The sequence below is a fragment of the Cobetia sp. BMC6 genome, assembly GCF_029991385.1.
In the GTDB taxonomy this organism is placed as follows: domain Bacteria; phylum Pseudomonadota; class Gammaproteobacteria; order Pseudomonadales; family Halomonadaceae; genus Cobetia.
On sequence record NZ_JAKUMF010000012.1, the window covers coordinates 1 to 57671 of the forward strand.

General features: G+C 61.8%; 49 protein-coding genes and 1 pseudogene (1 of these 50 running past the window's edge). 24 read left to right on the plus strand and 26 right to left on the minus strand.

The window, feature by feature from the left end; all coding sequences use genetic code 11:
• Positions 1 to 241 (minus strand): hypothetical protein (locus tag MKZ40_RS15535; protein ID WP_217485948.1); only part of this gene is annotated, 241 nt, incomplete at its 3' end.
• An 807-nt stretch (positions 242 to 1048) separates the two neighbouring features.
• Between MKZ40_RS15535 and MKZ40_RS15540 the strand changes: the two genes are divergently transcribed.
• On the plus strand, positions 1049 to 1633 hold the full coding sequence (locus MKZ40_RS15540) for an NAD(P)H-dependent oxidoreductase (protein WP_043332160.1): 585 nt from the start codon (positions 1049 to 1051) through the stop codon (positions 1631 to 1633).
• Positions 1634 to 1781: 148 nt separating this feature from the next.
• Here the strand turns inward: MKZ40_RS15540 and MKZ40_RS15545 are convergent, their stop codons facing one another.
• The 4 genes from MKZ40_RS15545 to MKZ40_RS15560 all read right to left on the minus strand — a co-directional run bounded on the left by MKZ40_RS15545 (position 1782) and on the right by MKZ40_RS15560 (position 6798).
• Positions 1782 to 3965 (minus strand): TonB-dependent receptor, encoded by a 2184-nt coding sequence (locus MKZ40_RS15545; protein ID WP_175090513.1) that lies wholly within the window; start codon positions 3963 to 3965, stop codon positions 1782 to 1784.
• Positions 3962 to 5491, minus strand: a complete 1530-nt coding sequence (locus MKZ40_RS15550; protein ID WP_175090514.1) for a PepSY domain-containing protein — start codon at positions 5489 to 5491, stop codon at positions 3962 to 3964. The genes MKZ40_RS15545 and MKZ40_RS15550 overlap by 4 nt, the downstream gene beginning before the upstream one ends.
• 108 nt (positions 5492 to 5599) lie before the next feature.
• Positions 5600 to 6076: a hypothetical protein gene (locus tag MKZ40_RS15555; protein ID WP_175090515.1), complete on the minus strand. Its 477-nt coding sequence runs from the start codon at positions 6074 to 6076 to the stop codon at positions 5600 to 5602.
• The gene (locus tag MKZ40_RS15560) at positions 6073 to 6798 is read right to left on the minus strand and encodes an SCO family protein (RefSeq protein ID WP_175090516.1); all 726 of its coding nucleotides are present in this window, start codon (positions 6796 to 6798) and stop codon (positions 6073 to 6075) included. The genes MKZ40_RS15555 and MKZ40_RS15560 overlap by 4 nt, the downstream gene beginning before the upstream one ends.
• 278 nt (positions 6799 to 7076) lie before the next feature.
• On the opposite strand from MKZ40_RS15560, the gene MKZ40_RS15565 reads away from it, so the two are divergent.
• Positions 7077 to 7499, plus strand: coding sequence for a glyoxalase/bleomycin resistance/dioxygenase family protein (locus MKZ40_RS15565; RefSeq protein ID WP_043332174.1), 423 nt, complete (start codon positions 7077 to 7079; stop codon positions 7497 to 7499).
• Positions 7500 to 7650: 151 nt separating this feature from the next.
• Here MKZ40_RS15565 and MKZ40_RS15570 read toward each other — a convergent pair whose 3' ends face one another.
• Both MKZ40_RS15570 and MKZ40_RS15575 read right to left on the minus strand, forming a co-directional pair.
• On the minus strand, positions 7651 to 8136 hold the full coding sequence (locus tag MKZ40_RS15570) for an Sbal_3080 family lipoprotein (protein WP_175090517.1): 486 nt from the start codon (positions 8134 to 8136) through the stop codon (positions 7651 to 7653).
• A gap of 237 nt (positions 8137 to 8373) precedes the next feature.
• Positions 8374 to 9141: an extensin family protein gene (locus MKZ40_RS15575; RefSeq protein ID WP_254627193.1), complete on the minus strand. Its 768-nt coding sequence runs from the start codon at positions 9139 to 9141 to the stop codon at positions 8374 to 8376.
• 289 nt (positions 9142 to 9430) lie between these two features.
• Here MKZ40_RS15575 and MKZ40_RS15580 point away from each other — a divergent pair, with 289 nt between their 5' ends.
• Positions 9431 to 10453, plus strand: coding sequence for an LLM class flavin-dependent oxidoreductase (locus tag MKZ40_RS15580; protein ID WP_175090518.1), 1023 nt, complete (start codon positions 9431 to 9433; stop codon positions 10451 to 10453).
• A gap of 182 nt (positions 10454 to 10635) precedes the next feature.
• On the opposite strand, the gene MKZ40_RS15585 is transcribed toward MKZ40_RS15580, so the two are convergent.
• Entirely contained in the window at positions 10636 to 12267 is a 1632-nt protein-coding gene (locus MKZ40_RS15585; protein WP_175090519.1) for a BCCT family transporter, read from the minus strand.
• Positions 12268 to 12750: 483 nt separating this feature from the next.
• Here MKZ40_RS15585 and MKZ40_RS15590 point away from each other — a divergent pair, with 483 nt between their 5' ends.
• The gene (locus MKZ40_RS15590; protein WP_175090520.1) at positions 12751 to 13062 is read left to right on the plus strand and encodes a hypothetical protein; all 312 of its coding nucleotides are present in this window, start codon (positions 12751 to 12753) and stop codon (positions 13060 to 13062) included.
• Positions 13063 to 13315: 253 nt separating this feature from the next.
• Here the strand turns inward: MKZ40_RS15590 and MKZ40_RS15595 are convergent, their stop codons facing one another.
• Together MKZ40_RS15595 and MKZ40_RS15600 are read right to left on the minus strand one after the other, a co-directional pair.
• Positions 13316 to 14368, minus strand: a complete 1053-nt coding sequence (locus MKZ40_RS15595) for a capsular polysaccharide synthesis protein (protein WP_175090521.1) — start codon at positions 14366 to 14368, stop codon at positions 13316 to 13318.
• A 230-nt stretch (positions 14369 to 14598) separates the two neighbouring features.
• Positions 14599 to 15327 (minus strand): HAD family phosphatase, encoded by a 729-nt coding sequence (locus MKZ40_RS15600; protein ID WP_175090522.1) that lies wholly within the window; start codon positions 15325 to 15327, stop codon positions 14599 to 14601.
• Positions 15328 to 15589: 262 nt separating this feature from the next.
• On the opposite strand from MKZ40_RS15600, the gene MKZ40_RS15605 reads away from it, so the two are divergent.
• Positions 15590 to 16381, plus strand: a complete 792-nt coding sequence (locus tag MKZ40_RS15605) for an OBAP family protein (protein ID WP_175090523.1) — start codon at positions 15590 to 15592, stop codon at positions 16379 to 16381.
• Between the two features lie 149 nt (positions 16382 to 16530).
• Here MKZ40_RS15605 and MKZ40_RS15610 read toward each other — a convergent pair whose 3' ends face one another.
• Positions 16531 to 16725: a DUF3008 family protein gene (locus MKZ40_RS15610; RefSeq protein WP_175090524.1), complete on the minus strand. Its 195-nt coding sequence runs from the start codon at positions 16723 to 16725 to the stop codon at positions 16531 to 16533.
• Between the two features lie 275 nt (positions 16726 to 17000).
• Between MKZ40_RS15610 and MKZ40_RS15615 the strand changes: the two genes are divergently transcribed.
• A complete protein-coding gene (locus MKZ40_RS15615) occupies positions 17001 to 18449 on the plus strand; it encodes an amidase (protein WP_175090525.1) in 1449 nt (482 codons plus the stop codon).
• Positions 18450 to 18640: 191 nt separating this feature from the next.
• On the opposite strand, the gene MKZ40_RS15620 is transcribed toward MKZ40_RS15615, so the two are convergent.
• From MKZ40_RS15620 to MKZ40_RS15630, 3 genes and pseudogenes are all read right to left on the minus strand, one after another.
• A complete protein-coding gene (locus tag MKZ40_RS15620; protein ID WP_254627194.1) occupies positions 18641 to 20473 on the minus strand; it encodes a dipeptidase in 1833 nt (610 codons plus the stop codon).
• A 313-nt stretch (positions 20474 to 20786) separates the two neighbouring features.
• Positions 20787 to 21784: pseudogene (locus tag MKZ40_RS15625) on the minus strand (IS5 family transposase).
• A 225-nt stretch (positions 21785 to 22009) separates the two neighbouring features.
• Positions 22010 to 22900 carry a LysR family transcriptional regulator gene (locus MKZ40_RS15630; RefSeq protein ID WP_043332186.1) on the minus strand — a complete coding sequence of 297 codons (891 nt, stop codon included), beginning with the start codon at positions 22898 to 22900 and terminating at the stop codon, positions 22010 to 22012.
• Between the two features lie 134 nt (positions 22901 to 23034).
• Between MKZ40_RS15630 and MKZ40_RS15635 the strand changes: the two genes are divergently transcribed.
• From MKZ40_RS15635 to MKZ40_RS15645, 3 genes are all read left to right on the plus strand, one after another.
• Complete coding sequence (locus MKZ40_RS15635; protein ID WP_175090526.1) at positions 23035 to 24150, plus strand: 4-oxalomesaconate tautomerase; 1116 nt, start codon at positions 23035 to 23037, stop codon at positions 24148 to 24150.
• A gap of 183 nt (positions 24151 to 24333) precedes the next feature.
• Positions 24334 to 25467 (plus strand): tricarboxylate transporter, encoded by a 1134-nt coding sequence (locus MKZ40_RS15640; protein ID WP_254627195.1) that lies wholly within the window; start codon positions 24334 to 24336, stop codon positions 25465 to 25467.
• Positions 25468 to 25641: 174 nt separating this feature from the next.
• Positions 25642 to 27621, plus strand: a complete 1980-nt coding sequence (locus MKZ40_RS15645; RefSeq protein ID WP_175090527.1) for a tripartite tricarboxylate transporter permease — start codon at positions 25642 to 25644, stop codon at positions 27619 to 27621.
• Positions 27622 to 27756: 135 nt separating this feature from the next.
• Here MKZ40_RS15645 and MKZ40_RS15650 read toward each other — a convergent pair whose 3' ends face one another.
• A complete protein-coding gene (locus MKZ40_RS15650; protein ID WP_282627964.1) occupies positions 27757 to 28695 on the minus strand; it encodes an AraC family transcriptional regulator in 939 nt (312 codons plus the stop codon).
• Positions 28696 to 29203: 508 nt separating this feature from the next.
• On the opposite strand from MKZ40_RS15650, the gene MKZ40_RS15655 reads away from it, so the two are divergent.
• The 6 genes from MKZ40_RS15655 to MKZ40_RS15680 all read left to right on the plus strand — a co-directional run bounded on the left by MKZ40_RS15655 (position 29204) and on the right by MKZ40_RS15680 (position 37323).
• The gene (locus MKZ40_RS15655) at positions 29204 to 30379 is read left to right on the plus strand and encodes a CNNM domain-containing protein (RefSeq protein ID WP_175090529.1); all 1176 of its coding nucleotides are present in this window, start codon (positions 29204 to 29206) and stop codon (positions 30377 to 30379) included.
• Positions 30380 to 30956: 577 nt separating this feature from the next.
• Positions 30957 to 33152 carry a TonB-dependent siderophore receptor gene (locus tag MKZ40_RS15660; RefSeq protein ID WP_175090530.1) on the plus strand — a complete coding sequence of 732 codons (2196 nt, stop codon included), beginning with the start codon at positions 30957 to 30959 and terminating at the stop codon, positions 33150 to 33152.
• Between the two features lie 125 nt (positions 33153 to 33277).
• The gene (locus MKZ40_RS15665) at positions 33278 to 34336 is read left to right on the plus strand and encodes an iron-siderophore ABC transporter substrate-binding protein (RefSeq protein WP_254627196.1); all 1059 of its coding nucleotides are present in this window, start codon (positions 33278 to 33280) and stop codon (positions 34334 to 34336) included.
• A 43-nt stretch (positions 34337 to 34379) separates the two neighbouring features.
• On the plus strand, positions 34380 to 35348 hold the full coding sequence (locus MKZ40_RS15670) for an iron ABC transporter permease (protein WP_254627197.1): 969 nt from the start codon (positions 34380 to 34382) through the stop codon (positions 35346 to 35348).
• Positions 35349 to 35488: 140 nt separating this feature from the next.
• Positions 35489 to 36493 carry an iron ABC transporter permease gene (locus MKZ40_RS15675; RefSeq protein ID WP_282627965.1) on the plus strand — a complete coding sequence of 335 codons (1005 nt, stop codon included), beginning with the start codon at positions 35489 to 35491 and terminating at the stop codon, positions 36491 to 36493.
• Positions 36490 to 37323, plus strand: coding sequence for an ABC transporter ATP-binding protein (locus MKZ40_RS15680; protein ID WP_175090533.1), 834 nt, complete (start codon positions 36490 to 36492; stop codon positions 37321 to 37323). The genes MKZ40_RS15675 and MKZ40_RS15680 overlap by 4 nt, the downstream gene beginning before the upstream one ends.
• An 88-nt stretch (positions 37324 to 37411) precedes the next feature.
• Here MKZ40_RS15680 and MKZ40_RS15685 read toward each other — a convergent pair whose 3' ends face one another.
• Complete coding sequence (locus tag MKZ40_RS15685; RefSeq protein WP_175090534.1) at positions 37412 to 38095, minus strand: type 1 glutamine amidotransferase domain-containing protein; 684 nt, start codon at positions 38093 to 38095, stop codon at positions 37412 to 37414.
• A gap of 259 nt (positions 38096 to 38354) precedes the next feature.
• Positions 38355 to 39059 carry an SDR family oxidoreductase gene (locus MKZ40_RS15690; RefSeq protein WP_175090535.1) on the minus strand — a complete coding sequence of 235 codons (705 nt, stop codon included), beginning with the start codon at positions 39057 to 39059 and terminating at the stop codon, positions 38355 to 38357.
• Between the two features lie 185 nt (positions 39060 to 39244).
• Between MKZ40_RS15690 and MKZ40_RS15695 the strand changes: the two genes are divergently transcribed.
• The gene (locus tag MKZ40_RS15695) at positions 39245 to 40186 is read left to right on the plus strand and encodes a LysR substrate-binding domain-containing protein (RefSeq protein ID WP_175090536.1); all 942 of its coding nucleotides are present in this window, start codon (positions 39245 to 39247) and stop codon (positions 40184 to 40186) included.
• A gap of 140 nt (positions 40187 to 40326) precedes the next feature.
• Here MKZ40_RS15695 and MKZ40_RS15700 read toward each other — a convergent pair whose 3' ends face one another.
• Positions 40327 to 42519 (minus strand): OsmC domain/YcaO domain-containing protein, encoded by a 2193-nt coding sequence (locus MKZ40_RS15700; RefSeq protein ID WP_175090537.1) that lies wholly within the window; start codon positions 42517 to 42519, stop codon positions 40327 to 40329.
• 129 nt (positions 42520 to 42648) lie between these two features.
• Positions 42649 to 43617: a LysR family transcriptional regulator gene (locus MKZ40_RS15705; protein ID WP_175090538.1), complete on the minus strand. Its 969-nt coding sequence runs from the start codon at positions 43615 to 43617 to the stop codon at positions 42649 to 42651.
• Between the two features lie 90 nt (positions 43618 to 43707).
• Here MKZ40_RS15705 and MKZ40_RS15710 point away from each other — a divergent pair, with 90 nt between their 5' ends.
• Positions 43708 to 44865 (plus strand): L-dopachrome tautomerase-related protein, encoded by a 1158-nt coding sequence (locus tag MKZ40_RS15710; RefSeq protein WP_217485950.1) that lies wholly within the window; start codon positions 43708 to 43710, stop codon positions 44863 to 44865.
• 228 nt (positions 44866 to 45093) lie between these two features.
• Here MKZ40_RS15710 and MKZ40_RS15715 read toward each other — a convergent pair whose 3' ends face one another.
• The 3 genes from MKZ40_RS15715 to MKZ40_RS15725 form a co-directional block, all read right to left on the minus strand.
• Positions 45094 to 45483, minus strand: coding sequence for a hypothetical protein (locus MKZ40_RS15715; RefSeq protein ID WP_254627198.1), 390 nt, complete (start codon positions 45481 to 45483; stop codon positions 45094 to 45096).
• On the minus strand, positions 45458 to 45904 hold the full coding sequence (locus MKZ40_RS15720) for an SDR family NAD(P)-dependent oxidoreductase (RefSeq protein WP_254627199.1): 447 nt from the start codon (positions 45902 to 45904) through the stop codon (positions 45458 to 45460). Before MKZ40_RS15720 ends, MKZ40_RS15715 begins: the two co-directional genes overlap by 26 nt.
• 134 nt (positions 45905 to 46038) lie before the next feature.
• A complete protein-coding gene (locus MKZ40_RS15725) occupies positions 46039 to 46554 on the minus strand; it encodes a zinc-binding dehydrogenase (RefSeq protein WP_282627966.1) in 516 nt (171 codons plus the stop codon).
• On the opposite strand from MKZ40_RS15725, the gene MKZ40_RS15730 reads away from it, so the two are divergent.
• Positions 46546 to 46755, plus strand: coding sequence for a hypothetical protein (locus tag MKZ40_RS15730; RefSeq protein WP_175090512.1), 210 nt, complete (start codon positions 46546 to 46548; stop codon positions 46753 to 46755). The genes MKZ40_RS15725 and MKZ40_RS15730 overlap by 9 nt on opposite strands.
• A 16-nt stretch (positions 46756 to 46771) precedes the next feature.
• Here MKZ40_RS15730 and MKZ40_RS15735 read toward each other — a convergent pair whose 3' ends face one another.
• A complete protein-coding gene (locus MKZ40_RS15735; RefSeq protein WP_175090540.1) occupies positions 46772 to 47347 on the minus strand; it encodes an HD domain-containing protein in 576 nt (191 codons plus the stop codon).
• Positions 47344 to 48441, minus strand: a complete 1098-nt coding sequence (locus tag MKZ40_RS15740; protein ID WP_175090541.1) for a TauD/TfdA family dioxygenase — start codon at positions 48439 to 48441, stop codon at positions 47344 to 47346. The genes MKZ40_RS15735 and MKZ40_RS15740 overlap by 4 nt, the downstream gene beginning before the upstream one ends.
• A 253-nt stretch (positions 48442 to 48694) precedes the next feature.
• On the opposite strand from MKZ40_RS15740, the gene MKZ40_RS15745 reads away from it, so the two are divergent.
• The 6 genes from MKZ40_RS15745 to MKZ40_RS15770 all read left to right on the plus strand — a co-directional run bounded on the left by MKZ40_RS15745 (position 48695) and on the right by MKZ40_RS15770 (position 56636).
• Entirely contained in the window at positions 48695 to 49732 is a 1038-nt protein-coding gene (locus tag MKZ40_RS15745) for a LysR substrate-binding domain-containing protein (protein ID WP_052384372.1), read from the plus strand.
• Positions 49733 to 50024: 292 nt separating this feature from the next.
• Positions 50025 to 51524, plus strand: coding sequence for an ABC transporter substrate-binding protein (locus tag MKZ40_RS15750; RefSeq protein WP_175090543.1), 1500 nt, complete (start codon positions 50025 to 50027; stop codon positions 51522 to 51524).
• Positions 51524 to 52801 carry an alkaline phosphatase family protein gene (locus MKZ40_RS15755; protein ID WP_175090544.1) on the plus strand — a complete coding sequence of 426 codons (1278 nt, stop codon included), beginning with the start codon at positions 51524 to 51526 and terminating at the stop codon, positions 52799 to 52801. The genes MKZ40_RS15750 and MKZ40_RS15755 overlap by 1 nt, the downstream gene beginning before the upstream one ends.
• Position 52802: 1 nt before the next feature.
• The gene (locus MKZ40_RS15760) at positions 52803 to 53747 is read left to right on the plus strand and encodes an ABC transporter permease (protein WP_054555884.1); all 945 of its coding nucleotides are present in this window, start codon (positions 52803 to 52805) and stop codon (positions 53745 to 53747) included.
• Positions 53748 to 53754: 7 nt separating this feature from the next.
• Positions 53755 to 54654: an ABC transporter permease gene (locus MKZ40_RS15765; protein WP_043332303.1), complete on the plus strand. Its 900-nt coding sequence runs from the start codon at positions 53755 to 53757 to the stop codon at positions 54652 to 54654.
• A gap of 23 nt (positions 54655 to 54677) precedes the next feature.
• The gene (locus tag MKZ40_RS15770) at positions 54678 to 56636 is read left to right on the plus strand and encodes an ABC transporter ATP-binding protein (protein WP_175090545.1); all 1959 of its coding nucleotides are present in this window, start codon (positions 54678 to 54680) and stop codon (positions 56634 to 56636) included.
• 392 nt (positions 56637 to 57028) lie between these two features.
• Here MKZ40_RS15770 and MKZ40_RS15775 read toward each other — a convergent pair whose 3' ends face one another.
• Together MKZ40_RS15775 and MKZ40_RS15780 are read right to left on the minus strand one after the other, a co-directional pair.
• Positions 57029 to 57376: a hypothetical protein gene (locus MKZ40_RS15775; protein ID WP_175090546.1), complete on the minus strand. Its 348-nt coding sequence runs from the start codon at positions 57374 to 57376 to the stop codon at positions 57029 to 57031.
• A 77-nt stretch (positions 57377 to 57453) separates the two neighbouring features.
• Positions 57454 to 57671 carry the 3' portion of a hypothetical protein gene (locus MKZ40_RS15780; protein WP_175090547.1) on the minus strand. Its footprint extends 121 nt past the window's final position, so 218 of the gene's 339 nt are visible here — the last part of the coding sequence; its start codon lies beyond the right edge, outside the window; the stop codon is at positions 57454 to 57456.

A 57671-nucleotide genomic window follows, 5' to 3' on the forward strand; every position in this document is an offset into this window, starting at 1 on the left:
TTCGACCTGCCGGAGATAGTGCATCTGAATCCGGAGCGGGATCCGGTACCGCAGGCAGTAGGGCTTTAAAAAGCCAGAACCACTTCATGTGCCAACTATGTTGACAGATTCCGCTCTTTACCCGCAATAGCTTCATCTTTCCAGAATTGCTTTTGGCTCCGTGACTCTTCGCGCGCTGCTTTTTCGATAGACCTCTGATTTTCTTTCTCTTGGCGTAATTTATCTCGCGTAATACGTGCAAGATCACGCTCGTGCTGCTGGCGTGCACGCTCTTCTTCGCGAGCTATCCGTGCTCGCTCCAGTTCAGCCCTACGCTCCTCTTGCTCTATCTGTCGGTGATAGCGTTCCCTCGCCCGATTGGCAGCCTGCTCTTGACGACTCTGCTCTCGCTGCTGCCGTTGGCGATCTTTTTCTATTTGCTTTGAAATTCGATTGAGAGTTTTAGCTGTCTTGACAACAGCCCTCAGTCCACTTGATCTTCTCGCCACACGATCCCCCCAATATTTCCCTCAACCATTATTCAACTATTACGCCCCCACTTCCCATAAACTTTAACACTAACAGGAATATAATCTCAGCAGATAAGCGATGTATGTCATCGATAGTTTATGCGATAGGCACCTATGTAATTCAAGTTCATGATGAGCACAGCGATTGCACTTCATACTAAGCTCTGAAACACACTACCCCCAGAGATAGGCAAGACAGAGAAGCTATTGGCATATAGGCATATCCTGTTCAGTAGAACCCAATGCTTCTGCACTTGATTTTGCCTAACCGCAATCGACACCTTATCGAGACAATCGGCCAAGCCGAAATCTCCCATGAGAAGCTAGGTAGAGTCGATAACAAGACCCGCCCCTCAGTCGTGAAACGGGAGAACTGAGCGAGCCACGGCCCGTAGACTCTCATGGCTTAAGGAAGTGCCCCGTCTGGATTGTTGCACCTACAGCAAAGGTGTTTTACGCCAGTGCCGCTTTATCAATGACTTGCGAACGCTCATGCTGTGCGCCATTGCTGAAAAGCCAACAGTTTTGGAGTACCCGGCATGAAGATTCTACTGATCAACGGCGGCAAGGCCTTTGCCCATTCCAATGGCGAGCTGAACGCGACGCTGCATGAACTGGCGCGCGGTGAGCTGGCCGAGCTGGGTCATGAGGTGCGTGAAACCGTCATCGAGGAAGGTTTCGAGGCCAAGGCGGAAATCGAGAAGCAGCTGTGGGCGGACCTGATCATCTATCAGACCCCAGGTTGGTGGATGGGTCTGCCGTGGACCGTGAAGAAGTATCTCGATGACATCCTGACTGAGGGCCACGGCTCGCTGTATGCCAGCGATGGGCGTCATCGCACCAGCCCGACCCAGGGCTACGGCACTGGCGGCTTGATGCAGGGCCGCCAGTACATGCTGTCACTGACCTGGAATGCGCCACTTGAAGCCTTTGATGAAGAAGGCAACTTCTTCGAGGGCAAGGGCATCGATGGCGTCTACTTCCCAGTGCACAAGGCGATGGAATTCCTCGGCATGACGGCCCTGCCGACCTACCTGGCCACTGATGTGATCAAGAACCCTGACCTGGCAGCCTACACCCAGGCCTACCGCACGCACCTGCGCGAGCACGTCGGCCGCGCCTGAAGGCTCGAGAGATGAGTTGCGAGCGCTGAAAGCATTCGAGCCCGCTCGTAATACAAGAAGCCCGCCACCGGTGACATGACCGATGGCGGGCTTCTTGCGTTCTAACGGTTAGCGGCGACCAGCGCTCACTATTGAGAGGGTGCGAGTCTTAGAAGCTCCAGCTGGCGTGCGTCCAGAAGATACGCCCCGGCTCATTGACCTGTACATCGCCCTGCAACGGATCGTCGTAGAAGCGATTGACGTGGTAGGCGTAGACCTTGTCGAACAGGTTGGAGATGCCGGCGCTCAACTCGATGTCGTCGGTAACACGATAGCCGCCCTCCAGGCCGACGATGCCGAAGCCTGCCGTCGCGTCTTCACTGTCGGAAATACGCGACTGACGTGCGGCCGCATCGAATCGGGCACCTGCCCACCAACGATCCGCGTCATAGCGTGTCGCCAGATAGCCATTGAAGGGGGCGACCTGTGACAGGGGCGTCCCATCGCTCAGGTTGGTGCCGTGCGTGGCGGCAACGCCTGCGGAATGCCGCCAGCCGTGTTGCCGCCAACTGGCTTCCAGCTCGATACCGTAGATCTCGGCCTCGACATTGTCGTAGGTGGTCAGCGAGTCGCCTTCAGTCAGTTCTATCCAGTCATGCACCCGGTTGTAGTAGGTGTCCGCCGAATAACGCCAGGCGCCCTGCCTGACCGCCACCCCAAGCTCGAGCTGCTGATGGATCTCGGGATCAAGCTCTGGATTACCCAACCAACCATCGGAGTCGGACTGGCGGTTGTAATAGCGCTCACTGGCCGTCGGGAAGCGTACGCTGCGACTGAGCGCCGCATAGCCTTTCACCGCCTCATTGACGCGATGCTCCAGACGCGCCAGTGCACTGAGTTCGCCATCACGCTGTTTGGCGTCAACATCATCGCCATACTGGGCACGCCAGGCGGAGATGGCCGAGGCATTGCTACCCACCACCTCATCGGCATCTCGCGCATCACTGATGGAGACGTCATAGCGCGCACCGGTCACGAGTCGGTTGTTGGCATCAAGGGTGGTATCCAGTTCCGCGAATACCCCACCGCGCGTCCGCACGACATCCGGCCAGGTCTGGCTATCCGACAGGCTATCCAGTGACATGCCCATCCGGGAGTTGGTATTGCTCTCGAGCCGTTCGGCGTCGGCACCCAGCGTCAATATCGCGTCATGTCCGCCGACAGTCAGCGGAATATCGCCCTGGGTGCTGGCATACCAGGTCTCGGTGGTCGCGCTGGAGAACATGGCCATGTCGCTCATGTCCATATCTGAGCTCATATCCATACCCGAGCTCATATCCATGCCCGAGCTCATGTCCATGCCCGAGCTCATGTCCATGCTCATCGAGTTGGCGCTGGAATCATCAAAGTCACGCAGGGTGACGTTATCCATGTCGTGCACGACGCGAGCATGGTTGACCTGTGTCTCGGTGTGCGAGAACGGCCCGACGTTGTCGATGGTCAGCTTGAGATACTGGCGGTCCATATCGCTGCGTGGCGCATCCATGGTGGGATACAGGGCATCATCGATGCGCACCACGGCGACACCCGCCTCGATGGCGACATCCTCGGTGGCGAAGGCGCCAATGCGGATACTGCCATTGTCGCTGCGATACGCGCCTGACTGGGTATCGCCATTGCCATCCTCGTAGTTGTTGCGCTCGGAATGCTCGAAGTCCAGCGCGGTCCAGAAATCGCCCTGCTTGGCGGTCAGTGACAGAGTCTCGCTGGTGGCGTCATCATTGCTGCGCCAGCCAGCCCCCAAGGTACCCTGGACGCCATCATCATCGGTGCGCGAAGGCGTCTGACGCGTCACCTCGATGCTGCCCGCGGCAAAGTTGGGGCCGCGACTGACGGTCTGCGCGCCCTTGTAGAGCGTGAGGTCCGACTGACTGCCGGCAGTGGCGTAACCCAGTGTGGTGTCCATGCCCCCTGGACAGGCGGGATAAAGCGATGCGCCATCCACCTCCTGGATCATACGCTCACCGCCCTGCGCACGGAAGATGGCCGAAACACCGTGACTACCCAAGCGCGAGCCACTGACACCATTGACCTCGCGCAGCTGTTCGCCAAGGTCCATGTCGCCCTTGGCATGCCCCGCATGCACGTCATGGACGGGGCTGGCCATGGGCGCCTGAGCCTCGATACGGATCAACGGCAATACGCTGGTGGTGTCAGCATCGGCGTAAACCGGCAGCGTGCCACTACCCGCGATCGCGGCAGCAATGGCCAAGGGCAGACGACCACGCGATGCGCTCACTGGCGATGACAAGCGACGCGCACGGATCGGGAAATTGACGAGAGACAGTGTCATGCGCTGGCCTCCTGCAGGTCATCCCCTCGCTTGTGCGTGGCGCGAATCCACAGCCAATCCAGCAGCCCCATCACGACCAGCGAGAGGCCGACCAGCGGGAAGATGACACCGATGATCATCATCAAGCCCCAGACACCGGCGATACGCTTGCGCTCCTTGGGCAGCGGCGGGATACCGATACCGCCCACCGGACGACGCTTCCACCACATCACGCCCGCACCGACGCTCATCATCACCATCGCGATACAGGCCAGTACCAGCACCAGCTGGTTGATCAGCCCGTACTGCTGCCCTAGGTGGACATTGATACCCCACTCCAACGCTCGGCCCAGCGGGCCATAATCGGCGTAATGCATGTCCAGCAGCACATCGCCGGAATAGCGATCCACATGCACCACCTGCTGGCGCTCCAGCGCATCCGGATAGATGGAGCCGGTGTAGACGCCCTGCGGCGAGCCCGGCAGATTGATGGCATAGCCCGGCGCCAGGCCTTCGCGAGCGAAGATGCGCTCAGCCTGATCGAGGCCGATATCGGCATGGGCAATCGCGGCGGCACTCAGCGGCACGGCCGCGGCGGCGGAGGCCTGCTCGGCACCAGACTTGGTGCCCCCACCGCCATGCCCGGCATGCTCCCCCTCGTCCACGACGTGGCTTGTCGCTGTAGCCGGCAAGGAAGATAACGGGATAATGGCTTGTTCGAGCGACCAGGTCGTCCGCTCCTGGTCCACCAGCCGCGTATCGGACATCGGCGTATTCACGCGCACGCCATCGGGATACCCGAAGTTATGCCCGTTGGCCAACTCGTTGACCTTGGCACCCCACACCATTGACCACGGCATGCCGGTCACGGCGAGAAACAGGATGAAACCAGCGGCAAAGATGCCACACACGGCATGCAAATCACGCCACCACAGTCGACGCGCAGGCGTGGTACGCAGCGTGACGACACCACCCTTCTGACCCCGTGGCCACCACAGATAAAGGCCGCTGAGTACCAGCAGAATGCTCCAGCCGGCAGCGATCTCGATCGCGGCATTGCCGATGGGGCCGGTGATGGCGAGGCTGTGCAGATTGCGCACCGTCCACATGATGCTGTCACGGTAGGCCATCTGCCCCTGTACTTCACCGCTGTAAGGGTTGACGTAGACCGCCTGCTTGCCACTGCCATCGGCTGCCACGATATCGACTTCCGTGGTCAAGTCACTGGCCGCAGGCGGCACGACACGCACGGCCTTGCCGGGCAGACTTTCCACGGCGACACGCACCTGATCGCTCAGCGGGACACTCGCCTGTGCCTGGCCATTGACCTGTTGCACCACTGGCGTGTTGACCTTCATCAGGTCGGCATGCACGAAGTGGTCGATCTCTTCACGGAACAGATAAAGACCGCCGGTGACGGCCAGCAAGGTCAGGAAAGGCAGCACCAGCAGGCCAGCATAGAAATGCCAGCGCCACACGGCGCGGTAGATATCGCTGAAACCGCGAGCGGCGCGACCCGCGGAGTCGGTATTGGTTGTTGAACTCATCTCGATTACCCATCGACAGGTGCCACGACGCGCGACGGATGCTTTGTCCGCCGGTCAACGTGAGGTCACCGAACACTATGGAGAGCCACCGCGAGGTGGCCCAGCAATTCATGGCGCGAGGGAATCGTGGGGTGGCGCCCGCCCGGGCGGACGCAGATAGACATTGATGTCGCGAAACGCGACAAGGCAGGGACGCGGGACCGTGTCTCGAGACAACCGCCCCAACGCCAGCAACAGGGCAACGGCGACCAATGCCAGCGTGAAGGCCGCCATGCTGGCCAATGGACAATCCGAGGCAGCGGAACTATGGGTGATCTGCGCCTGCGAACCGCTTTCGCGAGCGGCACGCATTATCCAGTCGCTATCGGCACTCACCCAACGCCCGGTACCAACGCTCTCGAAGACGGCATGGTCGTTGACCATCACCACACGCGGGGCCGCCAGCGGCATGACCAGCATGGCAGCCAACGCGATCAGCATCACGAAGACGACATGCCCATTGGCCGCAGTCAGGCGCGACAGGGCGCGATGATAGGAGACGGATTCACGCCTGGCGTGGCGAGTCGAGGGACAAGTCACTGTCATGCGTCCCCCGTGGCCGGCACGTTCGCGTTTTCGCTCGTGTTGACGGTCGCAACACTGTCAGAAGACGTCGCTGCGGCCACGGTCTGGAGCAGGAACGTCAGTCGATCGGCAAGTTGCGCAGGCGTCTGACTGAGCGGCAGGGTGTCACGCAGCCTTCCCTGCTCGTCGATCACGAAGATCGCCACGCTGTGGTCGATCATGTAATCGGTCTCACCGGCCGACGCCTGCGCTTGCGCGTGTTCAGGGGGATGACTCTGCTCAGGTTCTCGCCGCTGAAACTGGATACCGAGGCGCTGGGTGAATTCCTCCAGACGCGTGTCGTCCTGTGACGGGAGGCGAAGGCCGGTCACCGGCAGGCTGAAGGCAGACAGATAACGTGACAGCACGGGCAGGGTGTCGCGCGCCGGATCCAGCGTCAGAAACATCGGATGCAGATGCGCGCGTGAAGTCTCGTCAAGGCGTTGCCAGGCCATCTGCAGCCGGGCAAGCGACAACGGACAGATATCCGGACAATGCGTAAAGCCGGGAATCAGCACGCTCAGGTGACCCGCTTCCCCCCGAGACAGGGTGTCCGCGTGCAGCAGTCCACGCGTGGAAGGCAGCTCGAGCGTCGTCGGCCACGCATCACGCGGTTGATGCGAGGCAGAAAGCCCCGTGATCAACGCGATAATGACGAGGGCAAAAGCACTGAGTCCCATCAGGATCAGCTTGCGCGGCGACATGAACACTCCAGCGTGGCGTGCAGAGAAGGTAAAGGCAGCAGGGTCGATGACAGGGATGCTAACCATTCACACCCGCGAAACCACTAATGCGACAAGTTGCCACAGCGATTGCCCCGGGCCTTCGCGAGCGCGACAAGGCCCCAGATAGCGTAAAGCCATCACCACCATCATCAGATTCAAAGTGCGTCTCACCCGGACGGACACGACACTGTCTCCATGCTCCTGCAATTGAGCCAGTCCCCCATCCCCTTCTTCCCCTCACGCCATGAGGCTTCGCCATGATTCAGCGCCTTTCCCTGCACCCAGCCATCCTTGAAGTGCGCGACCTCGATGCCGCTTGCCGTTTCTTCACCGAAACACTCGCCCTGCCCATCCTGCTGCGCAACGCCACCAGCGCGACCCTGGAGCTGAACCATCGCCGAGACAAGCAGACCAGCGTATTGCTGTTGCAGCGCAGTGCCGAGCAACCCGACAGCCGCCAGCTGACGCTTGAGATCGAGCGAACGGACTTTGCCCGCTTCCGCGAACAATGGCAGGCCCAGGGAGCGCATCTGATCGAGAGTCACGGCAGCAGCGCCCCCGGCTGTGCCTGGCAGGTGCTCGATTGCGTGCTCCCCGATGGGCATCGCCTACGCGTGGTCAGCATCAACCCCGAGCGCTGCGCCCCGACGATCAGCCGTGGCATGGGCATGGCACCCTGAGATTCCAGCACACCAGATGGATCGAAAGTCTCCGCTGGGCCGGCACATGACACAAGCGCCGGCCCGCTATCAAGTGCGCCATCATGGTGAGAGATGACGTACCGGTGAGGCGTGCAAGGAAAAGGCTTGGATGCCCATCACGGCTGAGGCGTCAGTAATTGACGAGCAAGTCATCGATGACCGGGTTCATCTTGGTTTCGACCCCGGCAAACTTGGAGAACGTCAGGCCGCCCCCTGCGACAAGATGATATTGCGCATAGGCGATTTCATCGCCATACGGATCATTGAGCCAGAGTTCTGCGTGTGACAGATAGGTCGTGACGTCCCAGGAGCGCAAAGCGGTATACGTCAATATCACTTCACAATGGCCGGGGACCGGAGCGTCATAGACTCGCGTATTCAAGCCATTGCGACTGAAGCCCCGTTTGATCACACTCAGGAAGCCCGGCACGATCACGGCTTCATTGCGCTCGATGCACACGGTATCCAGATAGGACATGCGTTCCAGAGGCTGAACCTGCACCGAGGTACAGCCGGCCATCACGAAGGTGATGGAAGCTGCCAATAACACCTTCGTCATCCCTGTCATTCTTGACTCCCTGTCATTGAACAAGAGGCTTTTCGCGATATATGCCATGGAAGGCATGCTTGCCCGCAGGGTATTAGTGAAAGCAAATAAATGCGAGGAATCTGCCCGTGATCAGGCGTAATTCCCCCCATGCAAGCGCGAGTCTCCTACAGCGACACCGACAAATGATGACAGGCGTGGCAAACATGAGTCCCCTTTATCACGCCGAGCCAATAATGACCCACTGACAGAGTGCGCGGATGTCCGCATTGCCGCACTCTTGCCCGACGCAGCATTAAGTATTGCTCAGCGACAGAATCGCCAGCCCCGCGTGCCGAGGTGGAAGTGATCACGATGGGCGGCGTTGTAATCCGGCCCCAGCACGGTACCGAAACTCTCACAGGCGGCGTCCTGCACGGCACGCAGGAAGCGGCCCGGGGCATCTTCATCCTCGGGCGCCGTCCAGTCGCGCGGCAGGCGAACCTGACGGCCGTCCGCCAGCGTGAAGCCTGTGACATCCAGCGCATCCGCAGTGGCATGTTCACTGCGACGTGCGTTCTCTCGTCCGTAGATGTTGCGGCAGGCGTAGCTGCCCACATGGGACACTTGCGTCACCTCGCTCCCCATGACTTCCTGCGCCGCAGACTTGAGCCCATGGCGCTCGAAGCGCAACCAGCTCACCGCCAGCGGGCAGCTGGCAATGAAGGACTGGTTGAAGCGAACGCCCTGCTCACCACTCACGCCTGACGCCGAATGCATGCGTACGCTGTTTATGAGGTCACAGCCGTTGTCGCTGGGGCGGTCCGGCAGGAAGGAAACCCGTTGCGGGGCTTCCCGCTCGAGAAATGCGCGACAGGCGGCCGGGTTCTCGTTCAAGCGTGAGAGCTTCCAGCCGGTCACCATGCCGGGCGGGTCCTCCAATTGCAGTGGCTCCCACGGGAGATAGTGAGCGGGTATCCAGCGCTCCAGCACGATGATGTCGCGCTGGATCGCAACGCCCAGGCCGATGAGCACCAGGCATATCAACGTGAGCCCCATGCCTTTGCGGCGTTGCTTGTACTGCAAACCGTTCATGTTCGCCTCCTGTGCGCGATGCAGGCCCTTACCTGCCCCGGGCTTCGCCTGCATTGGACTTCACCTGCCCTGGGCTTCACCTGCCCCAGGGTGACTGACCACCGTGAATGGCATGACGTATCGACCGCCTCATATATGCCATATCAGAAACAGTGAAATGAAGGGGCGAGGCGCTGTCAGAGACGCGGCTGTCCACTATGCTGGACGCCATTCAGCAGACCAGCCACACACCCTTGAGGGGCCACGCCCCGGCTGCTCTCTGCACGCCAATCCGCTATCAGGAGCGCACATGACGACAGCCCCTACCTCACGCCTGGGCACGATCCCACTCTCGGTGCTGGACCTTGCCCCCATCCGCGATACCGGCAGTGTTGCTGAAACCTTCCACAATAGCGTCAGTCTCGCCCAGCATGTCGAAGCGCTGGGCTTTCATCGCCTGTGGCTGGCCGAGCATCACAACATCGATGGCATCGCCAGTGCCGCCACCTCGGTGCTGATCGGCCATGTGGCGGGCAAGACCTCCCGCCTGCGGGTCGGCTCGGGCGGCATCATGCTACCCAATCATCCCCCGCTGGTGGTGGCGGAGCAGTTCGGCACCCTGGCCACACTCTACCCCGACAGGATCGATCTCGGGCTTGGCCGCGCGCCGGGCTCCGATGGCATCACCATGCAGGCGATGCGCCGCGACCCTTCCGCCGGCGTGAATGACTTCCCCCAGCGGCTGGCCGAACTCGAGCAGTATCTGGGCGAGGCCTCACCCGGTCAGCGCGTCAAGGCCATGCCGGGGCAAGGCACTCATGTCCCCCTGTGGCTATTGGGTTCCAGCGACTACAGCGCACGCCTGGCAGCGAAAAAAGGCCTGCCCTTCGCCTTCGCCGGTCAGTTCGCCCCCGGCTACATGCTGGAGGCCATCAAGCTCTATCGCGAGAACTTCACGCCCTCCGAGGTGCTGGACGCGCCCTACGTGATGCTCGGCCTACCGCTGATCGCCGCCGACAGCGATGAACGCGCCCACTTCCTGGCCAGCACCCAGCAACAGAAATTCCTCAACCTGATCCGCGGCAAGAGCACGCGCACCCTGCCCCCACGCGAGACACTGGACTGGTCAGCACGCGAGGAAGCCATGGTCGGCCAGAATCTGGCCGCTGCCATTATCGGCGGCCCAGAGCGCATTCGCAGCGAGCTCGAGCATCTGCTGGAAGTTACGCAGGCCGACGAATTGATGTTCAACTCGGACTTCTATGAGCATGCCGACCGCCTGAAGAGCTACGAGATACTCGCCGAGGTCGCCGGCCGCCAGTCAATGACGTGAGCCCCTTCACGCTGACTGGCTTGCCAAGACAAGACGCCGCTCACATCTCCTGTGAGCGGCGTCTTGTCGTTCTGAGCCTGCCGTGAAGGCACGCATTGACGTCATGAGCTGAAGGCGATGAGCTTAAAACGATAAGCTCAAGGCGATGAGTTCATGACGATAAGTTCATGTCACGACTCGGCTCAATGATGGTCGCGCGGGTTCACGCGACGATTCTTGACGTCCGGTGCACGGCGGATGCGGTCTTCCTCGGCCAGGCTGTCAGCTTCGAAGATATCCGCACCGACCGGTGTCTCACCATGACGACGATACAGCTGACTGAGCATCTGGCGACGATCAGCCCGCAGCTCCTTCACCAGCACCACGATCATCCCGTAGATGATAAAGGTGAACGGCAAGGCCGAGAGTACCGAGGCTGACTGCAAGCCCTTGAGACCGCCCGTCGAGATCAGCGTCAGGCAGATGGCCGCGATCAGCACACCCCAGGCGATACGCTTGTAGAGCGGCGGATTGATCGAGCCACCATCAGTCATCTGCGCCACGATGTAGGACGCCGAATCGGCAGAAGTCACCAGGAAGATGAAGATCAGCATGATCGCGACCACTGACAGCACGCTGCTGAAGGGCATCAGATCGAACATCTCGAACAAGGCAGACGTGATGTTGGCATCCGTCGCGGCAGCCAGACCGACATCACTGGCCAACTCCATGTTGATCGCCGCGCCACCGAAGACACCGATCCACAGGCACGCCAGCAGCGGCGGCACGATCAGCACGCCCACCACATACTCTTTGATGGTGCGGCCACGCGAGACACGCGCGACGAAGGTGCCGACGAACGGCGACCAGGCGATGACCCATGCCCAGTAGAAGACAGTCCAGGAGCTGTTCCAGTCATTGCCGTCATAGGGCGACATGCGCAGGCTCATGCCGATGAAATTCTGCAGATAATCACCGATACCCAGGGTGATCGTCTTGAGGATCTCCAGCGTCGGGCCAGTGAACAGCACATACAGCATCAGCGCGATGCAGATGCTCATGTTGAGGTTGGACAGGCGCTTGATGCCCTTGTCGAGCCCGGACCAAGTCGAGGCCATGTAGGCACAGAACATCACGCCCATGATGATGAACTGCCATTGCCAGCCCTCTTCCACGCCGAAGACGAAGTGCAGCCCCCCATTCATCTGCAACACGCCCAGACCCAGCGATGTCGCAACCCCCATCACGGTCGCCACCACTGCAAAGACATCCAGCACCGAGCCGAAGCGGCGTGCCTTGGGGTGCTTGGCCGTCACGGAAGACAGCACCGAGGACACCAGCCCCGCCTGTCCCTTTCGGAACTGGAAATAGGCAATGATCAGACCGACCACCGAGAAGGCAGCCCACTGATGGACGCCCCAGTTGAAGAAGGCATATTGAATGGCATAGCGCGCAGATTCGGGTGTCTCGCCTGGCATATCGGCGAACGGCGGCTTCAGATAGTGCTGCATGGGTTCCGCCATGCCATAGAACACCAGGCCGACGCCGAACCCTGCTGCCAACAACATGCTGACCCAGGAAAAGAAGGTATAGGAAGGCCGGCTATCCTGCGGGCCGAGCCGGATCTTGCCGTACTTGCTCAACGCGAGGCTGATGAGAAAGATCACGAAACCAAAGACGGATATCAGATAGAACCAGCCGAACATGCTGGTCACGGCGCCGAGCGCCTGATCTGCCAATTCACCGAAACGGGTGGGGAATCCTGCCCCCAATGCGACCAGCCCCAGAATGATGATGACCGACGCGCTGAATACGCGTTTTCCTCCAGATGTCATAAATCGCTACTCCCTGTGAGCTGTGACAGCGGTGAGGTGGATCGCGCACCAGCGAGAAACGAGTAGCGCTATCGCCAACGAATATTCGCAGTGCCTTGTAGATATGACTCTGATTTCCCAGAACTTCAAGGGCCAGCGATGGAAAACTTGCGTCTGGCCGGCGCTGGGTGCGCCAAGGGGCAGGCAGATGACGGGTATCATCCTGATATCGGAAAGCGGTGTGAGAATTCATGGCAGGCGAAGCTTGCCAGATGACTCCTGGCAGGCAGCTCCTAACAGGCATTGGCGAGCACGCCGAAAGACTTCTACATTACTTGTACACAAGTGATAGAAAGATGACCTGCCACGGAGAGAATCCCCGATGCCTGTTCAAGCCTCCACCTCGCGCCACACGGCGAATACCGAGACTGCCACCCTCCCTACAACGCCCCCCCTGACACGCTGCATGTCAGCTCACCCGCCGAGCAGCAGGCTGAGGCCAGCATGACGCTCGACTCTCTGTCGCGCGCCCTGCAACAGGGCATGGTGCCGGTCGTCGAGGTCATGTCATTGGATGGCATCTACAAGGTGCACATTCACCACTGCCACAGCATTTCCGATCTGACTCGCCTTGATGGCAAGGCCCTGTGGTTCAAGGGCACGGGAGAGATACGCGACCTCATGAGATCGCGGGGCATCAGTCACGGCGTGCTGACCTGGGCGGATCAGTGGGGGGATGAGATGATCGGCATGGTGTCGCGCTCCCTCACTCAGGAGGAATTGCTGGCCTGGGGAACACGGATCTGCTTTCGCTAGCGATGACACGCCCAACGCCTCGCAGGCTCTGTGGGGCTCTCCGGCAAGCACGCCCTTCTGCCAGCTCCCACTGCTACGTCCCACGACAAGACAGGCCCCCGGAGAGACTCCGGGGGCCTGTCTTGTCGTCTTGCTTTCTTGCGTCACTCTCGCGTCACTCTTGCATCACCCTCGCGTCACCCTCCCGCCGACGCCGCTGACCTCATCTGTCGACACCCAAGGATAGACACCGAGGAATGGACACTGGCCAGGCTCAGACCTCGGCCGCTTCTGGCGCTGTCTCGGGATGCCTTTCCAGCAGCGCCAGCAGGTGGGCCTTGCGTGCCTTGAACAACTCACGGTGCTCGTAGTCTCGCTTGTAAGTCTGCTTGGAGACCACGGCCGTCTCGAACACCTCGAACGGTGCACCATTGCTGGCGAAGCGATTGTCCAGCGCCATGAACGCCTCGATCAGAGAGGGCGTGTAGTGCTGACGCAGGCTCTCGTTGAAGAAGTAGCCCACCGAGAAATACGGCATGAAACCGTGGCGCTCGGCGTCCCGAACGAAATCGGCATACAGCAGCGTGGGATGCTGACGCCCGATCCCCAGCTTCGCGTGATTCTTGGCACGATTGGACACGAACACGGCCGTCTGGCGTGGCTGGAACAGATGCTCCACGAACAGTGCCAGAACCCGCGTGACCACCGGGGATCCTTGCCGGGCGGCGATGAACCAGGCTTCCACGGGCCGGCTGGGCGCCTTGTGCTGACGGAAGGTGAAGACGCCATGTCTGGCGGTGGCGCCGGGCAACCATGTCGCGAGCGGCGCCAGGCAGAACGTCGTGGCATCCGCCCAGATGCCACCGAAGCGACTCAACAGATAGAGTCTGAGAACATCTGTCTTCATCGCCATCGACAGCCTGACGGTGGATAGCTCGAACGCCGCCATGAGGTCCACGCCCAGCACCTGCTCGAGATTGTCAGCGTTCAACAGGCGCACTTCGTGGTCCGGATTCTGTCTCTGCCAGGATGCCACGCTCAACTGCACCACTTCCGGCGCCTCTTGAAGCGGGGCATGCCAATACATCCAGATGATCTTCTCGACGCCCTGCTGCTCTTCGCTCGCCTGATGTCCGCTCGTCTGGCATTCGCACGCGGCGCGCAGATGCTCAAGCGCCGCAGAGGCTTGCTGATGCCGAGGGGTGCCGGGCTCAAGCTGGTCAATGCCGTAATGGGCGTCGTAACGACGACTGAACCAGGGGACACGCTTGCGCAGCCAATAGCCCTTGTTTTCAAAGGTATCACTGGCAATGAAGGCGTTGATCATCACGATTTCCGAAAGACGAAGAGGTAGCTCCAGAAGCCACGAGGGAGCGATGAATAGACAGGACTGCCGGCATCTCAACACGCGACGGTATCAGGCACAGCGGCTTGCGACGCTGTGGCGACACCCTTGTGACGCTTTTTCGATGACGGCACTCCTGCGATGTTACAACAGCCGGCCAGTGCCGTCCTGCAGGTTCACAATGTCAGTCGTTCACCTCGGACGGCATCGTGTCATGCCGGCTCCTGCACCTGGTGGCCTGCCTCCCGGCAGCGTTCGGGGAATTCCTCCCAATGCTTGATGAGCTGCCAGGCGCCGGTATCCCGCAGCACCTCGGCGTGGCCCGGCGGAATGTGGCTGGCCCCCAGATGCCCCAAGACCTTGAGACCCGCAGCCACGGCTGCCTGCACTCCCGTGCGGCTATCCTCCACCACCAGGCATTCCTCTGCGGAACGCCCCAGCGTCTTGAGGGCGAGCAGATAGAGATCGGGCGCCGGCTTGGGGTTGATGACGTCATCGGAGGTGAAGATCGGCAGTTCGCGGTCGCCATTGGCCGCGGCGATCTCGTCCAGAATGCCACGCAGTCCCGAGCTCTCGAGGTTGATCTTCATGCGTGAGGCGGAGCTGTTGGACACCACCGCCAGAGGCAGGCGCTGACCGCGAATCCACTCGAGCGTCTTCACCACGCCCGGCATGGCCTCGAGGCCATTGGCGAGACGCTGATCCACCTCCACACGAACCTGCTCCAGGGCATCGGCCGGGAGGCGATGCTGACTGCGGCCTTCCAGGTCCACCAGGATGTCACGCGTCATCATCCCCAGGCAGCGATCCAGCTCATGCTCGATCTGCTCGCTCGTACCGAGATCCGGCAGCCACAGCGGCAGCTTCTCCTTGAGCACGCCGTCAGCAATGATCTCGCTATCGACCAGGACTCCATCACAATCAAATATCAGCTGTTTCATTCAATCTCCAGGCAATCAAAGGGAGGTGCATGGCATCGGCCTGTCACTCAGGGGGGCTTGTCAGGGCAACGATGACGCCATGACAGTCATCATTTCCCTCATTCATGAGGGCGGAGGCGACACAAGGCAATCCTTGAGCACGAATTGCCGTGTTCCGAACGTCACCATCGCGCACCCCTTGACCTCGCCAAGCAAGATGCACCGCAATGAGAAGGTGTGACAGGGATTCTCACTTACTCGAGACGACCACGCAGGAGGAAGTATGCATCATCGTACGTCCACCCCATGCCATCACGCCTCACACTCCACGCGCGGCTTCGGCACTGGCCTGCTCGCTGGTGCGGCAGCGGCGACCGCCTTCTTTCTGGGACGCCGTCTCAACCGTGCTCGCAAGGTCAGCAGCGGCCATCCGCTCAAGCACCAGGTGCTGGACGCGGCCTCGCAGGTCATGCAACGCAAGTACCCGATGGAAGCGATGAGCACCTACCTCAACGGCTTCCACCATTACGCCGATGACATGGGCCGCCAGGTGGAAGCCAGTCATTTCTGCATCCACCTGGAACATGATCTCCACCAGTGCGTCATCTTCGATTCCAACCGCAACGACGCACGTCTGATCGGGATCGAGTACATCATCAGCGCCGAACGTTACGAGCGACTCCCCGAAGAAGAGAAGCCGCTCTGGCACAGCCATCACTATGAGGTGAAGTCCGGCATCCTGGTGGCTCCGGGCATCCCGGAACTGGCCGAGCGCAGTTACTTCGAGAATCTGGTCACGACCTACGGCAAGACCTTCCACACTTGGCAGATCGACCGCGACGACTTCCCCTATGGGATTCCGCAACTGATGATGGCCTTCACCCGTGACGGCCAGATCGACGAGGAGCTGATGAAGCGCCGCGATGAACGCCTGGGCATCAGCACCGAGGAGCGGCGCAGCAAGCGTGCGGATATCGCGATGCCCAAGGTCAGTCCGAAGGCCAATGGCGGCCCGACACCGCCTGACAACGAGTCGCATCAGCCGCCTCACGAGAGCCTGGACGACCAGCGCTGACCCTCTCTCGACAGCGAATGACGCGACTCATGACAGGGCGCCCGGCAATTGCCGGGCGCCCTGTCATTTGAGCAAACCACTCAGGGTGGCTTCTTCTCGGCACCACCTCGATCGTGGCGGTCGTGCTGGTTGTCGTTCTGGTCGTCGTGCTAATCGTCGCTCTGGTTGTCGTGCCGCGGTTTCCCCTCGCGTGAGGTGGAGGCCATCTTCTCGAGTTCCTCCTCGCTCATGGAATCGTACATCGAACGCGCCGCGCCCACCAGCTCGCTCGCCTTCTGCTCTCCCCGGCGCGCGGCCAACGCCGCTCCTGCTGCCATCTGCTGTGCCCTGGACTTGGCTGGCATGACTCTCCTCCCGTCACTCTGAATGACTTTCATGCGCCATGATCGGCGCCAGCGAGCCTGACGCGGTGACTAGCTGTCATGCTCATTCACCGCCATGCGGCTCTCCCGCGAGCTTTTCAAGCCTCGACAAGCCTTGAGTTTCGCCCCGCTGACCCAAGGCCATGAACAACAGGCCACGTCTTGTCAGCGATGCGTCAGCCACAGCGTACCGCTCGTCCATGCAAGCGCCATATGCCATCCATCGATAGGCCCCGTTCACCCGTAGGAGAGCCGCCATGCCCGACGCCGAATTTCCCCACGACCTGACGCCACATTCCGCCCAGGATGACCTGACCACCCTGGACGCCGAGCAGCTGTCGCGCGGCTACCAACGTGGCGAGTTCGACCCGCTGCAAGTGACACAGGCAGTGCTCGCCCGTATCGAGCGACTCAATCCGGCGGTCAACGCCTACGTGCATGTCGCGCATGACACGGCGCTGGAGGCGGCGCATCACGCCAGACAGCGCTGGCAGGCGGGCCAGCCCCTGAGCCCGCTCGATGGCATCCCGACCTCGCTGAAGGATCTCACCGATGTCGCCGGCATGCCGGCGCGCGAGGGCTCGCTCACCACGGCGGCCACGCCCTGTCAGCAGGACGCCCCTCCGGTGCGGCGCCTGCGCGAGGCAGGCGCGATTCTGCTGGGCAAGACCAATACCCCCGAGTTCGGCTGGAAGGCCGTCACCGACAATCGCGTGCATGGCGCCACCGGCAATGCCTGGAATACCGCGCTGACCCCGGGCGGCTCTTCAGGGGGTGCGGCCACCGCCGCCGCCCTGAACCTGGGAGTCCTGCATCAGGGCGGGGATTCCGGCGGGTCAATTCGCATTCCCGCCGCCTTCAGCGGTGTCTTCGGCTTCAAGCCTACCTTCGGCTGGACAGCCCAGTGGCCTCCCGCCCAGGCCGCATCCCTGTCCAGTATCGGGCCGCTCACCCGCAGCCCGCGCGACGCCGCCGCCATGCTCAATGTCCTCGGCCGTCATGATGCACAGGACCCCTACGCCACCCGCGGACAACCCGAGGATTGGGGCGTGGAGATCGGCACGCCACTGACAGGCCTGCGAATCGCCTACTCCCCGCGCCTCGGGCAGGCCGATGTCGACCCCGAGATCGCCAGTCGGGTAGCACGCGCCGCAGAGCGTCTGGCGGGGCTTGGCGCCGAAATCGTGGAGGTCGATCCCCCCATCGACTCAAGCCTCGAGATGTTTCGCAAGATCTGGTTCACCGCGTCGCTAGGGGTCTGGAAAGGCTGTGATGCCCGCCAGCGCGAACAGCTCGACCCCGGCCTGGTCGAGAATGCCATGCGTGCCCGCGACTGGACCTCGCTTGAGTTGTTCGAGGCCTTCGAGGCCAGGCACCGGCTCACCCAACAGCTTGAGCGCTTCCATCAGGACTACCCTCTGCTGCTGACGCCAAGCGTCGCCGTCCTCCCCTTCGCACTGAATCATCAGGTGCCGCCCGCCAGCCAATGGCACGACTGGGAGGAATGGACGCCGTTCTCGTACCCCTTCAATCTGAGCGGCCAACCCGCCGCCTCGGTCCCCTGCGGATTCACTTCGCAGGGACTGCCGGTCGGCTTTCAACTGGCAGGCGCCAGGCACGCTGACGTCCATCTCCTGAAAGCAGCCACCGCCTATATGGACGCCTACCAGACCGCTCATCCGGCCGAGCCCTACCGCCCGAGGTGAGATCGCGCGGCCGCACTGGGTGATCGGCGACCTTCACAGACGACAACGCCCGCCACTGCCCCTTCATCAGGGGCGGTGGCGGGCGTTGGCATGTGATGCCTGTCACCCAGGCAAGAGGCAATTTCCAGGGCTATTTCAATATGCCATGCAAAAGGCGATTCACATAACGGCGGCCCCGCGAACTCACCCGATTACTTGAGCGAATCCTGATTGCCGATGCGGGCCATCATCTCGGTGAACATCTGGATGTCCAGCAGCAGATTGTCGACACGCTTGAACTCTTCAGAGGTATGCCCGGTATAGGTCTCGCCCGGCATCGACGGCCCGAAGTTGATCGCATTGGGCAGCAGCTTGGCGGTCGTGCTCCCCGCCGAGGAACGCGGTTCGGCATCGAGTCCCGTGGTATCGCCGAAGATGTTGAGCAGCGTCTGGAGCCAGGCACCGCTGGGGTCACGCAGCATCCAGTCGCGAATCTCGACGTTCAGCGCCACATCCATGCCCTGCTCCCTGGCATAGGCTGTGAGCTTTTCCTTAATCACCTGGCTGAGTTCCTCAGGCGACTTCTCGCCCGCCGGAGCCCGCACGTTGACCGCGACACGCAGCGCGTCGTCCTCTTTCTCCAGATAGGTCGGCGTCACCTTGAGCGGCCCCATGAATTCATGGGAGTAGGCAATGCCCAGCAGCTTGCCGTGATAATCCAGCCCGTAATTGTCATTCAGGTAGTGCACGGCATCTTCATAGGCACTGTCCTGGAAATCGATACCGGAGGTGGCCAGCAGTCCCGCCAGTCGTGTCACCGGATTCACGCCATTGGCCGGTGCCGATGAGTGGGCCGACTTGCCCGTCACCGTGACGATGACATCCTCGCCCTTCACTTCACTGGCGACGCTGAAATCCTTGCCGTGCTCGTTGACGTAACGGCTGCCAAGCGCTTCCAGCTTGTGGTTGAGCGCCTTGGCGCCCGCGGCATCACTGGCGTGCAGGGTGGCGACGGAGCGCTCGGGAATCTGGTTGGTCGCAAGTCCCCCCTTGAAGGAAGTGATCGCCGGCAGGGCATCCGCCGCCTGCCCCGTCTGTGTCTCGCGTGCCAGCGGGAAACGCGCATCGATGGTGCCGAAGCCATTCTCGGCAGTGATTGCCGGATAGCCGCTGTCCAGCACGATGTTGTATTCGGGCAGCGCGTTGTGCGTCTTGTAATAGGCGAAGCCCTCACCGCCGGTCTCTTCCGTCGTCTCGATCATCAGACGAATGGTGCGCTTGACCGGCACCGCATTCTCCTTGAGAGACTTCATGGCATACAGCGCCGCGGCGATGGAGGCCTTGTCATCTTCGGTGCCACGCCCGTACAGCTTGCCATCGATCTCGGTGACCTCGAACGGATCCAGGTGGGTGCCATCCTCAAGCGTCCAGCCCTCCTGGTCCGCCGGCACCACATCCCCGTGGGTGAGAATGCCGAAAACATCCTCCCCCGTCCCCTTGAGCTCCACCTCGAAGACACGGTCATCCACGTTGCGGAACGTCAAGCCGAATGCCTCGGCCTTGTCCTTGATCAACTCACCGAAACGCGAGATCTCGGGGTTTTCATGCTGGGGTTTCTCACCGACCTTGAAGGTCGGGATCGCGACCATTTCCTTGAGCAGCTCCTGGACGTCATCGCCATACTGCAGTCGGTTGTAGACCCCCAGCAGGCGATAGACGTTGACGAAGTCATCCCCCTCCAGCGACTCGCCGGCCTGATACTGCTCGATGGCGGCCCTAACGGCTGTGTCCTGCGAATTGCGTTCGGCAACCTGTGTCAGAAAGCCATTGAAGTCCGGTGCCAGCTCCTGCCGGCCCTGTTCGATCAAGCTGACCAGCTGGGCACGCTTGAGCGTATGTTCACCCTGCGGTGCGCGCTTGCCCGTGTCATCGGCAGCCATCGGCTCGTCTGCGCTGACAGGCAGCGCGCTGCCGAGCCCGAGTGCCAGACCCAGCGCGAGGGCCGTCTGACGAGAGGTAGCGTGAGTGGCTGTGCGGGTACTCATGGGCATGTACATCCTTTTGTTAGGCAAGACGCCACGTCATCAATGGCCGCAGGGACAAGCGATGAGAAGAAGAACCTCACCGGCGCCCGACGGCAGCTGACCACGCGACATCAAGACGGTTTCATCGGCCTTGCCGTGAAACATGAATGTCTTATACACAACCATCTTATGTACTGGGGAAACGATGATCAATTCGGTTCTGCGCGTTTACAGCGCTCAGACTGGTGCTTCAACCGCAACAGCGGTCGCTTTCTGACCGGTATAGATGGCCTATTTCCCCTACCAGCCGGTTTATCCGGCTGGTAGGGGAAATTCAAGACGCACTGACCCCGTCAATGCGTCCTTCGCATCGCGTCGCCAGCACGAGGTTGGCTAGCCCGAACAGGCTGAATAGCTGCGCCTGGTTCTTGGCCAGCCCCTTGTAGCGCACCTTCCGGTAGCCGAAGAGATTCTTGATGACATGAAACGGATGCTCGACCTTGGCGCGGATACTGGCCTTGGTCCACTCGATCTTCAGCAGCAGTTCTTTCATCGGACTCTCTTCCATCTTCTTGATACCGCCTCGCTTGGCCGCGATACAGCAACGGGAATCCCTGCATCCTTCTCTTCGTCCAGGCGTTTGCCCATACCGATGTAGCCCGCATCAGCGTGGACTCGATTGTCATCATCCCGCACCAGGTGCTCTACCATGGTGACATCAGCCACGTTAGCCGGGGTGGCAACCACGGTATGCGTCAGGCCGGTCACTGCGTCGACGCCAATATGGGCCTTCATGCCGAAGTACCATTGGTTGCCCTTGCGGGTCTGTTTCATCTCGGGGTCGCGCTGTTTGGCCTTGTTCTTGGTGGAGGGCGCAGCCGAGACGATAGTGGCGTCAACAATAGTGCCCTCACGCATAAACAGTCCCTTCTCGGCCAAGTGAGCATTGATCTCCTAGAAGATCCGCTGCGTCAGGGCATGCTTTTCCAGTAGGTGGCGGAAGCGCAGTAGTGTGGTCGCATCCGGCACGCTCTCAATGGCCAGGTCGATCCCCACGAAGTCGCGCATTGCCTGGCTGCCGTAGATGGCATCTTCGAGCGCCTCATCAGCCAGTGCATACCACTGTTGCAGGAAGTAGATTCGCAGCATGCGCTCAAGCCCGATGGGCGGCCGGCCTCGCTTGCCCGCGGCATTCGGGAAGTAGGCTGGCGACAGTGCATCGATCAACTGGTGCCAAGGGAGCATTGCCTCCATCTGGGCCAGGAATCGCTCTCGGCGAGTCACTTTCTTCTTGTTCTGATGCTCTGCTTGGGCGAATGAGATCTGCTTCATCGGAGGGCTCTATCAGGCGGTAGCGGTATTGCCAGATTCTACCTCGCCGGTGGCGATCAGGCACCAACGGCAGGATTTGTGCAGTGTTTCCCTAGGCCACGCCACGCCAACCCTAGCGAGAGGTGCCTGCCACTCTGCTCTCAATTATGGCTCTGTCCATTGCGACCCTGTCCACCGCACTCCTGCCTACCCTGACCTTAGCCCTCTTCGCCCCAGACGAGCGACTCAGTTCCAGCGCTTGAGCAGAATCTCGATGAACAGTTCCGCGATCGGCGACAGGGACTCACCGCGCCGCCGCAGCAGGCCAATGGTGCGATCGATGCGCGGTTCGGGCAATTCACGCTGACACAGTACCTCGTGTTCCGGCCCCGGCATGGCCATCGACGGCAGAATGGCGACGCCCAGCCCGCTCTCGACCAAACCCAGTGACGTCGAGAGATGCTGTACCTCGTAGAAGCCATCCAGATGCAGGCCGGCGGACAGCAGGGTGTTGTCGAGCAGAATGCGGTTGCCGCTGTCACGCGAGACCGTGATCAGGCGCACATCATCCAGGTCGCTCCATTCCACGCGCTGTTTCTGTGCAAGAGGATGGTCTCGACGCAGGGCCAGCACAAAGGGATCACGATAGATGGAGGTGAAATCCACCGCCGGATGGTGGGCACTGACCATGTTGATACCAAAGTCGGCCTCCCCCGAGACCACCCTTTCGACCCCTTCATTGGCGCTGACATCCAAGATGCGAATCCGGATACCGGGATAGGCGGTATTGAATTCGCGCACCACGCTGGGCAGGAAGTAGAAGGCTGCTGTGGGCAGGCAGGCGATGGTCAGCACCCCCTTGCGGTGGGTGGCAAGCTCGCGGACGCCGACCAGAGACGACTCATAATCTTCGAGCAACTTGCGGGCTTTGGGCAGGAAATCACGACCAACGGGCGTCAAACGACTTCTTCGCGTGGTGCGCTCGAGCACCTTGGCGCCCAGAATCTCCTCCAGTTTCTGGATGCGGCGCGACAACGCCGGCTGCGAAATATGCAGCCGTTCTGCCGCCTCATTAAAAGAATGATTCTCGGCGACCTCGACGAACGCCGACAGATCCAGAAACTCCAATCTATGCATGCAACTACCTTATTGTTTCAGTTTTCGGATTAATGTGCACAATGAAGGCAGTATAGGTTTTATTTGCATTTGATGCATAGATCATCGGCTGTGATGCTTCACGAAGGCGCAAACAGACAGGAGCGCGTTCCAACATGATGCATTCACTTCCTTGCATGATCCTACGTGGCGGTACCTCTCGGGGTCCCTTCCTGCGTCTGGATCACCTCCCCGCCGATGACGAAGGCCGTCGCGAAGTTCTGCGTCAGGTCATGGGCTCCGGCCACGTACTGCAGATCGATGGCCTGGGCGGCGGCAATTCGTTGACCAGCAAGGTCGCCCTCGTCGGGCCGCCCAGTCATCCTGAAGCTGATGTCGATTACCTGTTCGCTCAGATCGACGTAGAAGGCGACAAGGTCGACTTCTCGCCCAACTGCGGCAACATGCTGGCCGCCGTCGGCCCCTACGCCATCGAAACCGGCATGATTGCGCTGCAGGGCGACCTGACGCGTCTGCGGATTCACAACCTCAACACCCGCACGCTGATCGACAGCCAGGTGCCGACGCCCGGCGGCACGGTGGCCTACCAGGGTGACACGCGCATTAGTGGTGTGCCCGGCGCCGGCAGCGCCATCAAGCTGGGCTTCCTCGGCGCGGTGGGCGCCAAGACCGGCAAGATGCTGCCCAGCGGCCAGGTCATCGACGTGATTGATGGCGTCGAGGTGACCTGTCTCGACTCCGCCACGCCGGTAGTGCTGATCGAAGCGGCAAGTCTGGGCTGGGCGGGCAACGAAGCGCCGGCCGAGATGGACGCCAACCGCGAGGCGATGGCACGTCTCGAGCAGATTCGCCTCAAGGCGGGGGAATTGATGGGCATGGGCGACGTCAGCGGCTCGGTGCTGCCCAAGCCGGTGATTCTCTCCGCCCCGCGCACACAGGACGGCACTCTATGCGCCCGCTACTTCGTGCCGCATCGCTGCCATGGCGCCCTGGCCGTCACGGGAGCCATCACGCTGGCCGTTGCGATCAGCATCCCGGGTACCCTGGCCAATCGTGTGGCACTCGCGGCCGGCACTCTGGCACCGGATAGCCTGGCGGCAAACGTCCACCTGGAACATCCCGCCGGATTTCTGGATGTCGAGGTCGAGCATGCCAATGCCGACCCGATGACCCCCAGCCGCGTGTCTCTGCTGCGCACGGCACGCAAGATCATGAGTGGCGAGGTGTTCTTGAACCTCCCCGACTCGGTGGAGATGCCTGGGCGTGCATGACACGCCAGACGACCGCACTGGCAAGCGCCAGAGGCGAAGAGTTCGTCGACAGGCAACGAGCAGGTACTGCAGTATATTGATTTACAATGAATTTTCGCTAAACGAAATAGCCTGACTGCGCCGCCATGCAGATAGCGCATCACTGATCGACAACGCATTCCAACAATAATCAGGAGTCAGACCATGTCCATCATCGTGTCTACCCCCAAGCGCCAGACCCTCAAGCGTCATGCCCGCACCACCGCATTGGCCTTCATGCTGCCCGTCATGGGCCTGATGCCACTGTCCTCAGCCGTTCACGCCGCGGCGGAAGTCCCTGACACCCTGACCTGGACCGTCCCGTTCGGTGTCGGGGGCGGCACGGACGTCTGGGCACGCTTCATGTCCAACTGGATGACCAAGGACCTGCCGGGCAACCCGGCTGTCGTCATCGACAACGTCCCGGGCGGTGGTTCTATCACCGGCGTCAACCTGTTCAGCAAGCGTGCCGGCGATGACGGCGACGAGATGGTCGTCACCTCGGCCTCTACCCAGTATCCGGCCATGCTGCGCGACCGTCGCGTGCGCTATGACTATGCCGACTGGGAGCCGATCTTCGCCGCACCGACAGGGGGTGTCGTCTACGCCTCAAGCTCGCTGGGCAAGGACAGCGCCAGTGCGCTCGAGGCCCTCGCCTCCCAGGAAGTGAAGTTCGCCGGCCAGAACCCGACCGGGCTCGAGATGCCGGTGCTGATGACCTTCGATCTGCTCGACTTCCAGGTCGACCCGGTCTTCGGCATGAAGAGCCGTGGTGAAGGCCGCCTGGCCTTCGAGCGTGGCGAAGTCGCCCTCGACTTCCAGACCACTTCCGCCTACAAGAGCAACGTCACGCCGCTGGTCGACGCCAACCAGGCCGTACCGCTGTTCAGCCTTGGCGTGATGGATGACGAAGGCCATATCGAGCGCGATCCGTCCTTCCCGGACCTGCCGACCTTCTCCGAGCTGTATCTGGCCCAGGAAGGCCATTCACGTGACGACGAGGCCTACCAGATCTTCCATAAGTTCTTCGCCTCCGGTTACGCCATGCAGAAGATGCTGCTGGTGCCGAAGGACGTGGATCCGGAGCTGCTGGAGCTTTACCGCCAGGCTGCACGTGATCTGGCCAAGGACCCCGAGTTCCTCAAGGAGGCCGCCGAGAAGGTCGGGCCCTATGGCCTGATGGTCGGCAAGGCCGCCGCGACCCAGCTTCAGGAAGCCATGCAGCTGAGCGAAGCCGAGCACGAATGGGTCACGAACTGGCTGATGGAACGCCACAATATCCGCCTGCAATCTCGTTGAGGCGCGCAATCACACCCGTAACGGTCTGCCCCCGGGTGTGATGGGGACCCACTCACGGGGCTGCCGACCAGCAGCCCCGTGAGCCTTTCACTCCCTGCCTCACCATGCTCTCCCCGGCACCGCCTCTGAGTGTTAGAGAAGCATCTAGAGAAGAACAAGAGGTTGAGTAACGCCATGATCGACACTCTCCTGTCCAGCATTGGACACGTCTTCACGCTGACGCATCTGCTGTTCATGATGATCGGCATCTTCGTCGGCCTGCTAGTCGGTATCATTCCCGGCCTGGGCGGCATCGCCGGCATGGCCCTGCTGCTGCCCTTCCTCTATGGACTGGACCCGGGCTACGCCCTGGGCATGCTGATGGGCATGGTCGCGGTCATTCCTACCGGCGATACCTTCGCCTCCGTCCTGATGGGCATTCCCGGTTCCAGCGCGTCGCAAGCCACGGTGCTGGATGGCTTCCCGCTGGCCAAGAAGGGCCAGGCAGCCCGCGCGCTCACCAGCGCCTTCCTGTCTTCCCTGTGTGGTGGCGTGATCGGCGCCATCATCCTGACCGGCTTCATCCTCGTCGCACGCCCCCTCGTACTGGCCTTCTCGTCAGCCGAATTGTTCGTGTTGACCTTGCTGGGCCTGACGATGGTGGCGGTGTTGTCGGGCAAGAACCTGTTCAAGGGCACCGCAGCCTGCGGCCTCGGCCTGCTGGTCGGTGCCATCGGCGCCGCACCGGTGACCGGCGAGTACCGCATGAACCTGGATATCGACTACCTGTACGACGGCGTGCCGCTGATCGTGCTGGGTCTGGGCATCTTCGCCCTGCCGGAAATCGTCGAGCTGCTGCTGGGACGTGGCAGTATCGCCAAGAACGGCAACACCGACCTGGGCAAGGGCTGGTCTGCCGGCATCAAGGATGTGGTCAAGAACAAGTGGCTGGTCGCGCGCTGTGCCGGTATCGGCAGCCTGATCGGGACCATTCCGGGCCTGGCAGGCTCCGTGGTCGACTGGATCACCTACGGTTTCGCGGTCAAGACCGCCAAGGACCCGAGCCAGTTCGGCAAGGGCGATATCCGCGGCGTCATCGCGCCCGAATCCGCCAACAATGCCTGCGCCTGCGGTGCCATGGTGCCAACATTGCTGTTCGGGGTGCCAGGCTCCGGCACGGCGGCGGTCTTCCTGGGTGGGCTGTTGCTACTGGGTCTGGAACCCGGTGTGTCGATGATCACCACCAATCTGGACATGACCTACACCATCATCTGGTCATTGGCGCTGGCCAACATCCTGGGCGCGGGCCTATGCCTGATGCTGGCGCGTCCGGTCGCGCAGCTGACGCGTGTGCCCTTCGCCATTCTGGCCCCTGCCATCACCGTACTGATCCTGTTCGCTGCCTATCAGGCCAGTCGCTCGCTGGGTGACTGGGCCGCGCTGGGCATGATCGGCATGATCGGTGTGCTGTTCAAGAGTGCTGGCTGGTCGCGTCCCGCCTTCCTGATCGGCTTCGTGCTGGCACCGGGCGCCGAAAACTACTTCTATCAGAGCATGCAGTTCCACGGCGCCGAAGCCTTCTTGCGGCCGGGGGTACTGATCATTCTCGGCCTGATCCTGCTGGCCTTCTTCCTGCCGGTGATTCGCAAGGCGATCATGCGTCGCCGCCAGACCCATGAAGTGGTCGAGAGCGCGCCGTCCCCGGAAGAAGATGTCCTGGAATCGCGTGGCTTCGGTGGCGTCGACTTCCTGCTGCTGTTGATGATGGGCGCGGCCGCCCTGTGGGCGCTCTACGACGTCAAGGACTTGATGCCACTCGGCAAGGCCTTCCCGACGCTGGCCGCCTTCATCACGCTGCTCTCGGTGATCGCCGTGGTCTTCAACGGCTGGCGTCGCGGCATGATTCGCGTCCAGCAACCAGCCTTCAAGGCAGTGGGTGTGGTACTCGGCTTCTTCGTGCTGATTGGTGTCAGTGCGCTGCTGGGCTTCGTCTCCACCGCCGTGCTGTTCTGCCTGGGCTTCCAGCTCACCATCGCGCGCAAGTCGCCGCTGTTCGCAGGGCTCTTCGCGCTGGGCGTGGCAGTCTTCCTGCTCGGCATGCAGGCGGCGATGAACCTGCACTACCCGACGGGCCTGCTGGATGACGTGGTGCTGCCGATGATTCCCTTCCTGTAAGACCAGCTCGCATCACCAGCACGACGCAGCACTGAACCTTCGAGTACGACATACGCAAGCGGGCACCCATGAGGTGCCCGCTTGCGTATTGTGACAACCCCAAGCCGATTGTCAGGTGCTCGCCGCCAGTGCGGCTCAATCGACGCGATGAAACCTGGCGCGCGCCTCCTGTGGCGACACCCCGAAATGACGCCGATAGGCCGTGGCGAAGTTACAGGCATGTGCATACCCCGTCTGATGCGCCACCTGCTGAATGCTCACCCCGCGCCGCAAGGCCTGCTCGGCACACCGCATGCGACATTCACGCTGATAACTGCCCAGCGACTGCCCGAAGGCCTGGCGAAACTTCTGGCGCAAGCTGGAGGGGCTCATGCAGGCCACCCGTGCCAGCTCCTCCAGCGAGTACGCGCCATGCGGCACGGCAGCAAGGCGCTGGCGTACCGCCTCCAGGTGTCGACAGACACTGTGGGGTCGCGATGGGGACACTAATGACGATGCGGGAGACGCGGGGGACGCCGGTACGTCCTGTGCCTCATCAGCACGGCGCTTGAGTGCCGCCCCCAGCAACTGCAGCGCTATTCCCTGCCATTCCAGCATATCCCCTTCGCAGGCGGTGATCGCTGACCTCTCGCACTCTCCTCGTGAGCCCTCACCATCAGGGACTCTGACACGCTCATCCAATTGTTGATGAAGCCAGCGCCCCGGCGTCCACTCCAACGGGCTGGAATGACGCGCGCAAGGCAAAGCATCCCAGTTCGCCAGACCCCGTCGCACCTGCAGGGACTGGCTAACCTCGCCCTCAAGATGCAAACTGATACAGCGCAGGCGGCCTTGAGGGTGATAGCTTTTCAGCGTCGGCGGCGAAGACTGCGTCCTTGCCGGGCGAAAGCTACCGCCTTGCCCCGCTGACAAGTCAATTCCCGCGCCATCCACGCCTGATAGCGTCAGCCTCCCTTCCAGCACCAGGCAGAGATAGAGCCCCTCGTGAAACTGATGCTGGCCGTGATAGGCGCGTGACACCTCAAGATCACACAGCGTCAGATGCGCATCCCGCCAGGGATGCAGATCATGCACCTGCCCCTCACAATGCGGGTACTTCACCGCTCGCCAGCCTCGCCGCTCGCTGAGCGATGAAGGGCTCTGTTGTGATGACGCCATGATGCGGCGAGCAACTGAACTGTCGGCAATGGCTCCAAGCGGCTGTGACATGTCGCTGCAAATCCCTGCAATGTGAATCCTGATGAAGGCTTGCCGCCTGCTGCGGGTCGCACTGACAGCTGAAGAGGCTTACGGTGCCACTCAGCGGCAATGCCAGGCCGTGGCTTGCGACTACGGCTGGCGCCACAAAATATAATGATTGACGAAAGCAAAACAATCTCATTATCAAACAAGTATTGCACCTTGTCTCTTGTAAAGCCCAGCTCTCTTTTGCAGCCCCCTTGCATCCCTCGAGTCAACGGCACTTTACGGCACAGGCTGGCAAGCTTGGCCAGCAGGCTGAAAACTCTGCGAGAATTCACGGGTTTGACAGTGCTGCGCCTTATGTCACTAATGGATGCCTTACTCCCAAGGAGCACGCCTCATGTTTCTGTTGATCCTGTTTGCCGCCATCGCGATTGGCATCTCATTCATCTGCTCCGTGCTCGAGGCGGCGCTGCTGTCGCTCTCCCCCAGCTATGTGGCCAGCCTGAGAGACCAGCACCCCAAGCGCCACGCCGCTCTGGCCAAGCTCAAGGACAATATCGACAAGCCACTGGCCGCCATCCTGACGCTCAATACCATCGCGCATACCGTCGGTGCCACGGGGGTGGGCGCGCAGGTATCAGTCGTCTTCGGGGAAGCCTGGGTGGGCGTGGCCTCAGCGGTGATGACGCTGCTGATCCTGGTGGCCTCGGAAATCATCCCCAAGACCATCGGTGCCACCTATTGGCGTCAGCTGTCGCCGATGCTGCCCGGCGTGCTCAATGCCATGGTCATCGCGCTCAAGCCGCTGATCTGGCTGTCGGAGTTGATCACCTCGCGCATCGGCAAGGATGCCCATGACATCGATGTACGTGGCGAGATCAAGGCACTGGCCCAGATGGGGCTCGACAAGAAAGCCCTGGAAAACGATGAACAGCGCGTCATCACCAACATCCTCAATCTGCATGAGATGAAGGTGCGTGACGTGCTGACGCCGCGCCCTGTCTGCCAGACGGTCAGTCCCGAGATGAGCGTGGCCGAATTCAATGACCAGCTGACGGTCTGGCCCTTCAGCCGCTACCCGGTGATGACCACCGATGAACGAACACTGGGCATGATCCACCGGGCAGATGCCCATCAGGCAGAGCCCACTACGCCGCTCAAGGACCTGATGCGCCCGATCAGCGAGCTGCACGCCGAAGACAACGTCGAACATGCCTTTGGACTCATGCAGCGCGAACGCCAGCATCTGTGCGTGGTCTACGACAACCTCGGCAACTGGTTGGGTGTCATCACGCTGGAAGACGTGATGGAGACGATCCTGGGTGAAGACATCATCGACGAGACGGACAACGTGGCCAATCTGCGCCGCTTTGCCCGCCAGCGATGGACCAAGCGTATCGGTGCCAACACCTCAAACGCTCAGCCTTCCGCTGCAACGGCTACAGGTGAGGACACTGCCCCGGGTGATGAAGCCGGCCCTGAAGAAGGTGCTTTACCCGTCCACGAGCGGTCCGATAAAGACGCGAGCTCTGCCAAAGGGCCTGCCAAAAGTGCCGACGACAGCAAGGGCTAGGCTCATCCCTTCACGCTTGTGACCCTCTCGTAGGCAAAAGTCCCGTGAAAGTCGTGGCCAGACACGACTATCGCGGGACTTTTTTTATTGTCGCTTGTTGAAGCTGCCCGATAACTACTTGATTCCTGATCTTGCCCAGTGGCAGTGGACATCAGCGAATACGGCGGCTGGAAGGCGTGGGTCGAGCGGGAGTGAGCGCGCCGTAACCCCTGATTCGTAACCCCAGATCCATAACCCTCAGCCGCCCTGCACCACGAGACAAAGAGCAACAGTTCGGAAACGAAACGCCCCGCGACCGGATGAACGGTCGCGGGGCGTTTCAGTATGACACTTGCGTGCGTGGCCTGAATGTATCGAACGCGCGGCCCGAATATGAGGCTCGTACATGTCAGCGGGTAGCGGTTCTGTCCTACCACATGACCAACCCCATCGCCCGATGGCACCACGCCGGGCTCATGAAGTTCCCCGAATTTTTCATTCTTGGCATCCCGCAAAGAAAGTCTGGCATTTCGCAAAACAAAAGTGCCGCTAGCGGGTAAATAATAATGATTACTATAAACATTCAGGGAACATAATCTTGGCTCACTCACTCCGCCGTCCAGGTTTTACACGCTCGCCTCTCGCTATCTCCATCGCCCTCGCGACGTCCTCACTCCTCAGCACCACCGCCTTCGCGGACGAGACGCAAAAACTGGAGTCGATGACCATCGTCGGCGAAGCACAAACCGGCACTACAGAAGAGACACAGGCGTACACGGTCGGCTCCAGCACCAGTGCCAATGGCCTGACGCTGTCGCCGCGCGAGACACCGCAGTCTGTCAGCTTTCTGACCCGCCAGCAGATGGAGGATGAGGCGCTGACCAGCACCACGGAAGCCGTCAATCGTCTGCCGGGGGTGTCCTCCAATCGTCTCGATGGCACGCGCACCAACTTCCAGTCGCGTGGCTACTCGATCCGCAATTTCCAGTTCGATGGTCAGCAGAGCAACACCAGCAGCTTCTGGCCCTTCGGCGACGCCGAGTGGGATACCGCCATCTATGATCGTGTCGAGGTTGTCCGCGGCGCCACCGGCCTGATGACTGGCGTGGGCGACCCGTCCGCCACCGTCAACTTCGTGCGCAAGAAGCCGCTGGACGAAGCCGCCGCCAACGTGACCGGTGCCGTCGGTAGCTGGGACCGTCGCCGTGGCGTGGTGGATGTCAGCACGCCACTGGATGACGCCGGCAAGGTCGGCGTGCGCTTCGTGGCCGCCAAGGACCGCTCCGACAGCTTCATGGATGATGTCGAGAATGACCGCGAGACCCTCTACGGGGTGATTGCCGCCGAACTGACGCAAGACACCGAGCTGAACGTCGGCGTCGAGTATCAGCGCTACGACCAGGACGGCGCCTATCTGGGCGTGCCGCTTTACTACACCGACGGCACGCGCACCGACTTCGATCAGTCGACCGCCAACAACACCGAGTGGGCGCACTTCTTCACCGAGAATACGCGCGGCTTCGCCGATCTGACCCACTACTTCTCCAACGGCTGGAAGGCGACCGCCGCCTACAGTCATGGCGATGCCAACTACGGCCTGACCTACAACTACCGTGGCGGCTATGTGGATCGTGACAACGGCATCCTCTACTACGACACCAATCGCCAGGTGCCAACGTCCTCCTATCTGGTCGACTACCGCGGGGACCGCACCCAGAAAAATCTCAACCTGAGTGCCGAGGGCCCCTTCGAGCTGTTTGGCCGTGAGCACCAGCTGGGCTTCGGCTACATGCAGCTCAAGGAAGAGTACGAGATCTGGAGCCGCACCCCGGCGGGCAGTGTACCGGCGCTGGGCAGCTTCACTGATCGTGACGACCCGGCACTGGCCGAGCCCGAATGGGGCGAGTGGGGCCTGACGGACGACACCGAGACCAAGCAGGAAGGCTTCTACGCCGTCACGCGTTTCTCGCTGGCAGACCCCGTACACTTGATCCTCGGTGCCCGCCTGACCGATTGGGAGATCGACCAAGACTACCGTGGCGAGCGCAGCTATGAATACAACGACGAGTTCACGCCCTATGCCGGCCTGATCGTCGACATTACCGACAACCTCACCGCCTACACCAGCTACACGCAGATCTTCAACACCCAGAGCGAACGTGCCCCCGATGGCGCCCTGCTCGACCCGCTCGAGGGCACCAACTATGAAGCGGGCCTGAAGGCGGCGTTGTTCGAGGACCGTGCTGACGTCTCCTTCGCCGTCTTCCGCAGCGAGCAGGACAATCTGGCCGTCGAGATCCCCGGCGTCTATGTCGCCGGCACCACCGATCAGGCCTACACCGAGTCCGACGGCGCCGTGGTCGAGGGCTTCGAGCTGGAAGTGGCCGGTGAAGTCGCTCCCGGCATCAACCTCTCCGCCAGCTACGCACTGGTGGATGCCGAGGACTCCGATGGCAGCCAGCTCAATACCAGCTATCCGCGCCAGCAGGCCAAGGTCTATGCCACCTGGCAGCTGCCCGGCGACTGGTCACGCCTGACCCTGGGTGCCGGCGGTACCTGGCAGGGCGATACCTATCGCAATACCGACACGCCCACCGGTAGCGAGAAGGTCGGCCAGGGCGATGTCTTCCTCGCCAACGCCATGGCGCGCTATCGCTTCAATGACAACTTCAGCACCCAGCTCAACGTGTCCAACCTCTTCGATGAGGAGTACTACACGCAGCAGGGCTTCTACAGCCAGTACCTGTACGGCGCGCCGCGTAGTGCGTTGCTGAGCATGACCTACGACTTCTGAGTCGAGCATTCCCTGTACAAACATTCTCTGTATCCGACGACCAAACAGGCCCACACCGACAGGGTCTGTCTGGTCTCATCTTGATGGCGGTATCCACCGCGACACGATCACAAAAGGATTCTCCCTTGCGACGCACACGACTTTCCTGCGCCATTGGCCTGGCCGTCATGGCCACTTGTTTCATGCCTGCCGCCCAGGCACACGAGTCACACTCTTCACAGGCTGACACCCACAACACCTCCTCGCTTGTCTCAGATGTCACCGAAACAACGGCTCAGTATCCACTCACCATCCAACATGCCTTCGGTACCACCGTCATCGAGAAGAAACCCCAACGTATCGCCACCGTCGCCTGGGCCAATCATGAAGTGCCGTTGGCACTGGGCGTCGTGCCGGTGGGCTTCCCCCGCCAGGCATTCGGAGATGATGATGGCGACGGCATGATGCCATGGGTCAAGGCACGTCTGGACGAACTGGGTGGTGACGCCGCCAATCTGTATGACGAAGGGGATGGCATCGACTTCGAGGCCGTGGCCGCCAGCGAGCCGGACGTGATTCTCGCTGCCTATTCCGGACTCAGCGAGGCCGACTACAACACCCTGAGCAAGATCGCCCCTGTCGTGGCTCGTCCTGGCCCGCGCTGGTCTTCCAGCTGGCGTGACATGATTCGCCTCGACAGTGCCGGCATGGGCATGGCCGCCGAAGGCGAAGCGCTGATCGAGCGTCTCGAGGCGCAGGTCGCCGAGAATGTCGCAAGTCACCCGGAGATCCAGGGCAAGTCGATCATCGTGATCAGCCATATCGACCCGACCAATCTGAGCCGCATCGCCTTCTACAACGACAACGATGCCCGGGTGCGCTTCTTCCACGAGCTGGGCATGGTCTCGCCGCAGTTCGTCACCGAGACCGCCGTCGATGGCCGCTTTGCCGGTCAGATCAGTGCAGAGCGCCTCGATGAGCTGGCCGATGTCGATATCGTGCTGACCTATGGCGGCCAGGCACTGGTCGACCGCCTCAATGAGCACCTGCTGACCTCACGCCTGCCGGCCATCCAGCAGGACGCCGTGGTGTTGCTGGAAAACGGCCCGATGGGCACGGCCGCCAACCCCACCCCCCTCTCGATTCCCTGGGTACTCGACGATTATGTTGACCTGTTGTCCATCGCCGCCAACAAGGCCGACTGACCTCACCGAGCGCGCCGCTTCCCGCAAGCGGCGCTGGCTGGGGATGCTGGGATTAGTGCTGGCGTTGGGCGCTGTCGTGGTGCTGTCAGTGATGTTCGGCGCACGGGCGACGAGCTGGGCCGATATCATCGGGCTGCTGGATGGCTCTCTCGACACGATGGCGGAGGCGGCTGTCGCCAGTCGTCTGCCGCGCACGCTGCTGGCCATCATGGCTGGAGCGGCGCTGGGCGTTTCAGGGGCAGCCATGCAGGGATTGACCCGCAACCCGCTGGCAGACCCGGGGCTACTTGGCGTGAATGCCGGTGCCGCTCTGGCAGTGGTGATCGGCATCGCCTGGTTCAACATCGAGCAGGCCAGTGACTATCTGTGGCTGGCCATTGTCGGGGCGGGCGCAAGCGCCGTGGTGGTCTATCTGATCGCCAGTCTCGGCCGAGGTGGCGCCACCCCATTGAGATTGGCGCTATCCGGTGCCGTCGTGTCAGCAGCACTGAGTTCCTTGACCTCGGCCATCATCCTGCCGCGCGCCGACATCGGAGGCTTGATCCAGTCGTGGCTGATCGGTGGCGTGGGTGGCGCGACATTGGATCAGGTCACGCCTGCCCTGCCCTTCGTGATCAGCGGCCTGCTGATCTGCGCGCTTTCAGCTCGCAAGCTGAACATGCTCGCGCTCGGTGATGACATGGCCAGTGGGCTCGGCGAGCGGGTCGCGTTCGTGCGATTCATGACGGCGCTGGGGGCGATTCTACTGTGCGGCGGCATCACCGCCGTCTGTGGGCCCATCGCCTTTGTCGGCCTTGTCGTGCCACATGTCTGCCGTCTGGTGGTCGGCAGTGATTACCGCTGGGTGGTTCCGCTGTCGGCGCTGGCCGGGGCGCTGTTGCTGACGTCGGCCGATATCGCGGGCCGGCTGATTGCCCGCCCTGCCGAGCTCGATGTCGGCATCATGACAGCGCTGGTCGGCGCCCCCGTCTTTCTCTGGATCGTACGTCGCCACAAGGTGAAATCACTGTGACTGCCTTTTCTTCTCGTCGCGCATCCCAGCCTGAGGATGAGACGGCGCAGCATGTGATGCACGCATCGCTTGATGACCCTCACCGGGCCCACCCAAGGCCCCTGCGCCCACGCGCCCACTGCGGCCACCGGGATATCCAGGTGCTGCGTAAATCTCGACAGGATGCCAGAAGGCGCAAATCCTGGTGTCTGTTCGCGGTCCTGGTGACAGCCTTCAGCCTCACCCTGGTACAAGGCCAAAGCTTTATCTCCCCACTGACGGTAATGCGTGTGCTGTGGGGCGAGCCGGTCGCAGGTGCAAGCTTCATCGTGGGCGAGCTGCGCCTGCCTCGCGCACTGGTCGCGGTGCTGGCAGGTGGCTGTTTTGGTCTGGGCGGAGCCGCCTTCCAGAGTCTGCTGCGCAACCCGCTGGCGAGCCCGGACATCATCGGCATCAGTGCCGGTGCCAGCGCTGCGGCGGTCTTCGCCATCGTGATGCTGTCGCTGAGTGGCACTGCCGTGTCAGTGATCGCGGTACTGGCAGCGCTGGGCGTCGCGGGCTTGATCTACGCACTGTCATGGCGCAATGGCGTGGCCGGTGCACGCCTGATTCTGGTAGGCATCGGGCTGGGCGCCATGCTGCAGAGCATCACCGCCTATGTATTGACCCAGGCACCCAGCTGGTCACTTCAGGAGGCCCTGCGCTGGATGACGGGCAGTCTCAACAGCGTGACCATGAGCCAGGTTACACCGCTGGGTATCGTGTTCGTCCTGCTGGGGGGCGTCCTGTTGCTGCTGAGCCGGAGCCTGGAAGTCCTGCGCATGGGCGATGACATGGCAGCCGGGCTAGGCGTGCGGCTGTCCATGACTCGCCTGGGCATCATCATTTCCGCTGTCGGTCTGGTGGCCTGCGCCACTGCCGTGGCAGGCCCGGTCGCCTTCGTGGCCTTCCTGAGCGGCCCTGTCGCGACACGACTGTTTCACCATCAGGGTTCCGTGCTGGTGCCAGCAGCGATGATCGGTGCGCTCTTGATGCTGGGCGCAGACTTCATCGGACAATTTCTGCTGCCCGCCCGCTATCCGGTGGGCGTGGTAACCGGTGTGCTCGGTGCGCCCTTCCTGCTCTATCTCGTGATTCGTGAAAACCAGCGCGGAGCATCCTCATGACGCAGCCTTCTTCCTGCACTTCAGGCCTTGGCGTGACAGACCTCGCGGCTGGCTATGCCGAACGTCCGGTCCTTTCCGGTATCGATCTCGACATCGCGTCGGGCAAGACAACGGCCATCGTGGGGGCAAATGCCTGCGGCAAGTCAACATTGCTACGCACGCTCTCACGGCTACTGACACCCGCCCGTGGCGAGGTGCTGCTGGACGGCAAGTCGATCCATCGCTTGCCGGCCCGGCAATTGGCACAGCGATTGGGCTTGCTTTCTCAATCACCGATCGCACCGGAAGGCATCACGGTGCTCGACCTCGTCAGTCGCGGGCGTCACCCCCATCAAAAGCTGTTCCAGCGCTGGCGTCATGAGGACGATAGCGCCGTGCTGGAAGCCCTCAACGCCACGGATACCGCCTCGTTGGCGGAGCGCCCGGTAGATGAGCTCTCCGGCGGGCAGCGCCAACGCGTCTGGATCGCCATGGCCCTCGCGCAACAGACCGACATCCTGTTGCTCGATGAGCCGACCACCTTTCTCGACATCAATCATCAGGTGGAAGTGCTTGACCTGTTGACAGATCTCAACCATGCCAAAGGCACGACCATTGTGATGGTGCTGCACGAACTGAACCTGGCGGCACGCTACGCCGACGAGCTGATCGCACTATCCGAGGGCCGCATCTACGCCCATGGCAGCGCTGAGACAGTCCTGACGCGCGAGATGGTGAAAGACGTTTTCGGCATGCAAAGTCACATCTCGCCCGACCCCGTCACCGGCAAGCCGATGATGACGCCACTAGGCAGGCATGGACTGACACCTCGAGCTCCCGCTCTGGGGTAAATCCAGCCATTCAATACGCAATGGATACGAAAACCCCGCGACCGGTGACCCGGTCGCGGGGTTTTTCATGCTGCCCGACTCGCCCGATCTACTTCTTGAGGCTGTCGACCAGCAGCTCAGCGACACCTTCGGAGGACATCGGATTCTGACCGGTGATGATCAGGCCATCCTGAATCGCGAAGGAGGTGAAATCGGCCTTCTTCTCATAGATGCCGCCTTTCTGCTGCAGGGCATCTTCGACCAGGAACGGCACGACACTGGTGAGACCGACGCTTTCTTCTTCGCCATTGGTGTAGCCGGTGACACGCACACCGTCCACGAAGGGAGTGCCATCCGGCTTGCGGGCGTTCAGCAGCACTGCCGGGGCGTGGCAGACGGAGCTGACCGGCTTGCCAGCCGCGTGGAACTGCTCGATCAGACGGATGGAGTCGGCGTCGTTGGTGAGATCCCACAGCGGACCGTGGCCGCCCGGGTAGAAGATGGCGTCGAAGTCTTCGACCTTCATGTCTGCCAGCACGGCGGTGGTGGCGAGGTCCTGCTGAGCTGCGGCGTCCTTGTCGAAGCGACGCGTGGCATCCGTCTGGAAATCCTCGCCTTGGCTTGCCGGATCCAGTGGCGGCTGACCGCCCTTGGGAGAGGCCAGCGTCACCTCGATGCCGGCGTCTTTCATGACATAGTAGGGGGCCGCCAGCTCTTCGAGCCAGAAGCCCGTCTTCTTGCCCGTGTCACCCAGCGTATCGTGGGAGGTCACTACTACCAGAACCTTGCTCATATTGCTCTCCTCTACGTGCGGGATAGCCCGCAATGGTCACTTCACGAAAGATGTCGGCGACGTGATGGTCACCACGTGATGGTCACTAAATGGTGCTCGCCCTGTGTTGAATCAAGGCTACTGCTCTCACCATCATCGGCATAATCGATAGCCCGGATAGCCACTATAATTGAGATAAATAGTGCGCATGTCGCTCAGCTCAAGATGGCCATGCTCATCCGCTGTAGCAGATCAGCTGTAAAAGGCCTGACTTGCCAGATCAGTAAGTTGGCATCAGATGCACTTCGCGGATATTGGCACGCGGCGAGGCGCTGATGGCGTAGAGCACGGCATCCGCCACATCCTGCGGGTCCAGCTTGTCCGGCTTGGGCTGGTCGAAGAAGGCGGTATTGACCATGCCCGGGGTGATGGTGGTGCAGCGGCCTTGCCACTCGGCCATTTCCATTGCCAGGTTCTGCCCGAAGCCGTAGGCGAACCACTTGCTGGAGCTGTAGATGGAGCCCGCATGGTTGGCGCGGCCGGCCACGGAACTGGTGAGGATGAAGTGACCTTTGCTCTCTCTCAAATGCGGCAGGGTCGCGTGGGCGGTCCACAGCAGCGCATTGATATTGATGTCGACGACTCGCTTCCACTCTTCGGGATCGCCATTCTCGGTACCTGGCTGGCTGACGCCGGTGCCGGCATTGGCGAATGCCACATCCAGACGCCCATGATGAGCGACGGCCTGCTCGACGACCTTGGCGAGCTGATCGTAGTCCGTCGCATCGGCGGCAATCGCCAGCACCTTGTCGCTGCCCAGTTTATCGACCAGCGCATCGAGGCGCTCCTTGCGACGGGCGGTTGCGACGACCTTGTGCCCGGCCTTGACCAGTGTACGTGCGGTGGCCTCACCGATACCGCTGGAGGCACCGGTGATCAGCACGATCTTTTCCCCTTCGACTTGTGTCCGCTTCACATCATTCATGGCTCACTCCTGTGGGTCGCTTGGATCGCTCGACGTGTTCTGATCACTCGTCATGCTGATCACTACCCTACCGCCTGAACTTGCCATCGTGATAATCGATAGTACGGATAGCTGCTATCATCCAGACAAATAGTGCTCACTCGCACGAGTGCAGCCGAGACACTCCGCCTGCTCTGGTAGTCATCATGAAGCTCAACTACGACCTCAACCTTCTGCGCACCTTCCATGCGCTGTATCTGGAGCAGAACGTCACCCGCGCCGGCGAGCGTCTGCACCTGAGTCAGCCCTCGGTGAGCGCGGCGCTTTCCAGGCTGCGCGAGCTGTTCAATGACCCGCTGTTCATCCGCGACCGCCAGCGCATGCGTCCTACCGAGAAGGCCGACCACCTGTTTCCGACCATCGAGGCGGCGCTGACCGACCTCGATGGCCTGATCAACAGCGAGCGGCACTTCGACCACACCACCGAAAGCCGTCATTTCGAGATCGCCGCCAACGACTACTTCGAGGTGCTGATCCTGCCGCAACTGGCGACGATCCTGCGTGAACAGGCGCCGGGCATCACCCTCCAGGTACGCCGCCTCTCGCAGGACATGAGCGAAGCCGGCGTGATGAGCGGCACGACGGACCTCGCCTTCGGCCGTCAGGTCGATCCGCCCGAGAATCTGGTGGTCAGGGAAGTGATCACGGAAGGCATCGACTGCCTGGTCGGCAACGGGCATCCGCTGCTGGAGCGTCTCGATGACGAGGGCCGCATGACAAAGGCGGACTTCGAGCAGCACGCCCATGTGCTGGTGCAACCCCACACCCGCCTGAAAAGCGGCATCTTCAAGCAGCTCGAGGGTCAGGGGCTCAAGCGTGAGGTGGCCCTGGCGGTCACCTACTTCATGGCCGTGCCCTCGCTGCTGGAGCGCTCGCCACTGATCGCGAGCCTGCCCACCGGGCTATGCCAGCACTTCTGTCGTCAGTTCGCCGTCACCCGTGTGGCGCCACCCGTCGCCTTCGCCTCCTTCCCCTTCCACTTGAGCTGGCATCGTCGCTATCAAAAGGACCCCGCGCATCGCTGGATCCGCGAGCAGATCATTGAATGCTGTCAGCGTCTGGCGAAGGGACAGCAGGTCCTGCGCTAAGTCCTGAAGCCCTATGCCCTGTGCCCTGTGCCCTGAGCACAGAAAATAAGCGCCCGGCTACGAAAACGGCCCCTCACCATCCAGTGAGGGGCCGTTCTTTTCATGCCAAAGGTCATGCCACAGGATTCAGCCGGTGGGCATCAGGCCTGTTTGGCCGCCAGCGCAGCGCGATGGGCGTGCAGCTTCTGGTAGCTTTCGATCAGACGCAAGTGGCGATCCAGCCCTTCCAGCTGCATGTTGGTGGGCTCCAGGCCATGGAAGCGCACCTCACCCTGCACGGAGCCGACCACGGCAGCGATGGTGCCTTCGCCGAACATGCGGCGGAAGTTGTAGAGATAGTCCTCGAGCTCCAGCTCATCGTCGAGGGTGATCTCCAGCACCGCCTTCATGGCCTGGTAGTAGAGGCCGCGCACGACGGTGTTGTCGTTGTACTGCAGGAACATCTCGACGCGATCCAGCGCGTCCTCGTGCTGGCCCAGCGCGAGATTGATCATCAGTTTCAGCTCGAGAATCGTCAGCTGACCCCAGATGGTGTTCTCGTCGAACTCGATGCCGATCAGCGTCTTGATGTCCATGTGTTCATCAAGCTGGCTCTCTTCGAGACGCTCGCCCAGGTCCGCCAGCTGCTCATCGTCGAGACGATGCAGATTGAGGATATCCTCGCGGTAATCCAGCGCCATGTTGGTGTTATCCCACACCAGGTCCTCGACCGGATAGACCTCGGAATAGCCCGGCACCAGGATACGACACACCGGCGCGCCAAGATCCTCGTGCACCGCCATGTAGGCCTCCTTGCCGATCTCATCGAGGATGCCGAACAGGTTGGCGACTTCTTCTTCATTGCTGCCGGAGAAGTCCCACTCAACGAACTCGATGTCGATCTTCGAGCTGAAGAAGCGCCAGGAGACCAGACCCGAGGAGTCGATGAAGTGCTCGACGAAGTTGTTCGGCTCGGACACGGCCAGCGAGTTGAAGGTCGGCGGCATGAAGTCGTTGAGACCCTCGAAGCTGCGGCCCTGCATCAGCTCGGTCAGGCTGCGCTCGATGGCGATTTCAAAGCTCGGGTGCGCGCCGAAGGAGGCGAAGACACCGCCGGTCTTCGGGTTCATCAGCGTGACGCAGGCCACCGGGAACTGGCCGCCCAGCGAGGCGTCCTTGACCAGAATCGGGAAGCCCTGGGCTTCCAGCGCCTCGATGCCTTCGACGATCTGCGGGTACTTGGCCAGCACCTCCTGCGGCACGTCCGGCAGGGTCAGTTCCTGCTCGAGAATCTCGCGCTTCACCGCACGCTCGAAGATCTCGGACAGACACTGCACCTGGGCTTCCGGCAGAGTATTGCCGGCGCTCATGCCGTTGCTGAGATACAGGTTCTCGATCAGGTTGGACGGGAAGTAGATCGTCTCACCGTCCGAACGGCGAGTGAACGGCAAGGAAACGATGCCACGATCCGCACGCCCGGAATTGGTATCGATCAGGTTGGAGCCACCCAGCTCGCCGTCCGGATTGAAGATCTCCAGGCAGTAATCATCCAGCACGCCTTCCGGGATCTCGTCATTCGGGCCCGGCTGGAACCATTTCTCGTTCGGGTAGTGCACGAACTCGCTGTCAGCGATGGCTTCGCCGAAGAACTGATCGTTGTAGAAGAAGTTGCAGCTCAGGCGCTCGATGAACTCGCCCAGTGCCGAGCACAGCGCGCTCTCCTTGGTCGAGCCCTTGCCGTTGGTGAAGCACATCGGTGAGGCGGCATCACGAATGTGCAGCGACCAGACGTGCGGCACGATGTTGCGCCAGGAGGCGATCTCGATCTTCATGCCGAGATCATTCAGCAGGCCCGTCATGTTGGCAATGGTCTGCTCCAGCGGCAGGTCCTTGCCTTCGATCCAGGTGCTCTGCCCTTCCGGCGGCTCCGCCATCAGCAATGCCTGGGCGTCCTCGTCGAGATTGTCGACCGTCTCGATCTCGAAGCCCGGGCCGGTCTGGACGACCTTCTTCACCGTGCAACGCTCGATGGAACGCAGGATGCCCTGGCGGTCCTTGTCGGAGAGGTCTTCCGGCAGCTCCACCTGGATCTTGAAGATCTGGTTGTAGCGATTCTCCGGGTCGACGATGTTGTTCTGGGACAGACGGATGTTCTCGGTCGGGATGTCCCGCGCTACGCAGTACACCTTCACGAAGTACGCCGCGCACAGCGCCGACGACGCCAGGAAGTAGTCGAACGGGCTCGGCGCCGACCCATCACCCTTGTAGCGGATGGGCTGATCGGTAATGACCGTGAAGTCGTCGAATTTCGCCTCGAGCCTCAGGTTGTCGAGAAAGTTGACCTTGATTTCCATGAACGATGCACCGCTGTGAAGAGTGTGGGCGTCAGCACGCCAATCTGACGGCTACGCGATGGCCGCCATTATCCAGATTTTGGGGGCGTGCGTCTCGCATGGGTAGCGACTACAGAGAAAGCGCCGGATTCATGAGAACCCTGCCTCATTCAGCCATTGCGTCAGGCATTCGCTGAGATATCGCCGCAGTTCAACAATGGCAGGACTCTGCATGCGTCGCTGGGGCACCAGGAAATGCAAAGGAGCATTTTCACCTTCCAGATGTGGCATGACCCTGATCAGGCGACCACTCGCAAGATCTTCGGCGGTGTCCAACCGCGAACGATAGATGATCCCCCTTCCCGCCAAAGCCCAGTGACGGGCGACCTCGCCGTCATTGGCAATTCGCCGCCCGGTAATGCGCACATCCCTGGGCTTGTCGTTTTCGTAGAGCCGCCAACGATCATGTACCCGCTCCCCCACCATGTAGGGAATGCAATCATGCTCGTGAAGCGCTTCCAGGTGATCGGGAGTTCCATGGCGCGACAGATAATCCGGGGCGGCACATAGTACGCGAGGATTGGATTTCACCAATGGCATGGCGATCAAGGAAGAGTTTTCCAATTCACCATAACGGATGACGGCATCGACATTCTCACGGTGAAGGTCCGTGCGCGCATCACTGAATAGAAGCCGCAGATTCAGTGCGGTGTGGCGCTCCATGAAGGTATCCAGCCAAGGGAGCAACCGATTACGGCCAAGATCCTCGGGTAGCGAGATCATCAGCGTTCCCTCCAACTTTCTCTCGCGATCCTGGATGAGGTGTACGCCCTCCTCTATCAGCGCAAGCGCTTGCTGACAGCGTTCATGAAAGACTGCGCCATTGCTCGTCAGGCGTAGATTACGCGTCGAGCGTACCAACAGAGGTGTCCCAACCTCTTTTTCAAGTCGCTGGAGCGCAGCACTGATAGCGGCAGGTGTGAGATGCAATTGCCGTGCAGCCTGACTCATGCTTCCCAGGCGCACGGTAACGACGAATATTCGAATGTCATGCATTGGTTTCATGAAGAGAGTCTTTTTTACAATTTTTTTTGAAAGTTCATGCGCAATGCTAGGCATTCAAGCAAGTTCTGCCGGCAGCTAGACTACTGTGACTCCCCGTTGTTTCATCGGCAACGGCCTCCCTGAACTTCCTGACGTGGGCTTCTCATGAATGCATCCCTCTCTCTTTCTCGCATGATACGCCGTACATTGCTGGGCACTAGCCTGGTCATCGCGACGACTGGCCTGACGACTCATGCCATGGCTGCAACCCAGGACCTCGCCAAATCACAAGGAGCCGACCACCAGTACGTCAAGGTGGCCCCATACAAAGGGGAGATTCGCAATGTGGCCACGCTTGATATCCGCCCGGGCAATGTCACCGTAACCCCAGAAGGCCGGATATTCTCAAGCATTCACTCAATGGACGGTGATCACGATGTCCAGCTGATCGAGATCACGGGGCAAAACAGCTATCGTGCCTGGCCCTCCGTGGCTCTGCAGACGCATGGCGGCCAGTATGAAGACGACACCATTGATGCGCCTCTCGGCACGATTCACGATGGTAAAGGTGGCCTGTGGGTCATCGATATGGGGGACCACATCGGCAAGACACGCCTGTGGGGGTTTGATATCGACACCGGGAATGTCATCGCGAAGATCACACTGCCCAGTGATATTGCCCCCGCCGGAAGCTTCGTTCAGGACTTGGCGGTGGACCGTGAACGGGGTGTCGCTTACTTGGCCGACCTTGCAAAGCCCGGGATCCTGACGGTACATATCGATAGTGGCAAGGTCACACGCTTCAGCGACCACCCCTCGCTTGACGCTGAGCCGGATGCCGTGATGCGTATTGACGGCAAGAATATCCAATTCAATGGCCAACCTGCGAGTGTCGGCATCAACCCGATCACGTTATCCGCCGATCAAGAGACCGTTTATTTTGGTGCCATGAACGGGCTGCACTGGTACTCCGTTCCTGCCAAGCTGTTAAGAGACGGCGCGGAGCACGACGAGATCGCTGCTGCCATCGAAGTCGTCGGCCCCAAACCTGTTTCAGATGGTGCGGATACTGGCCCCGATGGTAACCACTACTTCACCAACTCCAACGAACACGGCATTGATGTACTGGACTCCAAGGGCAACCTCACCCCACTGGTGAGAGATGAACGTCTGGATTGGCCGGATAGCGTGCGCTTGGCGTCAGATGGATGGTTGTATATCTCGGTCAATCAACTGGACAAGACACCTCCCTTCACCGGGGGAGCTGATGAGGGAAATGCTCCCTATCACATCATGAAAGTCTGGGCCGGCGAACAACCATAATCGTCTATCAATCAGACTCTCACTCCCCACACATGATGCCCCGCTCGAAACATCGAGCGGGGCATCATTGCTTCATCAGGTAGATCGTTGCTTGAGAACTGTCACCGCTATCGATGGATTTATCGAAAGGGTATCTTCACAGACCTCCAGACACGACGCCCCGCCCACGCTGAGAGATCAGTATGAGCGGGGCGTCGACTATAGCCTTACAGCGAATCTCGGCGCGTTTCAGCCAGCCAGAGAGCCGAGCGTCTTATCCATCGTCGCGACCACTTCACGGCACAGCGCATCATCGAGTGCGTCAGCGTGGGGCGGTGCGAAATGCTGGGCGTCGTTGTCGAAGTACTGACCATTGGCGCCGGCGAACTCCTCATCCAGTGCCGCACGTACCAGGATATCGGCACCGATGCCCAGATCCTTGCCCGGTACGCCGAAGCCTTCCTTGACCATCTTGCTGGCCAGCAGAGAGCCCGGGTTGACCGCGATCAGGATCGGCCCCTGGCCTTCCCAGTCCTGGGCAAGCGTGCGAGTCCACATGGTGATCGCGAGCTTGCTCTGGGCATAGGCTGCATAGTGGTCGTTGAACGCGACCTCACCGGTCAGCGCCTTCAGGTCCACGTAGGATTGAGCCGCCGAGGACAGATTGACGACCCGCCCGGCCGGGCGCAGTGCCGGTGCCAGTTTCTAGGGTGAGCAGATAGGGGGCAAGGGTATTGACCACGAAGCGCAGGTCGAGACCATCAGCCGTCACGACGCTGGGCGCCTGGAAGACGCCGGCATTGTTGATCAGCACATCCAGATTGGCGTTGGCTGCCAGCACGTCGCTTGCCAGCGAATCGATGGCGGCCAAGTCGGACAGGTCGGCCACGAAACCGGCGACACGCTCAGCCCCGGCCTGCGCCACGAGTTCAGCGACGACGCCATTGACCTTCTGCTCGCTACGTCCGTGGATCAGCACGCGATGGCCGCGCTCCAGCAGAGCCTTGGCCGTGACCAGGCCGATGCCATCGGTAGAACCGGTGATAAGAATGGTTTTCATGCGCTCTCTCCTTGAAATGTCACACGGCGCTTGAGACGCGAACGACAGGGTGTGCCGTATGGCCACACCCTGTCGTTCATCTGTGCCAGCGAGGTGTCAGGATGATCCTGCCAATGTGGCTTTCGGTCACGGAATCAGACCTCGACGATGACCTTGCCGGTGGCCTGGCCGCTCCCCAGACGGGCATGCGCCTGGCCCACTTCCGCAAGCGGGAAGACCTTGTCGTCGATGATCGGCTTGAGCGCGCCGGCATCGGCGATACGCGCCATGTCGGCCAGAATCTCGTGGTGCTGCTGACGACGGAAGTCATGCAACATCGGGATCAGCATGAAGACGACATGCAGTGACAGGCCCTTGAAGTGCGCGGTGGTCAGGTCGATTTCCATGAAGGACACGGTCGTCGAGACATGGCCGTTGAGTGCCGCAGCCTCGAAGGAGGTCGGCAGGTTGGCGCCACCGACGGAGTCGAGCACGATGTCGAAGCCCTTGCCGTCGGTGTGCTTGGCCACATAGTCGGCGACCTGCTCATTGCGGTAATTGATGGCACTGGCACCCAGCCCTTCGACCAGCGCCTCATGCTCATCACGACCGACGGTAGAGGCCACTTCGGCACCGAAGTGACGAGCCAGCTGGATGGCGATGTGACCCACGCCACCCGCACCACCGTGAACCAGCACCTTCTGACCGGCCTCGAGGTAGAGGTGCTACCCGAGACGCCCTTGATCAGCGAGACGGGCATCTGTGCGGTCTATCCCAGCAACCGCCAGCTGGCCCCCAAGGTGCGCGCCTTCCTGGACTACTTCTCGGAATACTTCGGCAGCCCGCCCTATTGGGATGTCCAACAGGACTGAGATGCCGGAAAGCCTGTCATCCCACCGCCAGCACCCAGCGCTGAAGCATCGGCTTGTAGTGAGCGAAGTCCGGCGTCTGCATGCCGGCCACCTTGGCGGCATCATCCAGGCGCCGCACCTTGAGAATGGCCGCAAGCTGGGGCAGCTGGGCAAAGGCCGCGGCCTCGTGCGGCTCCATCGCCCCGCCCTGCAGGGCCAGGCTATCCAGCGAGGCCTGTGACAGACAGGCGCGATAGCTCGGCTCCACCGCGACCAGATAACGCTTGGCCGCCACGTGCTGGCGTACCGGCTCGACGATCTCGGCCGGGAAGAAGCGCGCCAGCCAGTCGGCACCGCTGACCTGATGACGATTGTCCTGGCCGTTCATCAAGACCTCCGGCGGCAGCCCATTGGCGTAATGCCCCACGTCATGTAGCAAGGCGGCCAGAATCACCGACTCGGATTCCCCCTGCTGCTCGGCCAGATGCGCCGCCTGCAGCATGTGCTCGGCCATGGTCACCTCCTCGCCCAGATAGGAGTCCGCACCGTGCAGGGCGAAGATGTCCTCGATCAAGCCGACGATGCCCTCGGCGTTGGCAGGCTGCGTGATCATCGGGCGTTCTCCAGCAGATTGAGGGTGGAATACAGGCTGTCGAGATCGGCGTAGGCGCCCTGCAGATGACGATTGCCACCGGCCACGAAGGCGGTACGGGCATGCATCACGCGACTGTTGTCGAACAGCAGGCAGTCCCCCGGGGCAAGGCGCAGGCGCGTGGCCTGCTCCGGCTGACCGATCACGCGCGCCCAGTCGTGATAGGCACGATAGAAGGCGCGTTGCGCCTCAAGCGGCAGCGGCAGCGAGGCGATGGAGCGGTTGTTGTAACGCACCTGGCGGATGTTGCCCTTGTGGTCGGTCTCGATGAACGGCACCCAGCTTCTGAGATCGGCATGGTCCGCGTCATGAAAGCGGAACGGCACCCGCGTGCGCGTCAGCAGCGCGAAACTCTCGGGCGCCAGTTCGCGCAGGCGCTCGGCGGCGGCGAAGCCATCCACCAGCAGGGTCTGGCCGCCTTCCACCTCGTTGCTCAGGCAATGCAGCAGCTGGATGCTTGGCGCCGGGTCACGATAGGGGTTGTCGGTATGCGCCCCGAGTCCGAGATTGCTGAAGGCGAGATTGCTCGGCGAAACCTCGGTGCGGACATCGAACAGCTTGCCGTAATTGGTTTCGCGCACATACCCGAACTGCGCGATCACCTCGAGCACCTTGCCCGGCTCGACAGGCACGCCACGCAGGCACACCACCCCGGTGTCACGGACCCAGGCCAGTGCCTCGCGCCGCGCCTCTCCCCCGGCGATGACATCGGCCCACTCGACCCGGGCGACCGAGAACTCGCTGCCCTGCCACAGCGTCTTGTGCGCACTGCTGCGCTCATCGGGAAAGCCGGTACTCAAGGCGGCCAGCTCATCGACGCCGTAGCGAATCTCGCGTGCATTGCTCAGTGTCACTCGCAGGACGTCGCCCTCCTCAAGCGCCGCCTCGCTGATGGCGGCGTCCCAGTCGAGGTCGAGCACACTGTCCAGACGCTGGCCATTGGCATGGCGACGGGCGGGGTCATGGTCTTGCAGCCACAGCACATGCTGGGCAAGGGTCTGGCCATCATCCAGAGTCAGGTGAAGCTGTTCGGCGTCAAACGCGAGGCGAGGCATGCAGAGTCTTCCTGTCTGTCGAGTGCGATCACAAGCCGCAAGGCACGGCATGACGAACGGGTGTGGCTGGCGCTCATGTCAAACGAGCGATCCGCCAGTGAATGCCCGCCATGCTAGTGAACGCAGACCCGTGACCATAGCGAGACTTTCTGGCGGCGAGCCTTAGTTTTTATACGCGCACACTGTCACGTCATCGTCATGCACGGCTGCAAGAATGAGCGCCCGGCCGCGTGCCGCGGCAGGATCTGCAGTCATGGCTTCAGCACCAGCCGCCGATGCGGCGACTGGCTCAGTCAAGCTGGAGTTCTGCATGTCGCGTCCTGCCTATCACCCTTCCCAGCGCCTCGCTCAGCGCCTGCCCCCATTCAATGCCCTGACCGCCTTCGAGGCCACCGCACGCCTCGGCAGCCTGACCCGCGCCGCCGCCGAACTGTGCATTACCCAGGGCGCCGTCAGTCAGCGCGTCAAGCAGCTGGAAGACTTCCTCGCGGTCAGCCTGTTCGTGCGCCGCGGCAATCGCATCGAGCTGACCGACGAGGCGCATGCCTATCTGCCGCTGGTCAGTGGCGTGTTCGAGACCCTCAAGCGCGGCACCGCCACCCTCTTCCAGCACGATGAGCAACAGAGCCTGACGCTGCGCTCCAATCACAGCTTCGTCGAATACTGGCTGATCCCCAGGCTCAAGGACTTCCAGCGCCTGCATCCGAACATCCAGGTCACGGTGCTGCCGCACAACCAGGTACTCCCGGACGAGCAGCCCGATGTCGATATCGAGATCATCAATGGCTACGGCGGCTGGTGCGGGCGCGAGTACGAGAAACTGGCCGATGAGCAGTGGGTCGTCGTGGCCAGCCCCACCTTCCTGCATCACTCCCTCGCCCCCAATGCCTCACCCGCGAGTCCACTCGACGAGCTGGCCCGCGCGCCACGAATCGAGTGCATCGGCTACCGCGAAAGCTGGCTGGACTGGTTCCGACTGCAGAAGTTTCGCGGCCACATCCCGCCGGCCGGCCTCAAGTTCGGCAATGCCAGTCTGGCGATTGCCGCGGCACTCGAGGGACATGGCTTCCTGCTCGTCCGCCAGTCCTTCGTGATGGACCTGATCAAGAACGGACGCCTGCAACTGGCGCACGCCTTGCGCATGCCCAGCACCAGCAGCCAGTACCTGCTGGTGTCTCCGGAGCGCCGCCATGCCCCGGCGGTCAACGATTTCTGTGCCTGGTTGCGCAGCACCATGCACACCTCTCAGGCCAATCCTGTCACCAGCGAGATGCCCTCCCAGCCCCGCTAGCACGGGCAGGAAGACGCGAGCCTCAGAATTTCTAAGGCACAGTCGCAGTTTTTGTTGCGGCCAACGGCTGGCATCTGTCACGGAAACGTCATCATCTGCGCCAAAGATGACGCCTCAAGACGACAGCGTTGCCGCAGTTCGACCGTCCCGGCGGGCTGCGCCACGAGCCAACCAACGGCCTGCCTGTCGGCCTGACCCGGTTTTGCGGAACCTGCTTGCTGTCACTGATGACCGTATCTGACCACTGTCCCTGACTACCGTCCCTGACCGTTGCCCTTGCCTGGAGCCTGACATGAAGAAGCCCTTGATCGCCGCCATCGGCCTTGCCGCCTTCGCCCAACTGGCCGTCCCCCAGCTGGCCCATGCCGAGACACTGCGCACCCCGCATTGGGTCGAGTTCAGTGGCAAGGAGTCGCTGGACCCCATCTCCCCGACGCGCTTCTACTCGGCCAACCAGCTGATCTACAGCCGCCTGGTCCGTCAGGGCAGCAAGGGCGAGCCGGTGTCGGATCTGGCCTCCGAGTGGCAGGCCAACCCCGCTGCCGATGAGTGGACCTTCACGCTGCGTGACGGAGTCAGCTTTCACAATGGCAAGGCGCTGAGCGCGGATGACGTCATCTACAGCTTCACGCGTCTGCTCGACCCCGAGCGCGATGCCCCGGCACGTGCCGCGCTGTCAGTCATCGAGGACGTCAGCGTCAATGAGGCCGGCCAGATCGTGTTCCGCCTCAGCCAGTCCCATGCTGACCTGCCGATTCTGCTGATGGATTACCGCGCCAAGATCGTGCCGGTCGGCTTTGATGACGACACTTCACTGCAGGGCATCGGCACCGGCCCCTTCAAGCTGGTCGAATTCGATCCGCAGGGTACCACCACCTTCGAAGCCTTCGCTGACTACTGGGAAGGCGCACCGAAGCTGGATGGCATGGACCTGATCGGCATTCCCGATGACAACGCCCGCACCCAGGCATTGCTGGCCGGCCAGATTGACTGGTCGGGCTGGAATGGCGTCAACGCCCAGCAGCTGCGCCTGTTCTCCAGCAATCCGGCCTACCACTACGACTCCATCGCCACCGGCGACTGGCGTGGCATGGTGTTCCGCGCCGACGACGAGGTCTTCCAGGATGTGCGCGTGCGCCGTGCGCTGCGTCTGGTGGCCGACCGTGAAGAGATGGTCAACCTGCTGTTCGGCAAGGGCGGCGCCACCATTACCTGTGACAATCCGGTCTGGAATGGCGATCAATACAAGCTGGCGCAGCAATGCCCGCAGGACCTCGACACCGCTCGCAGCCTGCTGAGCGACGCGGGGTATGCCGATGGGCTGGAGATCGACGTCTACACCAGCGGCGTCGACAACTACTTCCGCCCGATGACGGAGCTCTACCAGCGTCAGGCAGCCGAGGCCGGCATCACCGTCAACGTGCACAACGTGCCCGCGGCGGATTACTGGAACACCGCCTGGATGAAGAAGCCGGCCTTCACCACGGCCTGGGGCCAGCGCCCGACCGATCAGGTGCTCAACGAGATCTTCCAGAGCGAGGCCAACTGGAACGAGTCGGCCTACAAGAACCCCGAATTCGATGCCCTGCTCGCCAAGGCGCGCGCCACCCTGGATGACGAAGCTCGCACCGAGCTCTATCACCAGGCCCAGGCGCTGCTGACCGAGACCGGCGCGACGCTGATTCCCTTCCACCTCAACAACAACCGCGTCATGAAGCGTGAGGTGCATATCCCGGCAGTCGAACACTTCGCGATTCGCTGGCACCAGGTCGACAAGCAGGGAGAGAGCTGATGTCCCGCCCTGGCCTGATCCTGATTCTGATGGACGGCATCAGCAGTCAGCGCTTCGCCGAGACGCGGGCGCGCCTGCCGCATCTCGATGCCCTTGCCAGAGACGGCCTGCTGATCGAGCGCCTGGGTGCCGATACCAATGCCAATTCGATGCCCGCGCGAGCGGGCGTCCTGACCGGGCAACCGGCTCAGGTGCACGGCATCTATTCCAACGGTATCTATTCCAACGGCATCCATTGCCCCGGTGCTGAGACGAAGACGGAGTTTGCGTCTGATACAGGGACTGAAACGGATAGCAACAGTCACGCCTCAGACGCCAGCGCCACTGCAGGGCATTTTCGCCCTGCAACGGTCGAGGACCTGCGTGGCGAGACCCTGCTCGAGGCCGCGCGCGCGGCAGGACTGCGGGTGGCCAGCCTCGGCTTCGGGCTGGCCCGCCCCGAGAGCTGCGACTGGTATCTGTCGCCCTGGTGGGAGGAAGGCGACCTGCGCGCCAAGGGCATGACCGCGCCGCGTCTGAATCACTGGGATGCCCGCAATGACGCCCTGATGCGCGCGATGAGCAATGACCAGCAACTGCTCAACGAGGCACTGTCGCTGATCGAGCACGAAACGCCAGAGCTGGTGCTGCTCGAACTCAACACTCCCGATTACTGCCTGCATGTGCATGGCAATGATGACGCCCTGGTCGATGGGGCCCTGATGATGGTCGATGCCCAGCTTGGCAGCCTGCTGGCCGGCCTTGAGGCCATCAACAAGCGCGAGGCCTATCACCTGTGTGTCTTCAGTGATCATGGCCATGCCCCGGTCCAGCGGGCGCTGGTGGCAGACCGCCTTCTACCGGATGTCGCGCTGCAATGTGATGGTGGCCTGTTGCTGGTGGCCTGTGATGATGACGAACGCCAACGCGAGCAGGCCGCGCGCCTGGCCGAGTTCGGCGTCACGCCGCTTGCGGCGGCCGACTTCCTGCCCCCGGGCGTGAAGCATATCCAACTCTATCAGGCACCGCCTGGCATGAGCTTCGAACCCGCCTGCAAGCATGCCCATCACGCAGAGCTGGTGGCGGCGCCCGGCTATGTCTCCACACACGGTTTCGGCCCCGGCGCCACGTCGGATCAGCGCTTCGCCATTCTGCATGGCCCGTCAATCACTGCGGGCGAGCGCCTTGAACTCGAGTCACTGGCCCTCCACCCGCGCCTGCGTCAGGTGCTGGGCCTGCCGCCCCTCTGTGAGGCTTCGACGCCACAGCGGGCACGTGATCTTCAAGAGGTGAACTGAGATGTGGGCAATGCTGTTGCAGCGCTGCCTGTATGGCGGCTTCACGCTGGTCTTCGTGGCCTGCGTGGTGTTCTGGGTGATCGAGATGCTGCCCGGCGACTTCTGCGTCAACTATCTGGGACGCAGCATGACACCGATCAATCTCGCCCAGTGTCGCGCCGAGCTTGGCTTGGACACGCCGGTGACGACGCGCTTCGTCAGCTGGTGGGGGCAGTTGCTGAGTGGTGATTTCGGCACCTCGCTGACCAGTCGTGCACCGGTCAGCGATACCTTGATGCCGCGTCTGGCCAACACCTTGCTGCTGGGCGGCATCGCGACCGTGATGGCCATTCCGCTGGCCATCCTGCTGGGGCTGATCGCGGCGCTCAAGCGCGACAGCTGGATCGACTCCAGCCTCTCCAGCCTGGTGCTGATCGCCATGACGGTGCCGGAATTCATCAGCGCCACCCTGCTGACCCTGGCCTTCGCCATCTGGCTGCCGTGGTTCCCTGCCATCACCGTGGCCGGTGCCAACGAGAGCCTGTGGAACCTGCTGCCCGGTGTCTGGCTGCCCGCCATCACGCTGGCGCTGGTGGCCATGGCACACATGATGCGCATGACCCGCTCCAACACCATCAGCGTGATGGACAGTGACTTCATGAACATGGCGCGTATCCGCCAGCTGCCGCGCTGGCGACTGGTGATCCGTCATCTGGCACCGGCCGCCCTGCTGCCGACCATCAGTCTGGCCGCCATGACCATCGCCTGGCTGCTGGGCGGCGTGGTGATCGTCGAACAGGTCTTCAACTATCCGGGGCTGGGGCGCCTGATGATCTCGGCCATCAATGACCGCGACATGCCGGTGGTGCAGGCCTGCGCACTGGTGCTCTCCGTCACCTATGTGCTGTGCAATCTGGTCGCCGACATGCTGGTCATCGTGCTCAATCCCAAACTCAAGACAGCCTGAGTCACTCATGAACGCTTCTTCCTCGACGACCGCACGCGGCCCGCGACTGGCCCTGGCCAGCCTGCCGGGTCAACACACCCTGGCGCTGCTGTGGGCCAATCGCCAGGGCCGCCTGGGCCTGGTGCTGATCGGCCTGCATCTTCTGCTGGCCGTCGCTGGCCGCTGGCTGGCGCCCCATGACATCTCTGCGGGTGACAGTCTCGCTTCACTGCTGCCCCCCAGTGCCGAACATTGGCTGGGCACCGACCAGCTCGGCCGCGATGTCCTCAGCCGCACCCTGGCCGGGGGCCGCGAGGCCATCTACACCTCGCTGCCGGCCGCCGTGCTGGCCGTGGTATGGGGCAGCGCCTGCGGCATGCTGTTGGCCATCATCGGCGGGCGGGTCGAGAACATCGCCATGCGTCTGGTGGACGCCCTGCTGTCGATTCCCTGGCTACTGTTCCTCTTGCTGGTCATCGGCGTGATGGGCCCCGGCCCGCTGGTCTTCATCCTGACTCTGGGCATCTTCTATGGCGTGGCGGTGGTGCGCGTGATGGTCACTGCGTGCCGCGAAGTGCTGTGCCTTGACTATATACAGGCCGCACGACTGCGCGGCGACAGCCTGATGCGCCTGCTGTGGCGCGAGATCAAACCCAATGTGCTCGACACCATCCTCGTCGAGTTGGCGATGCGCTGGTCCTGGGCATTGCTGGCCTTCAGCTCGCTGTCGTTTCTCGGCTTCGGCGTCTCCCCGCCGACTCCGGACTGGGGGCTGATGGTCGCCGATGGCCGCGGCTTCATGTCGTTTGCGCCCTGGGCCGTGCTGCCGCCGATCGTGGCGCTATCCAGCCTGATCATCGCCATCAATCTGGTCGCCGACACCCTGGCCAAGACACTGGGCATCGACCGTGCGGGGCGCCCCGAATGACTTCGAATTCCAAAGGTGACGCCATGACGGACAACGCCGTGATCCGCGTTCGCGATCTCAACATCGGCTTTCATGATCGCCAGCAGACCTGGCGACCCGTGCTGCGCGGTATCGACCTGAGCCTGGGCCAGGGCGAGATTCTGGGTCTGGTGGGCGAGTCCGGCAGCGGCAAGAGCACCTTGGCCACGGCCATGCTGGGCCTGTTGCGTCGGGGCAGCCTGGTGCGCACCGGCGAGGTGAGTGTCGCCTTACCTGCGCCCGCCACTGCCTCCACTTCTGCCACTGCCTCTACCTCTGCCACTGCCTCTACAAGTCATGACCCTCTTCACGACGAGCACCGCCAGCTGAGCTTTCATCATCAACCGGGGCGCTGGCTGGGCGAACTCAGGCTCGGGCTGGTGTCCCAGCATGCCGAAAAGGCCATGACGCCCCATCTCACGCTCGGCAGCCTGCTGTGCGAGACGCTGCTGTCACAGGGCGTGAAAGGCAAGGCGGAACGTGAACAGCAGGCCGTGGCATGGCTGCGACGCGTCCACCTCCCTCACCCCGAAGTGCTGATGCAGCGCTATCCGCACCAGCTTTCCGGCGGACAGCAGCAACGCGCCAGTCTGGCGCTGGCCCTGGCGCAACGCCCACGAGTGCTAGTGATGGATGAGCCGACCACCGGCCTGGATGCCAGCACCCAGAATGAGATTCTGGCGCTGTTGGCCTCGCTGCGCGCTGAGCTGGGCATGAGCATCGTCTTCGTCAGTCATGATTTGGGCGCGGTATCTCACCTGTGTGACCGCGTCGCGGTGATGTACGCCGGTCAGCTGGTGGAGGTCGCCGCGACTCGCGACTTCCTCAACGGCCCGCGCCACCCCTATGGTCACGCGCTGCTGGCCGCGACTCCGGGCAGTCAGTGCTATCGACCTGACGCCGCGCTGGAAGGCACTCCGCCCCTGGTGGGAAGCGCCATCAAGGGCTGTGCCTTCGCACCGCGCTGTCCGCGCGCCAGTGAGACGTGCCGTGACAGCGTGCCGAGCTGGCAAGGTCGCTACGCCTGCCATCATGCGCTGGAGGGTCATGAATCAGTGGGCAGAGCGCATGCGGAGAGCGGAGAAAGTGCGAAAAGTGCGGAAAGTAACGCAGCAACCGATGAGCGGGCCGATCGCGTAAAGAACGACTCGCAGTCAGCCACGTCACTGGACATCGCGCCGCTGCTGGCCGTGGAGTCGCTGAACCTGTGCTATCGCATGCCCGGCTGGCTGGCGCGCCTGCGCGGTGAAACGCCGGCGCTCACCGTCAGCGATGTGGCATTCTCGCTCCAGCAAGGCGAGACGCTGGCCTTGATCGGCGAATCCGGCAGCGGCAAGACCTCGATCCTCAAGGCGCTGGCCGGCCTGCTCTCCCCCGTCTCCGGACAGCTCAGTCTGCGTCAGGAGTCCTTGGCGGGATTGGTCGCCGAGCGGCGTCCGGTGCAGCGTCAGAAGATCCAGTACATCTTCCAGCATGCCAGCACGGCGCTGAATCCTCGTCTGACCGTGTTCGAATCCCTCGCGCCGGTGCTGTCTCGCTGGTTCGATCTCAAGGGCGATGGCGCCCGCCAGCGTGCCCAGTCGCTGCTGGAAGAGGTGCGCCTGCCCGCGCTTTATCTCGACCGTCTGCCCAGTCAGCTGTCAGGGGGCGAGCAGCAGCGCGTCGCCATCGCCCGCGCGCTGGCCGCCGAGCCCGACATCCTGCTGTGTGACGAGATCACCTCGGCGCTGGATGTCTCGGTACAGGCGGCCATCATTCGCCTGCTGCAACGCCTCAAGCGTGAGCGCGGCCTGAGCCTGGTCTTCGTCACCCATGACCTGGGGCTGGTCAGTCATTTCGCGGACCGCGTACTGGTGCTGCGCAATGGCCGCACCGAGCATCTGGGAGATGTCGCAAGCCTCGCCACAGGGGACCTGCCGCCCTATGTGCAAACCCTGATGGAGGCCAAGCTGGTCGCGGCATGACCCGGCTTTCTGTCCCACCATTCTGTCCGGCCCGCCTGTCCCGGCTGCCTCTCCCTGCTGCCGATCTCCGCTGCTGATTACCTTCATGCAACGAAAAAAGCCCACCAATGGCGGGCAGGGAATGTCGGGACAGGACATTCAGGACAGGAAAGCGTTTGAGCAAGGGCTCTGCAGTTGACGACGAGTGCGCACTTCCACACTGGCTTCCACTCAGCCAAAACACTTGCTCAAGCGTTCTTCTCTCTCACGTATTCTTCTCTGGGACACTGACCATCATGACGCGACACGATGGTCAGTGGGTCCATTCAGCAACTGACAGGGGCAAGTCGATGGCATATCGGCATCCTTGGCTGTCTTGCAGAGTCGGAGGATGTTCATCCGCCGACGAGAGATCATGCGCTTTCGTTCAAGGCATGCTCGACGCGTGTAGCAGAGACACTCTTGCCAGCATCATTGACGTAATCAGCCGAATCGCTCGCCAGTGCACGGGTGGTGCCCTGGACGCCGGCGTTGCTGATGGACTTCTGGACGCGGCTAGCAGCGACACTCATGCCGGTTTCCACGGCGTCATCGTGATGCAGCGCGGCTTGCTGAGTCACCGGCTGTGCCTGGCCCATGATCACGCGATCACTGAGGGTGGCACGGACGCGGGCATCGGCTTCGCTGTCATTGGCAGAGGCCACGCCAGTGGCGGCAACGGACAATGCGGCAATGGCAAATAGAGACTTGAGGGATTGCATGGGGGTTCTCCTGTCGAAAAAGGTCATGTCAGTGCAGACACCTGGCCTGCAAGCGCCTGACGCAGACGTCGGGCGTCTCAGACGTTGACGTCGCTCACGGTGTGACGAACACGGGTGCCGGCAACGCTATCGCCGGAATCATTGGCGACATCGAATTCCTGCAGATGGATGGAGCGATCATGGCCACGGATCTCGTCGTCACCGGATGCCACCTGGAAACGGCCAGCAGCGGTGCTCATGCCGGTTTCCGCGAAGGTCGCCTGGGCGGTCGGAGCTTGCTGGGCAGAGCCATGGA

Bases quoted from the DNA above. Each gene is read 5' to 3' on its own strand.
- MKZ40_RS15540 (WP_043332160.1), top strand. From the start codon at position 1,049: ATGAAGATTCTACTGATCAACGGCGGCAAGGCCTTTGCCCATTCCAAT.
- MKZ40_RS15545 (WP_175090513.1), bottom strand. From the start codon at position 3,965: ATGACACTGTCTCTCGTCAATTTCCCGATCCGTGCGCGTCGCTTGTCA.
- MKZ40_RS15550 (WP_175090514.1), bottom strand. From the start codon at position 5,491: ATGAGTTCAACAACCAATACCGACTCCGCGGGTCGCGCCGCTCGCGGT.
- MKZ40_RS15555 (WP_175090515.1), bottom strand. From the start codon at position 6,076: ATGACAGTGACTTGTCCCTCGACTCGCCACGCCAGGCGTGAATCCGTC.
- MKZ40_RS15560 (WP_175090516.1), bottom strand. From the start codon at position 6,798: ATGTCGCCGCGCAAGCTGATCCTGATGGGACTCAGTGCTTTTGCCCTC.
- MKZ40_RS15565 (WP_043332174.1), top strand. From the start codon at position 7,077: ATGATTCAGCGCCTTTCCCTGCACCCAGCCATCCTTGAAGTGCGCGAC.
- MKZ40_RS15570 (WP_175090517.1), bottom strand. From the start codon at position 8,136: ATGGCATATATCGCGAAAAGCCTCTTGTTCAATGACAGGGAGTCAAGA.
- MKZ40_RS15575 (WP_254627193.1), bottom strand. From the start codon at position 9,141: ATGAACGGTTTGCAGTACAAGCAACGCCGCAAAGGCATGGGGCTCACG.
- MKZ40_RS15580 (WP_175090518.1), top strand. From the start codon at position 9,431: ATGACGACAGCCCCTACCTCACGCCTGGGCACGATCCCACTCTCGGTG.
- MKZ40_RS15585 (WP_175090519.1), bottom strand. From the start codon at position 12,267: ATGACATCTGGAGGAAAACGCGTATTCAGCGCGTCGGTCATCATCATT.
- MKZ40_RS15590 (WP_175090520.1), top strand. From the start codon at position 12,751: ATGACGCTCGACTCTCTGTCGCGCGCCCTGCAACAGGGCATGGTGCCG.
- MKZ40_RS15595 (WP_175090521.1), bottom strand. From the start codon at position 14,368: ATGATCAACGCCTTCATTGCCAGTGATACCTTTGAAAACAAGGGCTAT.
- MKZ40_RS15600 (WP_175090522.1), bottom strand. From the start codon at position 15,327: ATGAAACAGCTGATATTTGATTGTGATGGAGTCCTGGTCGATAGCGAG.
- MKZ40_RS15605 (WP_175090523.1), top strand. From the start codon at position 15,590: ATGCATCATCGTACGTCCACCCCATGCCATCACGCCTCACACTCCACG.
- MKZ40_RS15610 (WP_175090524.1), bottom strand. From the start codon at position 16,725: ATGCCAGCCAAGTCCAGGGCACAGCAGATGGCAGCAGGAGCGGCGTTG.
- MKZ40_RS15615 (WP_175090525.1), top strand. From the start codon at position 17,001: ATGCCCGACGCCGAATTTCCCCACGACCTGACGCCACATTCCGCCCAG.
- MKZ40_RS15620 (WP_254627194.1), bottom strand. From the start codon at position 20,473: ATGAGTACCCGCACAGCCACTCACGCTACCTCTCGTCAGACGGCCCTC.
- MKZ40_RS15630 (WP_043332186.1), bottom strand. From the start codon at position 22,900: ATGCATAGATTGGAGTTTCTGGATCTGTCGGCGTTCGTCGAGGTCGCC.
- MKZ40_RS15635 (WP_175090526.1), top strand. From the start codon at position 23,035: ATGATGCATTCACTTCCTTGCATGATCCTACGTGGCGGTACCTCTCGG.
- MKZ40_RS15640 (WP_254627195.1), top strand. From the start codon at position 24,334: ATGTCCATCATCGTGTCTACCCCCAAGCGCCAGACCCTCAAGCGTCAT.
- MKZ40_RS15645 (WP_175090527.1), top strand. From the start codon at position 25,642: ATGATCGACACTCTCCTGTCCAGCATTGGACACGTCTTCACGCTGACG.
- MKZ40_RS15655 (WP_175090529.1), top strand. From the start codon at position 29,204: ATGTTTCTGTTGATCCTGTTTGCCGCCATCGCGATTGGCATCTCATTC.
- MKZ40_RS15670 (WP_254627197.1), top strand. From the start codon at position 34,380: ATGCTGGGATTAGTGCTGGCGTTGGGCGCTGTCGTGGTGCTGTCAGTG.
- MKZ40_RS15680 (WP_175090533.1), top strand. From the start codon at position 36,490: ATGACGCAGCCTTCTTCCTGCACTTCAGGCCTTGGCGTGACAGACCTC.
- MKZ40_RS15685 (WP_175090534.1), bottom strand. From the start codon at position 38,095: ATGAGCAAGGTTCTGGTAGTAGTGACCTCCCACGATACGCTGGGTGAC.
- MKZ40_RS15690 (WP_175090535.1), bottom strand. From the start codon at position 39,059: ATGAATGATGTGAAGCGGACACAAGTCGAAGGGGAAAAGATCGTGCTG.
- MKZ40_RS15695 (WP_175090536.1), top strand. From the start codon at position 39,245: ATGAAGCTCAACTACGACCTCAACCTTCTGCGCACCTTCCATGCGCTG.
- MKZ40_RS15700 (WP_175090537.1), bottom strand. From the start codon at position 42,519: ATGGAAATCAAGGTCAACTTTCTCGACAACCTGAGGCTCGAGGCGAAA.
- MKZ40_RS15705 (WP_175090538.1), bottom strand. From the start codon at position 43,617: ATGCCTAGCATTGCGCATGAACTTTCAAAAAAAATTGTAAAAAAGACT.
- MKZ40_RS15710 (WP_217485950.1), top strand. From the start codon at position 43,708: ATGAATGCATCCCTCTCTCTTTCTCGCATGATACGCCGTACATTGCTG.
- MKZ40_RS15720 (WP_254627199.1), bottom strand. From the start codon at position 45,904: ATGAAAACCATTCTTATCACCGGTTCTACCGATGGCATCGGCCTGGTC.
- MKZ40_RS15735 (WP_175090540.1), bottom strand. From the start codon at position 47,347: ATGATCACGCAGCCTGCCAACGCCGAGGGCATCGTCGGCTTGATCGAG.
- MKZ40_RS15740 (WP_175090541.1), bottom strand. From the start codon at position 48,441: ATGCCTCGCCTCGCGTTTGACGCCGAACAGCTTCACCTGACTCTGGAT.
- MKZ40_RS15745 (WP_052384372.1), top strand. From the start codon at position 48,695: ATGGCTTCAGCACCAGCCGCCGATGCGGCGACTGGCTCAGTCAAGCTG.
- MKZ40_RS15750 (WP_175090543.1), top strand. From the start codon at position 50,025: ATGAAGAAGCCCTTGATCGCCGCCATCGGCCTTGCCGCCTTCGCCCAA.
- MKZ40_RS15755 (WP_175090544.1), top strand. From the start codon at position 51,524: ATGTCCCGCCCTGGCCTGATCCTGATTCTGATGGACGGCATCAGCAGT.
- MKZ40_RS15760 (WP_054555884.1), top strand. From the start codon at position 52,803: ATGTGGGCAATGCTGTTGCAGCGCTGCCTGTATGGCGGCTTCACGCTG.
- MKZ40_RS15765 (WP_043332303.1), top strand. From the start codon at position 53,755: ATGAACGCTTCTTCCTCGACGACCGCACGCGGCCCGCGACTGGCCCTG.
- MKZ40_RS15770 (WP_175090545.1), top strand. From the start codon at position 54,678: ATGACGGACAACGCCGTGATCCGCGTTCGCGATCTCAACATCGGCTTT.
- MKZ40_RS15775 (WP_175090546.1), bottom strand. From the start codon at position 57,376: ATGCAATCCCTCAAGTCTCTATTTGCCATTGCCGCATTGTCCGTTGCC.